General features: G+C 38.7%; 37 protein-coding genes (1 of these 37 running past the window's edge). 16 read left to right on the top strand and 21 right to left on the bottom strand.

Features of this window, described 5'->3' with window-relative positions:
* Positions 1 to 695: 695 nt before the first annotated feature.
* The 3 genes from WA338_RS03425 to WA338_RS03415 all read right to left on the bottom strand — a co-directional run bounded on the left by WA338_RS03425 (position 696) and on the right by WA338_RS03415 (position 7,611).
* The gene (locus tag WA338_RS03425) at positions 696 to 2,660 is read right to left on the bottom strand and encodes a putative porin (RefSeq protein ID WP_273016794.1); all 1,965 of its coding nucleotides are present in this window, start codon (positions 2,658 to 2,660) and stop codon (positions 696 to 698) included.
* A gap of 185 nt (positions 2,661 to 2,845) precedes the next feature.
* Positions 2,846 to 4,282 (bottom strand): RagB/SusD family nutrient uptake outer membrane protein, encoded by a 1,437-nt coding sequence (locus tag WA338_RS03420; RefSeq protein WP_336092071.1) that lies wholly within the window; start codon positions 4,280 to 4,282, stop codon positions 2,846 to 2,848.
* 83 nt (positions 4,283 to 4,365) lie between these two features.
* Positions 4,366 to 7,611 carry a SusC/RagA family TonB-linked outer membrane protein gene (locus tag WA338_RS03415; protein WP_336092069.1) on the bottom strand — a complete coding sequence of 1,082 codons (3,246 nt, stop codon included), beginning with the start codon at positions 7,609 to 7,611 and terminating at the stop codon, positions 4,366 to 4,368.
* 258 nt (positions 7,612 to 7,869) lie between these two features.
* Between WA338_RS03415 and WA338_RS03410 the strand changes: the two genes are divergently transcribed.
* The 3 genes from WA338_RS03410 (at position 7,870) to WA338_RS03400 (ending at position 11,867) form a co-directional block, all read left to right on the top strand.
* Positions 7,870 to 8,472, top strand: a complete 603-nt coding sequence (locus WA338_RS03410; RefSeq protein WP_336092077.1) for a ribonuclease HII — start codon at positions 7,870 to 7,872, stop codon at positions 8,470 to 8,472.
* Positions 8,473 to 8,541: 69 nt separating this feature from the next.
* Entirely contained in the window at positions 8,542 to 11,025 is a 2,484-nt protein-coding gene (locus WA338_RS03405; protein WP_336092067.1) for a hypothetical protein, read from the top strand.
* A gap of 158 nt (positions 11,026 to 11,183) precedes the next feature.
* The gene (locus WA338_RS03400; RefSeq protein WP_336092065.1) at positions 11,184 to 11,867 is read left to right on the top strand and encodes a TapB family protein; all 684 of its coding nucleotides are present in this window, start codon (positions 11,184 to 11,186) and stop codon (positions 11,865 to 11,867) included.
* Here the strand turns inward: WA338_RS03400 and lipB are convergent, their stop codons facing one another.
* Positions 11,868 to 12,581, bottom strand: a complete 714-nt coding sequence (gene lipB, locus WA338_RS03395) for a lipoyl(octanoyl) transferase LipB (protein ID WP_336092063.1) — start codon at positions 12,579 to 12,581, stop codon at positions 11,868 to 11,870.
* A 65-nt stretch (positions 12,582 to 12,646) separates the two neighbouring features.
* Positions 12,647 to 12,799: a YqaE/Pmp3 family membrane protein gene (locus tag WA338_RS03390; protein WP_083777975.1), complete on the bottom strand. Its 153-nt coding sequence runs from the start codon at positions 12,797 to 12,799 to the stop codon at positions 12,647 to 12,649.
* A 119-nt stretch (positions 12,800 to 12,918) separates the two neighbouring features.
* Here WA338_RS03390 and lysS point away from each other — a divergent pair, with 119 nt between their 5' ends.
* The gene (gene lysS, locus WA338_RS03385; protein WP_336092060.1) at positions 12,919 to 14,613 is read left to right on the top strand and encodes a lysine--tRNA ligase; all 1,695 of its coding nucleotides are present in this window, start codon (positions 12,919 to 12,921) and stop codon (positions 14,611 to 14,613) included.
* Between the two features lie 144 nt (positions 14,614 to 14,757).
* Positions 14,758 to 15,258 (top strand): DUF4890 domain-containing protein, encoded by a 501-nt coding sequence (locus tag WA338_RS03380; protein ID WP_273016800.1) that lies wholly within the window; start codon positions 14,758 to 14,760, stop codon positions 15,256 to 15,258.
* 146 nt (positions 15,259 to 15,404) lie between these two features.
* Here the strand turns inward: WA338_RS03380 and hemL are convergent, their stop codons facing one another.
* The 3 genes from hemL to WA338_RS03365 are packed head-to-tail and all read right to left on the bottom strand — an operon-like array spanning position 15,405 to position 18,473.
* Positions 15,405 to 16,691, bottom strand: a complete 1,287-nt coding sequence (gene hemL / locus WA338_RS03375) for a glutamate-1-semialdehyde 2,1-aminomutase (protein WP_273016844.1) — start codon at positions 16,689 to 16,691, stop codon at positions 15,405 to 15,407.
* 2 nt (positions 16,692 to 16,693) lie between these two features.
* A complete protein-coding gene (locus WA338_RS03370; protein WP_273016801.1) occupies positions 16,694 to 17,524 on the bottom strand; it encodes a glucosaminidase domain-containing protein in 831 nt (276 codons plus the stop codon).
* A 1-nt stretch (position 17,525) separates the two neighbouring features.
* Positions 17,526 to 18,473: a 1-aminocyclopropane-1-carboxylate deaminase/D-cysteine desulfhydrase gene (locus WA338_RS03365; RefSeq protein ID WP_009779040.1), complete on the bottom strand. Its 948-nt coding sequence runs from the start codon at positions 18,471 to 18,473 to the stop codon at positions 17,526 to 17,528.
* A 272-nt stretch (positions 18,474 to 18,745) separates the two neighbouring features.
* On the opposite strand from WA338_RS03365, the gene WA338_RS03360 reads away from it, so the two are divergent.
* The 3 genes from WA338_RS03360 to WA338_RS03350 all read left to right on the top strand — a co-directional run bounded on the left by WA338_RS03360 (position 18,746) and on the right by WA338_RS03350 (position 21,649).
* Positions 18,746 to 20,344, top strand: a complete 1,599-nt coding sequence (locus WA338_RS03360) for a hypothetical protein (protein WP_336092055.1) — start codon at positions 18,746 to 18,748, stop codon at positions 20,342 to 20,344.
* Between the two features lie 416 nt (positions 20,345 to 20,760).
* Complete coding sequence (locus WA338_RS03355; RefSeq protein WP_195891552.1) at positions 20,761 to 20,922, top strand: DUF5522 domain-containing protein; 162 nt, start codon at positions 20,761 to 20,763, stop codon at positions 20,920 to 20,922.
* Positions 20,923 to 21,106: 184 nt separating this feature from the next.
* Positions 21,107 to 21,649, top strand: coding sequence for a DUF4136 domain-containing protein (locus tag WA338_RS03350; protein WP_336092049.1), 543 nt, complete (start codon positions 21,107 to 21,109; stop codon positions 21,647 to 21,649).
* A 43-nt stretch (positions 21,650 to 21,692) separates the two neighbouring features.
* On the opposite strand, the gene WA338_RS03345 is transcribed toward WA338_RS03350, so the two are convergent.
* Entirely contained in the window at positions 21,693 to 22,445 is a 753-nt protein-coding gene (locus WA338_RS03345) for an enoyl-CoA hydratase/isomerase family protein (RefSeq protein ID WP_336092047.1), read from the bottom strand.
* 200 nt (positions 22,446 to 22,645) lie between these two features.
* Between WA338_RS03345 and WA338_RS03340 the strand changes: the two genes are divergently transcribed.
* Positions 22,646 to 24,397 carry an aromatic amino acid hydroxylase gene (locus tag WA338_RS03340; RefSeq protein ID WP_336092046.1) on the top strand — a complete coding sequence of 584 codons (1,752 nt, stop codon included), beginning with the start codon at positions 22,646 to 22,648 and terminating at the stop codon, positions 24,395 to 24,397.
* Here WA338_RS03340 and WA338_RS03335 read toward each other — a convergent pair.
* The 10 genes from WA338_RS03335 to alaS all read right to left on the bottom strand — a co-directional run bounded on the left by WA338_RS03335 (position 24,389) and on the right by alaS (position 36,485).
* Positions 24,389 to 25,000, bottom strand: a complete 612-nt coding sequence (locus WA338_RS03335; RefSeq protein WP_009779034.1) for a DUF4230 domain-containing protein — start codon at positions 24,998 to 25,000, stop codon at positions 24,389 to 24,391. The two genes, WA338_RS03340 and WA338_RS03335, sit on opposite strands and share 9 nt — an antisense overlap.
* Positions 25,001 to 25,079: 79 nt before the next feature.
* The gene (locus WA338_RS03330; protein ID WP_009779033.1) at positions 25,080 to 25,730 is read right to left on the bottom strand and encodes a response regulator; all 651 of its coding nucleotides are present in this window, start codon (positions 25,728 to 25,730) and stop codon (positions 25,080 to 25,082) included.
* Positions 25,731 to 25,878: 148 nt separating this feature from the next.
* Positions 25,879 to 26,604 carry an NUDIX hydrolase gene (locus tag WA338_RS03325; RefSeq protein WP_009779032.1) on the bottom strand — a complete coding sequence of 242 codons (726 nt, stop codon included), beginning with the start codon at positions 26,602 to 26,604 and terminating at the stop codon, positions 25,879 to 25,881.
* A gap of 83 nt (positions 26,605 to 26,687) precedes the next feature.
* Positions 26,688 to 28,775, bottom strand: a complete 2,088-nt coding sequence (locus WA338_RS03320) for a sensor histidine kinase (protein WP_273016805.1) — start codon at positions 28,773 to 28,775, stop codon at positions 26,688 to 26,690.
* A gap of 331 nt (positions 28,776 to 29,106) precedes the next feature.
* Positions 29,107 to 29,850, bottom strand: coding sequence for a DUF6498-containing protein (locus tag WA338_RS03315; protein WP_272984480.1), 744 nt, complete (start codon positions 29,848 to 29,850; stop codon positions 29,107 to 29,109).
* A complete protein-coding gene (locus WA338_RS03310) occupies positions 29,851 to 30,189 on the bottom strand; it encodes a hypothetical protein (RefSeq protein ID WP_009779028.1) in 339 nt (112 codons plus the stop codon).
* A 51-nt stretch (positions 30,190 to 30,240) separates the two neighbouring features.
* Entirely contained in the window at positions 30,241 to 32,151 is a 1,911-nt protein-coding gene (locus tag WA338_RS03305) for an outer membrane protein assembly factor BamB family protein (protein ID WP_009779027.1), read from the bottom strand.
* Positions 32,152 to 32,333: 182 nt separating this feature from the next.
* On the bottom strand, positions 32,334 to 32,843 hold the full coding sequence (locus WA338_RS03300; protein ID WP_336092044.1) for a DUF6252 family protein: 510 nt from the start codon (positions 32,841 to 32,843) through the stop codon (positions 32,334 to 32,336).
* Between the two features lie 71 nt (positions 32,844 to 32,914).
* Positions 32,915 to 33,862, bottom strand: a complete 948-nt coding sequence (locus WA338_RS03295; RefSeq protein WP_273016808.1) for a GSCFA domain-containing protein — start codon at positions 33,860 to 33,862, stop codon at positions 32,915 to 32,917.
* A gap of 10 nt (positions 33,863 to 33,872) precedes the next feature.
* Positions 33,873 to 36,485 (bottom strand): alanine--tRNA ligase, encoded by a 2,613-nt coding sequence (gene alaS / locus WA338_RS03290; protein ID WP_040532554.1) that lies wholly within the window; start codon positions 36,483 to 36,485, stop codon positions 33,873 to 33,875.
* A gap of 131 nt (positions 36,486 to 36,616) precedes the next feature.
* On the opposite strand from alaS, the gene WA338_RS03285 reads away from it, so the two are divergent.
* From WA338_RS03285 to WA338_RS03260, 6 genes are all read left to right on the top strand, one after another.
* On the top strand, positions 36,617 to 37,594 hold the full coding sequence (locus WA338_RS03285; RefSeq protein WP_009779023.1) for a M23 family metallopeptidase: 978 nt from the start codon (positions 36,617 to 36,619) through the stop codon (positions 37,592 to 37,594).
* Entirely contained in the window at positions 37,594 to 37,923 is a 330-nt protein-coding gene (locus WA338_RS03280) for a MerR family transcriptional regulator (RefSeq protein WP_336092040.1), read from the top strand. Before WA338_RS03285 ends, WA338_RS03280 begins: the two co-directional genes overlap by 1 nt.
* 20 nt (positions 37,924 to 37,943) lie before the next feature.
* Positions 37,944 to 38,558 (top strand): LemA family protein, encoded by a 615-nt coding sequence (locus tag WA338_RS03275; protein ID WP_336092037.1) that lies wholly within the window; start codon positions 37,944 to 37,946, stop codon positions 38,556 to 38,558.
* A complete protein-coding gene (locus WA338_RS03270) occupies positions 38,558 to 38,998 on the top strand; it encodes a TPM domain-containing protein (protein WP_336092033.1) in 441 nt (146 codons plus the stop codon). Before WA338_RS03275 ends, WA338_RS03270 begins: the two co-directional genes overlap by 1 nt.
* 32 nt (positions 38,999 to 39,030) lie before the next feature.
* Complete coding sequence (locus tag WA338_RS03265) at positions 39,031 to 39,813, top strand: TPM domain-containing protein (protein ID WP_336092075.1); 783 nt, start codon at positions 39,031 to 39,033, stop codon at positions 39,811 to 39,813.
* 70 nt (positions 39,814 to 39,883) lie between these two features.
* Positions 39,884 to 40,339: a DUF5063 domain-containing protein gene (locus tag WA338_RS03260; protein WP_336092031.1), complete on the top strand. Its 456-nt coding sequence runs from the start codon at positions 39,884 to 39,886 to the stop codon at positions 40,337 to 40,339.
* Between the two features lie 31 nt (positions 40,340 to 40,370).
* On the opposite strand, the gene yiaA is transcribed toward WA338_RS03260, so the two are convergent.
* Positions 40,371 to 40,835 (bottom strand): inner membrane protein YiaA, encoded by a 465-nt coding sequence (gene yiaA / locus WA338_RS03255; RefSeq protein WP_009779017.1) that lies wholly within the window; start codon positions 40,833 to 40,835, stop codon positions 40,371 to 40,373.
* A gap of 169 nt (positions 40,836 to 41,004) precedes the next feature.
* On the opposite strand from yiaA, the gene WA338_RS03250 reads away from it, so the two are divergent.
* Entirely contained in the window at positions 41,005 to 42,447 is a 1,443-nt protein-coding gene (locus WA338_RS03250) for a hypothetical protein (protein WP_154648895.1), read from the top strand.
* Here the strand turns inward: WA338_RS03250 and WA338_RS03245 are convergent.
* Positions 42,422 to 43,972, bottom strand: the 3' portion of a protein-coding gene (locus WA338_RS03245; RefSeq protein ID WP_009779015.1) for an outer membrane beta-barrel protein. Its footprint extends 1,251 nt past the window's final position; 1,551 of the gene's 2,802 nt are visible here — the last part of the coding sequence; its start codon lies off the right edge, out of view — the gene reads right to left on this strand; its stop codon occupies positions 42,422 to 42,424. The genes WA338_RS03250 and WA338_RS03245 overlap by 26 nt on opposite strands.

Here is a 43,972-nt window from a genome sequence, read left to right as displayed (position 1 = left end):
AATGTGCGTTGCTCTCCGTGAAAGCGGCTGCAAATATACAAACCTTTTTTATTACTAAACAAATAAAATTTAAAGTTTTTTTTAAGCCTGTTTTTTATCGCTTTTATAAGAACTAATCCGCTTTCCTTACCGAAAAACGGGAGGGCAAAGATACCACCTTTTTTCCTTTATAAACAAGCTTTTTTTAAACTTTATTTTTGACGCCGTCAAATGGATTTTAAATCCAAAAGGACTACCTCAAAACAAAAATCCTATCATCAGTAAATTCCCCACGAGATCAACCCGAAGGCGGTTTACTTTATCTGCATTTCTAAGAACGTAAAACCGTTTTTTATATCCGATTTTGGAGGCGCAAATATAGAACGATTATCCAACCCCGCAAGCACTTTTTGAAAGTATTTTTAAATTAATTTACTAGCCCCTTGTTTACAGCTGATTACATTCTTAATATTTTTAAAAAAACTTCTGGATATACTCATACAATCAAAATAATAAACGATCGAGGCAGCTTCTAAAAAAGCAAAATCCCGAATTTTATTGGATTTACTCGATGAACTACACAGAAACCAATAGCTATTAGCCCGAAAAAAAGCTTGGGTTAGGGATTGAGCGGCGTGTTTGAGCTCTTATTGCGCTGCTAAAAGCGCAATAAAGCGAGTAGCGAAAGCCCGGTTGCTGTCAAAAACAGCAAAACCCTATAAAAAGAAATTCCACACCAGACCAAAGCGAAACGTGAAATCACGATAGGGATAACCCGGTGCTGAATAATAATCTGAAGGACTTACCAAAGAATTTATATGCTCGGCAATAAAAAAGATGCGCGTCTGACGCACTTTCATATTGAAAAATAGATCCAATAATGGGAATCCACCTAGTTCCTGATCGTTTTGAACATAGAATTCAGCTAAAACAGGATCGTAAGCATTCATATTGTACTCAGTAAAATAATTAAACCTGAAACCGGTTTCTACAAAAAGGGCTTTTTGAAACCATTGGTCTGTATAATATAAAGTATTGCGCGTGATCACTTCGGGTACATTCAGATAACTCATACCCGAACTTACGTTTTGATAGGCTACCGTATTATCAAGTGCAAATTTTCCGAATCTGAATTCCTTATTAAGTTTCAGCTTTAGATAAGTAACATTTTCTCCTGCCTGAAAAGATTGGGTTAACCCCAAATCATTCTTAGCGAAATAGACATAATCTGCTATATTAACCAACTCAGCCGATGCGTTTAGCCATTTATTAGATTGCATATTAAAATACAGCGAACTGGTTTTTACATTATCATAAGCTTCTGCATTAAACCAATTGTAATTCTCGTAACTGCTTTGATAGAGCAAATGATTATAATTTGCAGGTGCCGAATTGATATGTATACCTCCTGAAAAGTTAGCTTTATCCTTTAGTTCATAAGAAGCTTCTGCTTTAAAATCTAATCCAGAGAAATCACCCACAACATTTGTTTGTGCTTCACCTTTTAACTGAAAGCCTCTATACATCTTTTTATAAGCAGCACCCACAGCAATTAAATCACCCTGAATCCCATTAGGAATACGCCCCTCTTCTTGAATTAGAACCGAATTATACCCGTAATTGTAATACGTATGGTTTGCTTGGAAATTTAAAGTCCCCAATATGTCATTGGAATATTCGACAAACACACGATTATTGAACTCTTCAAGATCGGTACGATCTACCAGATTTGAAGTCACAAAGGAATTACCAAATAAGGTCGTTGCCGGAGAAGCCTGCTCGTATCTATAGAATTTATCTTCATAATTCAGAATATGCCCAACTTGTATTCGGTTTTTAGAGATGCTATCATTTTGTGGAATCAGATCATACCGCTGATTTAAATAAAAGCGCGCACCATCAAGTATATTTTCAGCATCTTCAAAATTAACAGAAAGTCGTGCTCTATCATTAAATTGAGAATTGCCGCTGGCGAAATTCAGCAAAGCCTGATCGGTCAATCCTCCATTTTGTTGATTCATCAAATCCTGAGCTACATAATGCGCTTTGAGATCGTAGCGCTTATTCTTTGTTTGATAGTTAAGCGTAAACCTGAAATTACCTGTACTTGTTAGAAAATTTTGATACTTTCCTAAACTGCGAAGCCCTTTATAAGCGATAGAGAAATTGAAACGTTTGGATTTGTTCATTGTAAAAAAGGCATCCAAATTCTGCCCTTGAGAGAATACACTCTTATAATACAACTCGGTAAATGGTGTTGGCACCTGATAGTAATTAATATCAGCGACTTCCATATAGTTGAAATGACGTGCCCGCGCACCAAACAGCGGCCTGATGTTTTGTGTAGAAAAATCATAAGCCAAGGTATTATAAGTCTGTCCTTCGTTTGAAAACGATAACAACTCAAAATTATCTTTACGCAAGTAATTGTATTTATACAATTTTTCTACAGTAAGTGAAGTATCTACAACAGTCGTGTCATTTTCTACTGAGATAATTTTATAAAGATCTATTGCCGGGCGCTTGAGTTTGTCCCTTAGGTTTTTTTTACGCCGAGTAACACTATCCTCAAAACTATTCCTACCGCCACCTTCTCTTTTTATGCTTGAGTTGTCTTGAGAAAACATCTGTAAACTAAACAAGAATAGCACCACACACTTAAACCCAACTCTAATGCTCATTTTATCTATTTTGTTTGCGAAACTAAAGCTAATAATAGAGATTTTCACTAAAAATTTCATTTTAGCCAAAACCCTTAGGTGCTTTAGTATATTAAAATATGCTATATCACCTAAGTAAACTAAAAAACCGGATAGTTATTATAAACTATCCGGTTTTCACAAATATTAATTAAGGCTAGGCTAAATTAGTTTTGCCCTCCTAAGTTTGTGTTGAATAAGATCTCATTTTGCGGGATCTCATAAGTCAACTTCTCATCATCGTGAGAAAAAGATTGACCCGCAAAATCTAACCAGTTAGAACCTCTGGTACGTGTCTCACGTCTTCTCTTCATAATGAAGTAAGACTGACCTTCACCCCAAAGTTCTAATCTCGCTTGCAGCGCAGCTTCTTCAGCCAATTGATCAGCTGAAAGTGCATCAACGTAAGAAGAATCGTCTAATCTAAGATCTAAAAGCGCCTTCAAACTAGTTCTAGCTGCATTAACGTTACCATTTTCAGCAGCAGCTTCTGCGTGTAATAAATACATCTCAGCAATTCTCATATAGTGTGAATCTGAATCGATATTCACCTGAGGACCTGAAAATAATCCAAAACCGTTTAATTCAGCTCCCTTATAATAGAATTTACCTAATGGTCGTAAAGCTGAATTAAATTGATACAATCTAATATCATCTTCTCTAAAGTTGCTATATAAACCAGCATCCATACCTTTTGGGTTACCTACAGCAGCGTAGCTATAACTGTAAGCATCCATAAAGCCCCACCAAGAAAATAATGAAGCAAGACCTTGTCCTTGAGGAGTAATATCAATCCCCCATAGAACTCCTGGAATGCTATTGATATCGTTGAATCCACCAACACTACCATCTTCACCCGGTAGTAATGCCACTTCATCAGCCGTCATAATTGGATATCCAGCATCTATAACCTTTTTGGCGTACTCTTCAGTTTTAGGCCAGTTATTCATAGCTCCATAAAGTCGAGCTAATAATCCCCTTACAACATCCTGGTTAATTTCAATCTTAGCATCTCTATTAAAACCTTCAAGTAAAGTCTCCGCTTCTAATAAATCATTTAAAGCAACATCAAATACTTCTTGAAGAGTACTTTTAGGCATATCAAGATCGTTTGCACTTGTATAAATAGGTAAAACTTCTTTAGATAAATCTGAAATATCATTCACATAAATGTGAGCAAGGAAATAGTATGCATATCCTCTTAAAGCTTTAGCCTGACCGATAGTGAATCTTCCTGTTTCAGTTTCAGGCACTACATCATTACCACCAGCTCCATCAATAACCAAGTTTGACAAGTTAATGATTCGATATAAGAACCTCCATCCTCTGTAATTGTAAGCATTATCAGGATCTAGAGTTGCAGTTAATTCTGAGATTTGAGTTTGTCTGTTATAACTCTTACCTAAGTGAGCCATATCTGCAGACATCATATCCAACTGAATATACTGCGTTGTAATACCAAAATCTTCTTGGCTATCAGTACCACCACTACCTCTACGGTATAAGTTCTCATAAATACCCAATAAAGTACCTGCTGATACATCTGGGTTAATTTCTGCAGCCTCAGACACCTGCTCCGCAGATAAGGTCTCTGTTGGGTACACCTCTAGATAGTCTTCACTACAAGACGCCAGCAAGAGAAGAGCCCCACCGAAATAAATAATTTTTCTTAACATTTTCATATTTTTTATAAAGTTAAATTAACACCAAATACAATAGTAGAAAGTGGTGCATAGCTATAAAAGTTAGAGTTACCCGTAGCTGATGTAGAAGGGTTAAAACCTTTTCTTGCAGACCAGAAAGCAAGGTTATCACCAGTCACAAAGAAATCAAGGTTAGAAAGGCCCATTTTTTCTACAAAGTTAGCAGGCATTGTATACCCCAAACGAATATTATTTAAAGCCAAGAAATCAGCTTTAGTCAAAAATCTCGTTGAAGTAGCATTTTGCTGAATTTGAAATCTAGCATCTTGACGTGGAATATCAGTAACATCTCCAGGCGACATCCAACGATCTCTGATGTCTACGCTAAAGTTATTGGTACCTGCATAATCATTGTCCATTAAAGAAGCATAAGCTCCATCATAAGACCACCCTCCTAAAGAGTATGCAAATAAAGCACTAAGAGAGAAACCTGCGTACTCTGCATTTAAACGGAAAGATCCAGTAATATCAGGAATTGCAGTCTTGTCAATAAACTTATCTGCTGCTTCAGCGTATACTTCTGTGATATCCTGAGCAATATTTGCATCTGGGTTATCATTCATATAACCAGTTAATGAAGTAATGATCACGTCATCTCCTCCGTAAACACCGTTATTATCAACGTCATCAAAGTAACGCTCCCATTGTGCAGCACCGTTTTCACTGTTTACACCTGCGTAAACTGGCATATACCAGTCATATAAAGATCTACCTGCAGTACGACCGTAGCTACCAGCTTGATCAAATCTTTGCTCCTCACCTGTAGTAGGATCGATAGGAAGAGCTACAAGTTCGTTGCTTAATAATGCTCCATTAATTCCAACATTAAAACGGAACTTACCATTATCTACAACTTTAAAATCTAAATCAAATTCAACACCTGAGTTTAGCATCTCACCGTCATTTACACGAATGTTAGCAAAACCATTTGAAGGTCCTACGTTTCTTGTAAAGAACATATCTGTTGTGGTCTTTCTGTAGTATTCTAACGAACCATCAACAAAGTTTCCTAATTCAAACTCAGCACCTACGTTAAACTGGTTTGAGCTCTCCCAAGTAAGATCTGGGTTACCTCTTGTAGTAAATGCTAATGAGATATTATCATTAAGATTGTTGATAGAGTATAAGTTATAACCAGGATATAGACCTATACCTGCAGAGTTACCAAGAACACCATAACTCGCTTTTAATTTCAAGAAATCCACAAAGTTAGAGCTATTTAAAAACTGTTCTTGAGTTAATACCCAAGCAGCACCTACAGAGTAAAAATTACCCCATTTTTCATTTACAAAACGTGAAGACGCATCTCTGTTAAATGTAGCATTTAAGAAATACTTATTAGCAAAATCCACAGTTGCGTTTGCTATATAACTCTCAGTTCTCTCATCTCTTGTAAACCCGTCACTTGGATTATTAACAACACCATTTGAAATATTTGGCCCAAAAGGAGTTACCAAATTAGAACGGCTCGCTAGCAAATAGTTAAACTCATAAGCAGTCGCAACGTGAGATAGGAATGCAGAAACATTAAATTCGCCAAAACGCTTGTTATAACGCAATCCAGTTCTAAGGGTATAGTTTTGTGTTTCAGATCTTGATCTATCAATTCTACCACCGTCTCCTTGTGAAGGGCTATAGAACGGTTCGTTTAGCGTGGTATTATCATTCATGTAATACTGAAACGCAAAGTTATTCTCTAATGTCAGACCATCTAATAATGTCAACTTGAAGTCATTATTAAAGTTAACCGCATTACCTTTATTGTTGCTGATGTTAATTTGAGAATCAGCCACACCATTGGTAGCAAAACCAAAACCACGACCATCTTCTAAACCATAATCATATAAGAAACCACCGTAAATAGGATCAGGAATTCTGTTACCATCCGCATCTCTACGGAATAATGGGTAGATAGGTGGTATGTTATCAATCCACCAGAACTGAGAAGATGAAGAAGAACCGGTACCATTATTATTTTGCTCACTCTGAGCATAGTTAATAGTAGTAGTTAAATCGATAATATCTAAGATATTATTTGTAGCAGTCACACGACCATTCAATCTCTGGTAATCTGTATTACTTGCATACCCTATATCATCGATAAAACCAAATGAAGCGTATACTGAAGACTTTTCTCCGCTATTTGAAACAGAAACATTAGCCTCTGTTCTGTTAGAGCTTTGAAAAGCAAAATCCTCCCAACTCTCTGGAGTATATCTTCTAGTTACACCCGGACGTACCATACCGGTTGCCGGATCAATTAATTGGGCAACAGCCGCTGCATCACTACCTCCAATATTCCACATATTATATACAGGCGAAATATCAGAAACATCTGCATTAGCCCCTTCGAATAAGTTGGCATTTGCATAGTCGATTGCGGCAGCTTGATCACCGTCGTTTTCTAACAAACCTCTTTGATAGATTCCTTCCCAAGAAATTCCAATATATTCTTCAGGAGAACTAATTGTTTCATATCTGTCAATACCTTGATAGTTTGTACCGGTTTTGATTGACACATTTAAACGACTTGCTTCACCCTTACCTTTCTTAGTTGTAATTACAATTACCCCATTTGCACCTCGCGCACCATACAGTGATGTTGCAGATGCATCCTTAAGAATAGTAACCGATTTGATATCATTAGGATTGATATCATTAAGACTTCCTCCAAATGGAGCGTCATCAACTACATAAAGAGGATCATTACTACCATTGATAGATCCAAAACCGCGGATTCTAATTTGCGAAGTACTACCAGGCTGACCAGTTGTGTTAAATACTGCAACTCCAGCTGCCTCTCCCGCTAGTGCCTGAGAAACGTTTGAAAAAGACTTCTTTGAGATTTGTTCACCTCCTACAACTTTTGCTGAACCTGCAAATGACGTTTTAGACACATTACCAAAACCAGTAACAACCACTTCATCTAGCTCCTCACCTGCTTGCATGGAAACACTGATAGTTGAAGAAGCTCCTACAGTTACTACTTGATCTTGAAAACCAATGTAAGAAAAAACAAGGTTCTGCCCTTGCTCTGCGCTGATAGAATAATTCCCATCAAAGTCAGTTTGAGTACCAACACTGGTTCCTTGAACCACAATGTTTACTCCTGGTAGCGGCATACTATTGCCGTCAGTTACTGTACCAGTAACAGTTTTTTGCTGAGCGAATGTCAACTGTGTTAAAAACAGCAAACCTAGCGCTAAGCACCACGTAATTTTTGATTTCATAAATTTATTTATTTGAATTAGCCATCGCAAACATCATAAAACTTTCTTAGAATTACAACGAAAATTTAGACACTTTTAAGATTTAACATATCAAATAATCAATAAAGCGCTTTTATTTAAGCTTTGTTTAACAGAAAATCACAAAAATGACATTTTTGCAAATAATTTTTCAATCAAGAGTTAATGGTTTCATTTCCATATAATTACTGAAACATTTTTCTTTTATTTAATTTTGGAGCTTATAATTTACAACGTTTGATACCTCTAAAACTTTTTTCTCAAAATTTAATTTTAGAATGCGGCACTGATGAAGCGGGCCGAGGATGTCTTGCAGGACCGGTAACTGCAGCTGCGGTAATCCTGCCGCAATCCTTTAAAAACAAGATTTTAACCGATTCTAAATTACTTACGCACAAATCACGAGAATTATTACGCCCCGTTATAGAACAGGAAGCGCTTGCCTTTGGTATCGCTCACGTATTCCCAGAAGAAATAGATGAGATCAATATTTTGAATGCCTCCATAAAAGCGATGCACCTTGCTATTGAAAAGCTCAAGCAGCAACCGCAACACATCTTGGTTGACGGCAATCGCTTCAAACCTTATAAAGAATGTTCACACGAATGTATCATTAAAGGAGACAGTAAGTTCTTATCTATAGCCGCAGCTTCTGTATTGGCAAAGACGGAACGCGATCGTTATATGACGGACATGCATATGCAATTCCCGCAATACAATTGGAAAAAAAACAAGGGCTATCCCACAAAAGAACATAGACAGGCCATCAAAGAATTTGGGATCACTTCACATCATCGCAAAAGCTTTAAGCAACTTCCCGAACAACTTCGGTTAGATATTTAAGAGAATTTCAACAATACTGCTCTATAAAGAGTACTTACCTTTGCATTAACACTTAAAACTTACTTAAGCATGCGGAAGATAGCTTTAGCATTCGGTTTACTCCTTCTACTTTTAAATTGCGAACAAGCCCCTAGCACCAGCACAAATCTCATACATCTCATTCCGCAAAAATCGGCTGCTATAGTTCGAATTCCAGACTGGGAAGATTTTGAAGCTTCTTTACACGTTAATGCGCCAATAAACCTACTCAAAGAAACACAACTAAACCAAAGCCTAAGTGCTTACGCTTCACTTTTTCAACATTTTGAACCGCAGGATGACAGCTATCTATCTTTTGTAGCCTTAGGTGATGATGATTTTGATCTTGCGCTCATAACCAAAAATCACCCTAAACTAATCAGTAAGGATTCTTCTTTCAGTCAGCAAGTACAAACTTATGACTACGAAGGCACTACAATCAATTCTGTTGCAATCAACGACGACTATCTTCACTTTTTCAAAAAAGACGCCTTCTTTATTGCCAGCACGTCAAAACTTGTTCTGGAAAATGCCATCCTGCAAAATAACACCGGCAGAGATCCTATTGACGCTTCCTTAGAACAAATGATCAAAACAAGTAATAGCTCAAGCCCTAACCTCTATATAAAAGGCTCTTATTATAAACGCATACTTAAACATACTATTCCGCAATTAAAGTTTCAATCTTCGCATACTCCTTTCAATTGGCTTGCGCTGGATATTGATCTTGATAATAAAGACGCCCTAAACTTTAGCGGTGTACTTACTTCGTCTCAAGATGGCAATCAAACACTCGATCTTTTAAACGATTTAAAACCCGCTAGTTCAAAATTACTAGCTGTTGCTCCGGCACAAAGTCGAGCAGTTGTTAGTTTCAGTAATCCTGATTGGGAGACCTATAAAGAAAATCTGGCTGCTAAACGCAATGCTTCGGCAAAAGAATTTACGGTTGCTAACGAAGCATTTTTTAAATCGATAGATGAAGTAGCTGTGGTTTACACACAAACAGATCAGTTGCTGCTTGCAAACAGTGGTAATGTTTCTGCATCAGAACTTGCTCTCGCGCCCATTTCTACAGAGATCGAGCGTTTTAGAGACTTGCCAATATACCAAGTTTCAGACTCTACCTTTTTAGAAGAAGCTTACAAAGAACTTTTAAACCCGGGAATTGCACATTATTACGGTTTTGTTGAAAACCACTTGGTATTTACACATACGCTCACACATCTAAAGGATTTTATCGCAAATTATCAGAATGACGCAACGCTCAAGAATACTGTAGGTTTTTCTGAATTGTCAAAAAAGATGAGTGACGCCTCAACACTTTCTTATTACGGAAATACCGAAATACTTTCAGGATACATCAGTGAGAAACTGAGCAAAAAACAGGGTAAAATTCTTAATCAAATCGATTTTACTGATTATCCGGCAGTGATGCTTCAGTTGGTTCAAGCAGATGATTTCACCTATGTAAATGCACTAACGCATAAAATTTCAGCGAAAACTGAAGCTTCTCAGATCGTACAGGTAGCTAGCGTCACGCTAGATAAAGACCTCCTTAATGCTCCACAGATGTTGCATAATTACCGTACAAAAGGTCAAAACATTTTAGTTCAAGACATCAGCAACACTTTATATCACATCAACGCTAGCGGAAAAATCGAATGGAAAAAAGAGCTTGATGGTCCTATTTTAGGAGAAATTCAGCAGGTTGATCTATATAAAAATGGTCGATTGCAATATGCTTTCACCACGCCTTCTCATTTTTATATCATTGCGAGTGACGGCACAATCGTTCAACCTTTTGACAAGGATTATTCTGAGATCACTCAACCACTTGCCGTTTTTGATTACGACAGAAGCCGTGATTATCGTTTTATCATCGCACAAGGCAGCGCGTTAACGATGCTTGACCGAGAAGGAAAAAAAGTGAAGGGTTTCACCTATACCCAAGCGCCTTCAACGCTTAAAAACGCACCACAACACATAAGGTTTGGAACCAAAGATTATATCGTAATCCAGCTTGAGAACGGCCAACTTGAAATTTTAAATCGTCGTGGAGAGACGCGCATCAAAACCACAGAAACTTTTGCCTTTTCAGACCAACCTGTTTTTGAAAAAGCCAATAACTTTCTGGTATTTGAAAAAAATGGAACGCTTTCAAGCATTTCGCAAAGCGGAAAAATCACGCGCAAACAACTCCAATCAGGAAGTGATACACAATATGATCGCCTACAAAAAACCGAAGCAATTCTTACCCCTGAACAACTTAGTATAAACAACAAAAAGATCACCATTGATCTAGGTATTTATAAGGGACTCCAAGTTCTTAAAGCCAAAAATGCCTATTACGTCTCTCTCACCGACTTGCAGAATAATAAAGTATATGTTTACGGAAGCGACGGGAATTTACTTCCTAACTTTCCGGTTTATGGGGCTTCTAAACTCGATTTTGGCAGCTTGAACTCGGCTACCGACTTAGGCTTCGTAACTAAAGGAGAATCTGACAGCATCATCATTTACCAGATCAACTAACCTCTAATCCACTTAAAAACAAAATGTTAAAAGGGGTTTTACCTCTTTTAAAAATGCAACCCAACTTCTACCTTTAAGTTCTGATAGCTCCCTACTCAGTAATCCCCAATACTGTGACGCTGTTTCCCCTACACGTTTGTAGCATTAAAAAACAGCTTATGAAAACCTCAACTCTTTTTCTAATAGGTAGTTTGATATCTAGTAGTCTTTGCGCTCAGAATTTATGCACCCAAGATAGTGCGCTCTCAGAAAACACCTCGTTTGAAATCTCCTTCTACGGTAGCTCCAATAATTTAATTGAGGTTAGTCATTTCAATGTTACTGCCACTTTCAATAATGCAGATGGAAGAAAAGCAATTATTGCACAAACAAATAGAGATACAACAACTACCGAAAAAGAAAAATATTATGCTATAGAATGTAACGACGCTGCTCTCTTGATCAACAATAAAAATATCATTCCTGCATATGTTTTTGAAGAATTTCATAATATGGATTTGGACGCTACCTCAAGCAGTCTTTCCATACCTAAAGCATTACACGTAGGCCAAAAACTAAGCAATGCCGATTATAAAATTGAGATCGAAGTCACTCCTATAAAACACCGTTTACATTATTTTCTTACCGATAGAATTGTGACATCAAAAGAAACGATCAATACGCCTGCAGGTACTTTTGAATGTTATTTGATCGAATCGAAAACCCATATGAGACCTCAAAATAACAATACCGGAAGCGTAAAGCAATGGTTCGCAGAAGATATTGGCTTGATAAAACAAGTAGATTATAATCTTGAAGGCGCCATCACAGGCATTAACCTTCTAACCGATTTGAAATTTTAGCTATACGCTCACTTTCTCTACCAGTTCTGCCTCAAATAAATCAGAGAAATGTTTTAGAAGCTTTGGCTTTACTTCATCAAGAGGCACTTCACTGCGCCCTAACTCTACATTAAGCGAGGTCACTGCCTTCTCTTTAATTCCACAAGGAACAATATTATCAAAGTATCCCAGATTAGCATTTACATTAAATGCAAAACCGTGCATCGTCACCCATCTACTGGCGCGTACACCCATCGCACAGATCTTTCGCGCAAACGGAGTTCCAACATCAAGCCAAACTCCGGTTTCACCTTCAGAGCGTTCGGCTTTCAAACCATATTCTGCCAAGGTTAAAATGATGGTTTCTTCCAGAAGTCTTAAGTATTTATGAATATCTGTGAAGAAATTTTCAAGATCTAAAATAGGATAGCCTACAATTTGACCAGGACCGTGATAGGTGATATCCCCGCCTCTGTTGATTTTATAAAAAGTAGCATTTTTAGCTTGGAGTTGCTCTTCAGAAACGAGCAAATTGCTTATATCTCCGCTCTTACCCAATGTATACACGTGCGGATGCTCCACAAACAAAAAGTGATTAGGCGTAGCAAGATCAGTTTCTTCACGCCTGTTTTTGATTTTTAGATCTAAAATCTCTTTAAACAGTTGCTCTTGATAATCCCAAACTTCCTTGTAGTCGCGATTTCCTAAATCCTGTACCTCTACTTTCTTATTCATACGGCAAAGATACAACACATTTTAACCAGCACATAACCACCAGAAGTATCAAATAGCTCAATTAATTAGCGCTTGTTTACAATGACCAATGCAGCGATCACTCCCGGAATCCAACCGCAAAACCACAATACCGTTACTATTAAAACAGAACCACAGCCTTTATCCAGTACAGACAAGGGTGGCAAGAAGATGGCGATAAGCGCCCTAAAAAAACTCATTTTTGATTTGATTTATGATGATTGATGATCTATAAGACACAAATGATAAGCTTTCGTTACAGTTATTGATTTCTCGACTGCGAGTTGCTATATTTGCGGGCTTAAATATAGACAGCATTATGCAACTTTCAGAACAGGAAATTATTAGACGCGAGAAACTGGCAGGTTTACGCAAATTGAACATAAATCCGTATCCGGCAGATTTGTATCCGGTAGATCATACTTCAGCAAAGATAAAACAGGATTTTGAAGACGGAAAGAAGGTGGTTATTGCCGGTAGATTGATGTCTAGAAGAATTCAAGGTAAAGCCTCTTTTGCCGAGTTGCAAGATTCAACCGGTCGCATTCAAGTATACTTTAACCGCGACGAAATTTGCCCCGGAGACGATAAAACACAATACAATGACGTCTATAAAAAGTTACTAGACATTGGTGATTTTATAGGTATTGAAGGTGAACTTTTTACCACTCAGGTCGGTGAAAAAACCGTTATGGTCAAAAGATTCACGCTGCTTAGTAAAGCACTTAAACCATTACCATTACCTAAGGTGGATAAAGACGGAAACGAATTTGATAAATTCAACGATCCTGAAATGCGTTATCGCCAGCGTTATGCAGACCTTGTGGTCAATCCAAAAGTTAAAGACGTTTTTGTAAAACGCACCAAGCTTTTTGCTGCAATGCGTAATTTCTTTAACGAGAAAGGGTATTTTGAAGTAGAAACGCCTATTCTACAATCTATTCCCGGAGGTGCTGCAGCGCGACCTTTTGTTACGCACCACAATGCATTAGACATTCCGTTGTATTTGAGAATTGCTAACGAGCTGTATCTAAAAAGATTGATTGTGGGTGGTTTTGATGGTGTTTATGAGTTCTCAAAAAACTTCAGAAATGAAGGAATGGACCGCACCCACAATCCTGAATTTACCGCGATGGAAATCTACGTAGCCTACAAAGACTACAACTGGATGATGGCGTTTACCGAAAAGTTACTCGAGCATTGCGCCACAGCGGTTAACGGTACTACTGAAGCTACCTTTGGAGAACACAAAGTAGATTTTAAAGCGCCCTACAAACGCGTTACAATGACTGATGCGATCAAACAATTCACCGGTTTTGATATCACAGGAAAATCTGAAGCAGAACTTCGTGAGGCTGCTTTAGGAATGGGCCTTGAGGTTGATGAGACTATGGGTAAAGGTAAATTGATCGATGAGATCTTTGGTGAGAAATGTGAAGGCAACTTCATACAACCTACATTTATCACAGACTATCCAAAAGAGATGAGTCCGTTGTGTAAGGAACATCGTGAAAACCCGGAGTTGACCGAGCGTTTTGAACTTATGGTTTGCGGTAAAGAGATCGCCAATGCGTATTCAGAATTGAATGATCCTATTGATCAGCGTGAGCGTTTTGAAGAGCAACTTAAACTCGCAGCAAAAGGTGACGATGAAGCGACAGAATTTATTGATCAGGACTTCTTAAGAGCCCTCGAATATGGGATGCCACCAACTTCTGGTTTAGGAATAGGGATGGATCGTTTGATTATGTTCTTGACCAATAATCAATCTATACAGGAAGTACTATTCTTCCCACAAATGAAGCCTGAGCGCAAAAAAGTGGAATTAACAGAAGAAGAAAAAACCATTTTCACTATTCTGAAAAAGGAGCAAAGCATTGCACTTGACGCTTTAAAAGAAGCTTCTGGTTTAAGCAATAAAAAATGGGATAAAGGAATTAAAGGCCTTACCAAGCAAAAACTCGCTAAGGTTGAAAAAGAAGGAGAGCATCTAACGGTTACGCTGTTAGATTAACTCCTGCATTTTCTAAATAACGTGAAAGCCCGATTCAGTTTTGAGTCGGGCTTTTTGTTTTAATTCAAACGTTAAAATCAGCTCACTAAATAAACCTTTTCAAATTATAAAAGTCTTAGAGATATAACATAAAAATTAATAGATATGAAGAAAATGATCGCAATTGCAGCATTATTTGTAGCTACTGTAAGTTTTGCTCAAGAACATACACGCGGAGAGCGTCTTAAAAAAATGATGAATACCGCACCAGAAGAAACCGCAGAAATGCAAACAAAACGTCTTACGCTAGCACTTGTTCTAGACGATAAGCAGCAAGAAAGAGTTTATGACCTCTACCTTGCTGAAGCGAAAGAGCGCAAAGCCCAATGGGAAGAACGTAGCGCTAAAAGAAGTACTAGAGAAAAAGGTGTAAAACCAACAGAAGAGGAAGTTGCAGCAATGCGTGCATCTATTAAAGAGCGACATAAAGCCATGCTAGACAAACAAATCGCTCACCAAGAAAAAATGCAAGACATTTTAAACGAAGAGCAGTTTAAGCAATGGCGTAAATTGAAAATGAAACGTCACGAGCGCATGGCGATGCGTGATGGCAAACGTGGAGATCGTTTTCAAAAACGTAGATCTCAAGAGAGATGGCGTAAGTAAATAGGTTTTAGGTTAAGCATCTTGAAGAAGTTGTTAGATACAGGTTTACCCTTTTGAAGCAAGCTTTGAGGTATGAACCCCTTTGGCAATACCAATAAAAAATCCCCGCAAAATGCGGGGATTTTATTTTTAAGCAAACTTACAATTTAAAGCGTAGGTGCTATTTTAGCCACTGCAGCTATAGTTGCATCAAGATCCTCGTAAGTAAGCGCATCAGTAATAAACCAAGTTTCATATGCACTTGGAGCGATATAAACGCCTTCGGCTAACAACCCGTGGAAAAACTTTTTAAACGTATCGTTAGCACCCGCTGATGCCGAAGCAAAATCGGTTACCGCTTCTTCAGCAAAATGTACTGAAATCATCGACCCCACTCTATTGATGGTATGCGTGATTTTGTTTTCGGTTAATACCTGCGCAATTCCTTTATGTAAATACGCCGTTTTTTCTTCTAATCGTTTAAAGATTTCGCGGTCACGGTCTAAAGCCTCAAGCATCGCCAGACCGGCAGCCATAGCCAGTGGATTTCCGCTTAATGTTCCTGCCTGATACACGGGACCTAAAGGTGCCAAATGATTCATAATTTCGTTGCGTGCCGCAAAAGCACCAACCGGTAAACCGCCACCTATAACCTTACCAAAAGTCACAATATCTGCTTGAACGCCTGTTAATTCTTGCGCTCCACCGGCAGCCAATCTAAAACCGGTCATCACCTCGTCAAAAATGAGTAATGCCCCGTGAGCTTCACATAAGGCTTTCAATCCTTCAAGAAAACCTTCAGCCGGAGGAATACATCCCATGTTCCCAGCAATTGGTTCTAAAATAACTGTTGCTATTTCGTCTTCATTTGCTTCAAAGATCTCACGTACTTGATCCAGATTATTGTATTCGGCAAGTAAGGTATCTTTTGCCGTACCTTGAGTTACGCCGGGACTATTGGGCGAACCAAAAGTCACTGCACCACTTCCTGCTTGTATCAAGAATGAATCTGAATGCCCGTGATAACAACCGGCAAACTTTATGATTTTATCTCTTCCGGTGAAACCGCGAGCGAGACGCACCGCACTCATACAAGCTTCGGTACCGCTGTTTACAAAACGAATCTTATCAATACCCGGAACCATCTTGACCGCAAGTTTAGCGATCTGTGTTTCCAGCTCTGTGGGTGTTCCAAAAGAGGTTCCTTTCTTGGTTCTTTCGATCACTGCATCAACCACCGGCTGATGGGCGTGACCTAATATCATAGGCCCCCAAGAGTTGATGTAATCAATTAATTTATTTCCGTCTTCATCAAATAGATAAGCACCCTTTGCTTCTTTCACAAAAATGGGGTCTCCTCCAACCGCTTTAAAAGCTCTTACCGGCGAATTTACACCGCCCGGAATTACCTCTTGTGCTTCTGCAAATAATGCGCTACTTCTTTTATAAATCATCATTAAAATCCGTTATACTGTGGGGTAACATTTAGCTGCTGCCCAATACTTATTGTGTTATTTTTTAGACCGTTGTTCTTCTTCAGCTCGTCTACCGTAAGATTATACATACGCGAGATACTGTAAAGCGTCTCTCCTTTTTTAACCGTATGAATAGAAACCGCGTTAGAAGGTTCTGGTTTATACTCTTTTATTTTTGTCCCTAAAACTTCTGCATCATAATTATACATCGCATAGCGTTCTATAATGGCTATGAGTTTTTCAGGGTATTTTCTATCGGTCGCATAACCGGCTTTACGCAAACCGCGCGCCCAGCCCTTATAATCATCAGGATCTAGATCAAACAAATCTGCATAGCGACTTCTGCCTGTTAAGAATAAAGAATGATCTCTAAAAGAATATTTAGGATCTCTATATTTTCTGAAACATTCTCCCTTTGCATCATCATCGTGATACACGACATCGCCTGTCCAGTTATGGCATTTAATTCCGAAATGATTATTGGCTTTTCTTGTCAAATTGCCATTCCCGGCGCCGGACTCTAAGACGGCTTGCGCCATCGTAATACTCGCAGGAATTTTATAGAGGCGCATTTCTTCCTTAGCAATAGGAGCAAAATGCTCAATATAATCTTCAACTTTATCGAAAGGAGCATAAACGTATGCTTTTTCAGTTTCTCGTGAGGTTTCTGCCGGAGCTGTTCTATTGGTATTACGAGCTTCGGTTGATCTTGAAGGACGTACGCTAACTTTGCGCTTGGCTGCACGCTTGCTCCCGCCACAACCTACGAGTAACACGCTTATTAATACTAATGAAAAAACCTTTTTTATCATATCAAATAATCTGAGGATATCCTTTTTTTGAAAGTTTAGCATTCATTCCGGCAATACCTTGCAGGCCTCCCGTATGAACGGCTAAAATACGGGTATTTTTAGAGAAAAACCCATTGCGCATAAGATCTGTAAGACCAAACATCATTTTACCGGTATACACAGGATCTAGCTGAATCCCGTGCTGCTTTTTAAAATCATTTATAAACTGAACAAGCTCCTCATTCACTTTTGCATAGCCTCCAAAATGATACGTATTGATAAGTTCCCAATTGGCTTTTGAAGTATATTTTTTAATTTCAGCATTTAGAAAATCACCTTTTAAAGCCGGAAAACCTAAAACCTTTTGATGCGGAAGACTGGCTTCTACAATGCCCGCAATAGTTCCTCCTGTTCCCACAGCACAAGCGATGTAATCAAAATCTTTTGTGTTTTCTGATAAAATCTCTTTACAGCCTTTTACAGCGAGTGCATTTGTTCCTCCCTCTGGAATGCTATAAAAATCACCAAATTGCTCCTTAAGCATTTGGTTGAATGCTGCGCTTTCTTTTTCCCGATAAGCTTTACGTGTAACGAATTCAAATTGCATTCCGCATTCATAAGCAAACTTCAAGGTAGGGTTTTGCTGAAGCGTTTGATCTAAGGTAATGCCCAATTCTTCACCGCGTATGACTCCGATCGTTTTAAAACCACAGCGCTGACCGGCTCTGGCGGTAGCCGCGATATGATTAGAAAATGCTCCGCCAAAGGTAAGAAGTGTTTTTTGACGCAGGTTTTGAGCTTCAATCAAATTATACTTGAGCTTTCTAAACTTATTGCCAGAAACAAATGTGTCAATTTGATCTTCGCGTTTGATAGCTACTTCTAGGTTAAATTCGTTTCCTACAAATCCATTTAATGCACTTATAGTCAGGTCATAAAAATCATTCTCAAAAAAACCTACATCACTCATTTTACGTAATTAAAACGCAAAAATAAGATTTATGTTAACGTACACAGAACAAGTTTAATAAGAAGATCCTAGTCTTTATTAAGCCTTAGCCTAGAATCTACGCTATACAACCGCAACCTACTCAGCGTCAAGTAAGAAAAGTATTAAACAATTTCGTCAAATCGTTTAATCATAATGAAGCAATGAGTATATTTGCACATATCTTAATATAAACCGATTAAAATAATAATTATTTAAAATAATACTGAATACACCCCTAATCCCCTAACATTATGAAAATACGTTTGATTTTCCCTAGGATCATTCTTTTTCTATTCTTATTTACTTCAATAGCTCAGGCTCAAGTAGGAATTGGTACTACTTCGCCAGCTGGAGGTTCTTTATTAGACATTTCGAGTACTGATAAAGGGATATTGATCCCAAGAGTAGACATCGCAGATTTATCAACAGCAGCTCCAGTTACCGAAGATTTGACCAATAGTGAAAGTCTTTTGGTTTACAACACCAATACCACGACCGGAAAAGGTTTTTATTACTGGGATAGTACCCAGTGGGTAGCTGTTGGTGGTTCTGGAGAGAATATTTACACTAGCGACGGAAGCCTCCCTGAAACTAGAACAGTGAACCTTGACGAGAACATTTTACGTTTTGATAATGGTGTCGGACGCTATTTAAATTTGCAGGGAGCATCTGTATCTGATAATAATGATCCTTTCTTGTTTACAACCTTTAATGCATTACGATTTGATATTGACAATGCTCCTGTTCTTTCGCTTGATAGCGATCAAAATGTAGGGGTTGGTTTATCAGACGCAAATGCCAAACTTCACATTTTTGAAAACAATGGTACTGCTGCTTCGGCTAGTACAGGAACACTTGTTTTAGAACACGGAAATGAAGGAGGAGCATCTTCTATAGTCTTCAAGAGCAGATCTAATAACAATAGTGATTATGGCTATTTAAACTTTTCTGATGATGGCAGCGGCAACGGATCATCCAATGAAAATGCCTTATTAGAAATTGGCATTCAAAATGATACTCCGGGAGCTTATCAAGATGATATCAATATTGCTTCTACTGGTTCGGTAGGTATAAGTAACCGCACCCCAAATAGCAGCGCCTCTTTAGATTTAGGCGCTAACAATCGTGGACTTTTACTCAATAGAGTCTCTTTGAACTCAATTACAGATAATACGACTATTCAAAATCCAGCTACTGGATTGTTTGTCTACAACACAGCTACAGCCGGATCTGGCACGACAAGGGTACAACCCGGCCTTTATTATTGGAATGGAACAATATGGTCTAGGATTTTCAAAAGTGGTTACTCTGTCCAATACAAACAGAATGCAGATGCTAGAGCAGATAATAACACAACGGTTTATGTAAACATCCCTGGCCTTACAAACATTTCATTTACAGCACCAACAACTGGAAAATATCAATTGATTCTTAATGGATATCACTCTAGTGGAACTCCTATTAATTCAACATTTCAGTCACGGCTTCAGCAAAATGGAAGCGATTTTAACACGTATTATATCAACGAGCAACAGGACGGTGCAAGCCAAGGCTCTATAAGAATACAACAAAACGGAACTACCATTGGCGAAAAATATGTTACCTCAGTATCTAAAGCTTTTCCGGGTCAATCATTTTATAGCCTGGCTCAAAGTCTTGTGATCATTATCAATGTTGATTTGATTGCCGGACAAACATATACTTTTAACGTGCAAGGTAGAGAATGGGCACGTTATAATGCAGATCGTGGACATTTTGGTAGACAAACAAGTGGTGTTTATGCGGGAGCGAATGGCGCTGCAAATACCCAATACGCAGATTTGACGATTACTTTGATCAACGAATACTAAACATACCTCAAAAACTCAAAAAACGGCCTTTGCTTTAAGTAGTTAAGGTCATTTTCTTTTGCATAGGCTTCTTGCTCAAAACTTATAGCGTGGTACGCGGCATACCTCGATCTCAAACGTACTAAATGCAACAAAAATTCTAAGACATACCAAAAATAAAAGAAGACGACGAGCAACTCCAGCTGCTGCTTTAAATGAATCTTCTCATGATTCAAAAAAACTCTATCCTCCCTAAGACGGTGACTCTTTAAAAACACAAAAGGCCAAACTGCACAACCAGAGAACTTTTTAAAGAATTTTGGGATAACAATATAAATTGGCATAGGTGGCTTATAATTGTACTAAGATACAATCAAGAAGTAGTTTTAAGCATTTTTTCACGTAGGACTATCTTTTCTTTTCATAACTTTAATAGCGTGAATTCTTTTAAAAAACGAATCCCTTTAGAAGAAGGAGATTATTATTTGACGCCGGAAGGCTACCGATGTTTTACCGAGCAATACCTTTTAAAACGAGGATATTGTTGTAAAAGCGGTTGTAGGCATTGTCCCTACGGTTTTGATAAAAATCGAGAATAAACTACCTCAGGGCAAGCCCTTGAGGTATTGCTTGGAAACAAATTTTCAATTTCGAGGTAAGCCTCGGAGCATTAAACCTTTGGCGGTGACAATAAATTATTATTCTTGGTATAATAGTTGATGCTTAATTCATAGAATAGGGCTCGTTCTATTTCGGCTGATTCAAACATTTAAAATTATAATTATGAGAAAAATTAAACCCTTTTTACTACTTGCTATAGTCGCTTTACTATCGGCTTGTAGTTCTGTACGTGTCGCTTCTGACTATGATCAAAGTGCCGACTTTACAAATTACAAGACCTTTGCATTCTTTAAACCGGGGATTGATAAAGCCGAAATATCTGACTTAGATAAGAAAAGAATCTTACGCGCGATTGAAACTGAAATGCTTGCTAAAGGCTTCGTAAAATCTGATAATCCTTCTATGCTGGTGAGTATTTTCACAACTGCCCAAGAACGCGTAGACGTTTACAACAATTACGGTTGGGGCTGGGGTGCCTGGGGGCCTTGGGGACCGTGGGGCGGCGGTTTTGGAAACACCGTTTCTAGAACTACCGAAGGTACATTATATATTGATTTGATTGACGCTACCAAAAAAGAACTGGTATGGCAAGGTCAAGGCACCGGATATTTAGCACGCAACGTAGAGCGTAAGCAAGAACGTATTAACGAAATTGTAGGTGAGATTATGCAAGAATATCCACCAAAGCAAATGGCTTCTAATTAAGAAGTAATAAACTATTTAAAAAGCCCTCAGTTGAGGGCTTTTTTTATGCATACGATTGAAGCTTTGTCCGTGTAAAGTCAGACAACACTAGTTTACCACTTGTTGCTGCTCGTGCTTCTAAAAGCTTTTCCCAAGGCTCAGTATTTGACCAAAACATTTTTTTACTTTCGGCTAAGGCTTCAGGATTATAGGTTGCTAAATCTCCTGCTAATTTTTCCACGGCTTGATCTAAAGCTTCCGCAGTTTCAAAAACCGAAGCGTACAATCCTCTCTCCTTCGCCCATTCTGCAGCATAGAATTCCTGCGCATTGATGGTCACTTGTGAAAATGCCGAAACTCCGATCTTACGTTCTACAGCAGGACCTATCACAAAAGGTCCAATCCCTATACTGATCTCACTCAATTTAATTGAAGCATATTTGGTCGCCATACAATAATCGGCAGCAGCAGCCAGACCGACTCCGCCGCCCACTGCCTTACCTTGAACACGCACGATCGTAAGTAAAGGGCATTTACGCATCGCTAAAATCACCCGGGCAAAACCCATAAAAAAATCTTTGCCTTGCGTTTCATTCTCGATGGCAATGAGTTCGTTAAAACTTGCCCCGGCACAAAAGGTACGGTCTCCCCCACTTTTAATAACCAATACACGCAAATCACTACGCGCCCCGGCTTCGGTAATAGTATATTCTAATTTTTTGAGAATTTCGGTAGGAAGTGCATTATGATGAGGCGTGTAGAATGTGATGGTTCCCACGGTATTTTCAACATCGAGCGTTACATAAGATTCTGACATATATTTTTCAGTAAAAAGTAGTTTCTATTAAAAATTTATCAAATTTATAGATAGAAGAACATTATTTATAAACATATTCTTATTTTTCATTAATAAATTACGGCAAAGCAATTTGAACTATTTCGTTGTTTTCAACGTGCTGTAGAACATGAACATTACCGTAATTAATCCCAATTTAAGGATCAAGAAGCATTGAGTTTATGAGTCAGGTTTTAGATAAAAATATAGAAACTAATCCACTTATCGAGCGTCTTCCTGCGCATTTAAAGCAATACATTAAACCGCAGAATTACGACAATTACACCGCCATCAATCAGGCGGTATGGCGTTATGTGATGCGTAAAAACGTCGCCTACCTCAGCACCGTTGCACATAAATCCTATTTAGATGGTCTCAAACAAACCGGGATTTCTATCGATCACATTCCCAATATGTATGGAATGAATCGCATTTTAAAAGAAATTGGCTGGGCAGCAGTTGCTGTTGATGGGTTTATTCCGCCGGCGGCGTTTATGGAGTTTCAGGCATATAATGTTTTGGTTATCGCTTCAGACATCAGACAGCTAGAACATCTTGAATATACTCCCGCGCCAGATATCATTCACGAGGGCGCCGGCCACGCGCCTATTATTGCCAATCCTGAGTATGCAGAATATCTAAGACGCTTTGGTGAAATTGGGTGTAAAGCGATTTCTTCAGCTAAAGATTACGAGCTGTATGAAGCCGTACGCGAACTTTCGATCTTAAAAGAAGCGGAAGATACACCGCAATGCGAAATTGAAAAGGTAGAACAACGCGTAGATTTTCTGCAAAATAATATGGGAACGCCTAGTGAAATGGCGCTTATAAGAAACCTGCATTGGTGGACTGTTGAATACGGACTCATAGGAACTCCGGAACAGCCAAAAATATACGGAGCCGGTTTGCTTTCTTCTATTGGAGAAAGTGCCTGGTGTATGACCGATAAAGTGAAAAAACTCCCCTACGCTATCGACGCTGCCCAACAGGAATTTGACATCACAAAACCGCAACCTCAACTTTATGTAACACCTAATTTTGCATTTTTAAGCGAAGTCCTTGAGGAATTTGCCAACAGCATGGCGTTGCGCACCGGCGGTCCCGAAGGTTTGCAAAAACTGATTGACAGTAAAAATTTAGGGACGATAGAACTCAGTACCGGTTTGCAAATTTCTGGAGTGTTTACAGAAATGATCCTTCATAAAGACCGGGTTTCTTATGTGCAAACACAAGGAAAAAGTGCGTTGAGTTATCACGAGAAAGAGTTGGTAGGTCACGGCACGATCAATCACCCTGATGGCTACGGAAGCGCTGTAGGTAAACTTAAAGGCATCAATCTCGCTATTGAAGATATGAGCCCCAAGGATTTACTGGCGTATAAAATCTCTGAAGGAAATAATGTTAACCTTGAGTTTGAAGGTGGCATCACGGTTAGTGGGGAGATCATTACCGGAACACGGAATCTTAAAGGAAAAATCATTCTCATCAGTTTTAAAGAGTGTACCGTAAGTCTTGGCGAACGTATTTTATTTAAGCCCGAGTGGGGAATTTACCATCTCGCAGTGGGCAAAAGGATCGCTTCAGCTTTTGCGGGACCGGCAGATTTTAATTCGTTTGATTTAATTCAACATAAGATTTCTTCTACAACAGCAAAGCCAAAAATGAGCGCACAACGCCAAGAGTTGGAAGATCTCTATCTTGCTGTGCGTAATTACAGAGAAGGAAAAGACACTAAGTTTTCGCCTCAGGCTGTTCTCGACATTCTGAAAAAAAGCCACCCCAAAGACTGGTTACTTTCGGTAGAATTGTATGAACTCGCTAAGGATGAGAACCATACCTCTTTTATGACTGAAATCCTTCAACATTTAGAACAAGTCAAAGTGCAAAATCCTAAGGTTAAACATCTAATTGAAGACGGACTAGAACTAGTCTAAAAGTGTTTTCAATTCTTGTGACGAATTGATAGGTGTTGTGTTGTATTGCAAGGTCCAACCCAAAGTATTGGTCACTACATAAATATTGGCAAGCTCGGCAAGGAGTCGGTTTTGGGCATTGCTAGGCAACTCTGAAGCTTCAACTTTTTTCTTAACCGAAACCATCACGCGCTTTTTAATTTTGTTATAATCTGAAGCTTCAAACTGATTTAAATAATCTTGCGAAACGTCATAATATTCAATATCGGGATTGATATTGATCTCTGGATCCGGAATTTTTTTTATCGTGATGATCTTATTTTCGGGATCAACTTCAGTCTCTAAAGCGCGTAGATCGTATGCGATAGTCACTTTAGCATTAATCACTACTAAAGCTTTTTTATTTGCCTCAACCAAATTAAAGATCTGTTTTGAATCTTTATAAGTAAAAACCTGCGCAAAAGAACCTTCGGTCACTACAAGCTTGCCTACGTTTTTAATTTCCTTTTCAATGAGCTGCGTCGCTTCAATTAATTGATCGCGCTTTTCATTTTTAGTATTAAAATATTGATAGGTGAAATACCCGAGAACGAGAAGAAGAATTACAATTAAGACTTTCCGCATAATGAAAGATTAAAGAATCCTTTCAATTTATCTATTAATTACGGAAAGAAAAAAGGAAGCTGCCAATCTTAACAGCATATTATATAATATTGTTTTGTCTGGCTTTTTCTACAGCTTCGATCTTGCTGTGCACCTGCAATTTCTTATAAATATTCTCGATATGTTTACGCACCGTGCTTGGCGAGAGAAACAGATTTTCGGCAATTTTAGTATAACTCAGACCTTTACTCAACTGTTCTAAAACTTCGACCTCTCTTGAAGATAACGAGATTTCTTCGCGCTCTTGCAGATTACTTATTGACTCTGGATTGCGCAATAATTTGAGCGTACGCATCGCTATTGAAGGATTCATGGCAGCCCCGCCAGAGAGTGTTTCTCTAATTCCTTTTTCAAGAATGTCTGGAGATGTTTCTTTTAGTAAATACCCATCTGCCCCGGCTTTGATCGCATTAAAGATATGTTCATCATTATCAAAAACGGTAAGCATAATGATCTTGATCTGCGGATACTTTTGCTTGACTAAAGCAGTCGCTTCGATACCATTGAGCACCGGCATTTCAATATCCATCAATATCAGGTCTATATTTGAATTTTCATCAAGCTTGGTCAACAAGTCGGCGCCGTGAGCCGCGATAAACTTCAGCTTAAAATCTTCAAAAAAGGAAAGCTTTTCAGCTACTGCTTTAGCTAAAAAAATCTTGTCGTCAACGATGGCTATTCTTACAGACATAGAAAGCTAGAAGATTGTTAGAAAAAATCCGGAAAAGTCCCCTAACTCTTTTCCGGATGATATATTCAAAAACAGTATTGTAATTGATAGTGCTAAACTAGCTTCAACGGGCACAAGAAGCAATAGGGCATTTGCCTTATTTTATTGATTAGATCTCAAAATTGTAACCACTTTGCAAAAGTTCTTCATATTTTTCAGCATCAAAGCGGTACAAAAATGCACCTCGTTTAGATCCCGACTTATCTTTCTCATCAAGCTTTACGAGCACTTTAAGTGATAAAGCTTTCTTTCTAAAATTACGAGGATCCAATTCTCGTTGATAGATTGCCTCATATAATTTCTGTAACTGCGGAATGGTAAATTTTTCAGGAAGCAACTCAAAACCAATTGGCTGATGTCGCGCTTTACGTCTTAATTTATCTAAAGCATCTTGAACCATCAAGTCGTGGTCTAGAGCCAACTTGGGCAATTCTTTTAACGTATACCAATAAGCCCCGTGACTTTCTACAAGTTCCTTATCATAATCCTGAAGACGTATCAACGCGTAATGCGCCACAGATAAACAACGATATCCAGGATCTCGATCTGCTTTACCATAGGTTTTTGACTGCTCTAAAAAGATTTGATCAAGCCCGGTAATTTCTTTTAAAACTCTTCGTGCAGCATCGTCTACATCTTCATCAAGTTGCACAAAGCTTCCAATAAGTGACCAAATCCCAGAATCTGGCTCCACACGTCTTTTAAAGATAAGCAACTTTAAATCTCCATCGTCAAAACCAAAAACGATACAATCTGTCGCGACGTATAATTTCTCATTATCGGCATAAAAATCATTGTTTGAAGCGTGCGCAATACTGGCTGAGCTTGGAGTCATATAAACCTATTTTAAGCGTACAAAATACGTTTTTTTAAGCAATATTGGTAGTCTGCCTCAAATCACCAAGAAAAGCGTGTTTTTCACGACTCTAATAAAACCTTTGTACCACCGGGTTGGTTTGAGCTAATCTCAATCTTTGCGTTTATATCTTGAGCACGTTTTTTCATATTTGCTAAGCCATTACCCAAAGAGGCATTTAGCATATCAAAACCTTTACCATCATCCACGATAGACACGCGATATGTCGCAGAATCCCGAGTGAACAGACTTACATTTATATGTTGCGCTTGCGCATATTTTAAGGCATTATTAACCGCCTCTTGAATTATGCGATAGATATTTACACCTTCGATCGCAGTAAATGCAAAATTATCAGGCCCTTCATTTTTATAGCTAAAACTAAACTGCACCTCATCTTTGCTGCTTTGGGCGCGCTCGATGAAATTAGAAATTCGCGTTTGTAAATCTTCGACAGAAATTTTTTCTTTATTCATCGCCCAGATCGTATCCCGCAACTCATTGATGGTCGTTGACGTAAAAGCGCTTATACTGCTCAATTTATCAAGTATAACTGAATCTGCATCTTTAAGACGATATTTGAGATTATCAATACTCGAAATGATAAATGTAAGCTGCGAACCAATATTATCATGCAGATCTCTTGAGATGCGCAAGCGCTGCTCCTGAAGTCGGTTTTGGGTCTCGATCTTTGCTAAAGCGACTTGAAGTTCGTGCTCTTTTTGCAGCTGACTATTTTTCAATTTTTGTCTGCTGTAGATCAAGTAGCCTAAAAGTCCCAATACAAAGGCTAAAGCCAGACTGCCATAAATAAATGCATTTTTACGGCGCACTTCGAGATCCTTTTCAGCAAGCTGGGCACGCTGCTCGAGGATTTGGTTCTCTTTTTTCTCGGTTTCATATTTGACCTCAAAATCTGTTATTTTTTCTTGAAGATCTTCATCTATCAAGGTTTTTGAAGCTTTCTGATAGTTGTTTGAATACTCATAGGCCTTCTTAAACTCGCCTAATTCATAATAAGTTTTAGCAAGATTTTTATACAACTTGGCGCTATCGCTTGGGTTTTCAGCTTGTACTATAAAGGGTTCTGCTAGCTCCAGATAGTATTTTGCCTGCTGGTAATTCTCCAACTCAAAATAATTAGAACCTACATTAAGATAAACCACGCGCAAGGTTTGATTATCCTTTTGAGCAAGAGCACCATCTATTACGGGTTTATATAATTCGATTGCTCGCTCAAATTGACCTTTAGAAGTAGCGACTTGAGCTAGAGCAGTTTTTGCAAACAAGACAAGTTTACCATAATTCTCCTTTTCAGCCTCAAGAATTAAGTTTTCAAATTCAGCTTCAGATTTATTGAGCATTACAGTATCTTGAATATCCTCAGCCAACTCCCTATGCATATTGGCCACATTATACTTTCCATTTAAAATATCTTGTGGCGTACCGTGTTTCTCTTTTATAACCAGCGCTTTTTCATAGAACTCCAAAGCCTTTTCAAGCGCATCCATATCTTCATAAATAAGACCCAGATTATTTAAAGACCGACCTAATGCTGTAGAATCCTTAAGTTCTTTAGCCAGATCTATTGCTTCTTCGTGAACATCAATAGAAGTTTCAGCTTGCCCTAGATATGACATTGCCAAAGCTTTATTATTCAAAAAGGTAAGCACATCGTCCTTCTTTTTATTTGATTTAGCAAGTTCTAGCGCATTGCTAAAATTCTCTAAGGCTTGCTTAAAATCTCCTTGATAAAAGTTTAAAACTCCTTGATCGCCATAGTAAATTGACTTCAATTGATAATCTTCAAAACTCTCTAATTGTGCCCAAGCCTTCTTATAATAATAATGCGCAGAATCATATGTTGAAGTCTGAATAAAGAACTTGGCTTTAATGAGCAAGCCCCTAATTTCAGGTTTTAATTGTTTAGTTCTCTTCCCGTATTGAATGAGTTTTCGTGTGTAGTAATCTGCTGAATCATTTTCCTTGTACTCAAAGACTTCAATAAGCCTCACGTATGCTTCAGTTTTATCTTCAGCTTTGTTCTGTGCAATAACTGTTTTTAAACTATCAACTTTATTTTGATTTACTTGTGCCTTTACCTGAATGCTAAATAAGCATAGAGCAGCAATAAGAATCCTAAACATCATATTTTGAACGATCTAAAAAACGTTAAAATAACTTTATTTTTTTAATTATCAACTGCTTGTCTATTGTTTTGATTCCATTTGCCAAACAAGTGATTCGCTGAGATTGAACTTTTGAAAATCATATCGCATCAAATGGAACTGTCTTGTTTTTATCTGAATTTGGTGTAATTCAAGTTTAGATATGAGTTTTTGACATCGCAATGCAGATGTAGCACTATCATATTTACACAAACCTATATGAATCATAATCATACCGGAAACTAGAGGAAAGACCGCCAATAAAAATCCCAACACGTGCACACTTTCTAAAATCATAGGTTTAATTCATTACTTACTCCGTAAAAATTTTGAGTTGTTTTTTAACTTCTTCGGCAGAAACTTCAACGTTTTTTGAAGCATACCAATCTGCCATTTTATCTATAGAAGCCGAATTGTCTCGCAAACTCACCAGAAATAAATCAATCGCAAGTCTAATCACGATAAGCAAAACCGCTGCAATAAAACCGGCATCGAGATACACCAAGAAAAAACCAGAAAGCACCACAACAAACTGCTGAATGAATATGCGCAAATAGGGTTTGATCATCAACTCACTGGCTGTAAATTTCAGGTAGCGTTTTTCGCCTAGAAAATCGGTTATAAAAGAAAAGCAGTTATTGAGAATCATGCTTAAGAGCAAAAGCCACATCCCGTCTAATTGGAGCAGCGTCCAGTAATTCTTTAAAACTGAAATACCATCTGTAAAAAAGGTGCTTCCTCCTAACTCAAAAAATGTAAAAGCAAAAATGCTCTGTATCGCCACAAAAAAACCATAATGCACCAGAAAAAAGAGAATGATCCCAAATCCTTGTGTGCCGCCATTGTGTCGTTTGTACGCGACGCAAAGAGCCATTTTCAATGCATTTAATATCCCAATAATAATGGTCTCAAGAAAATAAGCCATCACAATACTCCACGGTGTTACAAAACCTACTGCCAACAGCATCAATAAAAACATCGCATTTAGATACAATGCGGCATTAGACTTGTCGGGTCTCGCAACTTTTAATAAAACAGTTGAGTTGAACTTTTCCATCTAAAATGAATTTATAAGCTGAATACAACACCAGATACTTACCAACACCAGCAGTATTAAAACAAAGCGTTTATGGTTTGATTTTAAGCTTAACTGCTTTGCTCTATAAAAACATAAGAATGCGGTAATCAAAGCAGGAATAGCGATATAAAACTGTAGAAAATAGAGGTGTAAAAAACTAGCAAGCAACGCAACAAGTGTATACACCATCGCAGCGAAGCTATAAAAAAAGGCAATTTTGGCTTTAGAAAAACGATAGCCAAATTGACGTTCTACCACTCTAAAAATCAAATACCCTAACGGGATACTTAAACCCACAACGATAAAAATGAGATGCATCTTTTAGCAATTAAGAATCCCGAAGCACTCGATAAGCACTTCGGGAGTTTTTTAGTTTAAATTATAGGCATAGATGGTTTTATTATCTGCTTTGTAATACAGCACACCACCATAATCATCAACCTTATATTCCGGTTTTTTATCTTCTAGAATGATCTCTTTTTCTATCTCGCCGTTGGCTTTACTCACTTTTGCAAGCCCCGTACCATCATCAAGTTTAGTCAAGATAAATTGTGCATTTTCAGTCGCTGCTGAAGCCTTAAAACGTTTGTTTAGATATTCAAAAGAAGCATCTGCCATACCAGCAAACATATCCTGCGCACGTTTAGCCTCTCTTCCGTATTCATTATAATTTCTAAGATTATTGGTATTAACCGCGTGACCACGCATATTAGCACCTGCTGCCATTGCAGAGGTCATAGTTAACGCTGTACTGGCAACTGCAGTAACACCCCCAACAATTTTACCAAAAGTACTGCGACCTGGAGATTTTAGATAGGTGTGATATTGTGTGTCGCCATCAAAATCAAGCAAAGCCATATTTTGATCGCTACCTAAGTAAATTCCGTTATCGCGAACGCTTAGTGTACTCGGGTATTCTTTTTCTTCAAACTTCACTTTTGCTAAGGTCGAAATCTCACTACTTTCTGCATCTATCGCAAATAGCTCATCGTCTGCATTGATCAAGTAGCGGTTGTTTTTCGCATCAAAAGCTGAAGTCACGCTGTTAACGCTTTTGTATTTCAACGGTTTTTTCCAAACCTGATCCCCGGTTTTTAGGTCAACAATATTTGCATCTTCAGAAGTGATATAGATGAGTCCGTTAGGGGTTTCTGCCATCAACTTGATATCTTCTCCTGTTTTAAGCGGTTTCTTAAATAAAGGAGTTCCATCAAAAGAAACTTTATTGATTCCACCTTCATAAATACCGAATAATACACCATCATCCATCACGTAAAAATGCTGTACAAAACCTTTAGTTTTTGGCGCTTTATCCCACAAATCTTCGCCGGTAGAAGCACTCAAAAAGTTGATCTTAGATTCTGAACGACCCGCTAAAATACTTTTTCCCGAAGTGTCCTTGTCACTTACCACGATAAGCCCTTGAGGTAGGATTTGAAAATTACTCACCACACCTTGAACCTTGGGAGCATCTTTCCAAATTTCCGCTCCGTTCGCCCCTATTTTATACACTTGCGTATTGGTCTTTGCATCGTTCATTTCAATGGCATAGATATCGCTTTCATCTTCGTTAGTAACCATCCAATTCACACCTTTCACCTTATTCTCCCAAAGCGTTTCTCCGGTTTTGGTCTTAGCATAAATACCTTGCGTGGTAGGCACAAGTAATTTATCCTTCAGCAATAGCGGCGTTCCACTAACTGCAAAATATTTAGCTGTGGTTTTTCCTGGTTTGATCAAGAAAAAAGAATAATCAAGCTCACCGGTGAGCAAGTCATATACTGCGATTTTTGGAGTTACAGATTCTGCCTGACCACCGCCTTTTTGCAGTCCGCTGATCACGAGTTTGTTCTCTGGCATCATCACATCTGCAGTTTGCACGGTTTTCCAGTCGTATTTTTCAGTACTGAACAAAACCTCACCAGAGATATAATCGATCACTGCTTTCTTGCTTGAAAAACCCGATAAGGCTTTGATACCGCCTACTCCATTTTGATCTACCATCAAATAGGGCGAATTTGGAATATATTGTACTTCTTCAGGCTTTACGCTTCCATAATCGGTAAAATTGAAAACCAACTCATTTGATCCCGGTTTGATCCCAGCCAGACCGTCGTTTGTACAAACAACGAGCGTTCCACCCAAAGTAAGCGTCATATCATTAATTCCGGCTCCCACATCATAGGTATAATCCGGTGCTTCTGCTTTTTGAGCAAAAGTCATTGCAGTGACAAAAAACAGCAGTAAGGTATTTTTTAAATGGTATAATTTAAGTTTCATAATTGTACAGGTTAAAAGTTTTTACAGGCTCAAAATTGCCTGATTATCAAGCCGAAATCAATACGGCAATTGCCTTATTATTTCAAAAACACTTGGCTTTGTAGAAAAAAAAAGAAGTCAGAAAAAGGTATAATCCAACTCCTGACTTCACGTAAAAACCTCAACACTTGAGATTTTATATATTATTGAATAGTCACATTAAACGCTCCGTTGGTTACGGCAACGGTTTGACTGGTGTTACTCGTTAAGTAACCGGTAAAATTGAAGGTTCCCGTTACCGTACCGCCTGCAGTATATTCGGCGATCTTGATTTCGCCGTTAGAAGCTGCACCTGTTGAAGTGGTAAACACCATCGCACTATTAAAGTTTGAGGTATCTTCGAGATAGGTATAACTGCCCAGACTCACGCCATTAAGGTCATAGGTGCCCACGCCTTCAAAACCGATAATCATAATCTGAATATTTTCAGAATCCATCGTTCCGCCGGAAATGGTGAGGGTTTGTACTCCGCCGGCATTGCTCTCCACCGCGGTTGTAGCTTCGGGAAAGGATTCAAAAGAAGCGCCATCAACAGTAGCGGTCAATTCGCCATCGCCAGCTGCGCTTGTGCCGCCATCATCATCTTTTGAACACGCGCTTAGAACAAATAAGCTAAAAAGTAAAACTGAAGTAATTCTTGTAATTGTTTTCATGGTTTTAGGTTTAAAATACAGAACAAAACTCCTGTAAATCAAAGCACTAATCCATAAGGCAATTGCCGTATTTAAAACTGAACATGAGGAAAATCTGCTTGTAACGCGCGTTTTTTGGCCTCTAAGTTCTTGAGAAATTTTTGATGCGCTTCAGATTCCGGATTGAAAGCTTTGTGTGCTAAACCCTGCTGAACTTCCTGAACCTTTTGCATTGTTTTTTGGGTTTCTTCAGAAAAGTAAACCGAAGAAAAGCGCTCCCAGATATAATCTACCGCCAAAGCATTAGGATGGATCAAATCTCTGTCATAGAAACGGTAATCGCGCAGCTCGTCCATCATAAGTTCGTACGACGGGAAATACGCCGAATGCTGTGAGACCTCTAAAGCCTGATGCATTCCCGCAAGCAAATGGGCTTTACTACGCTGATTTTCTACAAAACCATCTTTAGTGTGTCGCACGGGCGAAACCGTAAAAATCACCTGCGCTTGCGAATTCACTTTAGCGATTGCTGAAAGTACACGTCTTGTAGTTACTGCAATGTCATCTACAGAAGTTAATTCCTTTTGAAAAGCTTTCTGCGGAATCTTATGACAATTGGCAACAATTTTATCCTGTTCCAAATGCCGATACCCCCAAGACGTACCCAAAGTGATCACAATATGCGATGCTTCCGCTAGCTGATGTTTGGTCTCAACAAGTGCCTCATTTAATAATTGGGTAGTTTCAGCTGCTGATGAAGCGCTTAATGCGGAATGTGCATCAAAGCTAACAAACCTGCCTTGTAGTTCTTCAAGATCAGCTTCAAAAAGTTGCTTACTAGAAACCGCCAATTCTAAAAATCGCGCGATCGCCTCTGGATGAAATAAGATCCCAAATGGATTTATCGTAGTCCGAAATTTATAGTACGTAAGCTTGGCTCCTATATTTTCTACAAAACAACTTCCTACCAAAAACAAACGCGAGTGATAATCTATAGGATTACCACTCGGTTTTAAAGGTATGGTTGTTTGTAATTTCAAATCTTACTTTTTAACCCAAATACGTTTTTACTTCGTTCAGCGCTTGAGCAATGCCGTCAGGATTTTTTCCTCCTGCGGTTGCAAAAAATGGCTGACCGCCACCGCCTCCTTGGATAAATTTACCCAACTCGCGTACGATGGTTCCTGCATTTAAGTCTTTCGCTTTAGCTAATTCCTTATCAATATAACAACTTAACAATGCCTTTCCGCCTTGACGCGATGCCAATAAAAGAAAGAGATCATCTACTTCACCGCCCAACTGAAATGCCAAATCTTTGATTCCGTTTGCGTCGAGATCGACTTCTTTGGCAAGAAATTGAACACCATTCACTTCTTGAATTTCAGTTTTCAATTCGCCTTTTACATTCTTTGCTTTTTCAGCAAGAAGCACTTCTAATTGCTTTTTAAGCTCGTTATTTTCAGACTGAAGGCTTTCAATAGATTTTGCCGGTTCTTTAGCATTGTTCAATAAACTGCGCACCGCTTCTAACTGTTCATCCTGCTCTTCAAAATATTGCATCACTGCATCACCGGTAATCGCTTCAATACGACGAATTCCAGAAGCTACAGCACTTTCTGATTTGATCTTGAAATACCAAATATCGGCAGTGTTTTCAGCGTGGGTTCCCCCGCACAATTCCATAGATTTCCCAAAACGAATGGTACGCACGGCATCACCATATTTTTCACCAAATAAGGCAATCGCACCTTCTGCGATCGCCTGATCGTAAGGGATCGCACGCTGCTCTTCAAGCGGTAATTGCTCCTGAATGCGCGCATTTACAAACTGCTCGATATCCTTAAGTTCTTCGGCAGTCACTTTTGAAAAGTGCGAGAAGTCAAAACGTAAATAACCGCTATGCACCATAGAACCTTTTTGCTCTACGTGTGTTCCTAAAACGGCACGCAATGCCTGATGCAGCAAGTGTGTCGCCGAGTGATTTGCCTGAGTTCTGTGACGCTGTTTTGCATCAACAACCGCGGTAAAGGTCTCGTTTAAATTCTTCGGAAGGTTTTTAGAAAGGTGAATAATCAAGTTATTTTCTTTCTTGGTGTCAGTGATGTAAACCACATCGCCGTTGGCCGCTTCCAGATATCCTTTATCGCCAACCTGACCGCCGCCTTCAGCATAAAACGGAGTAAGATTAAAAACCAACTGATATTGGTCTCCTTCTTTCTTCGTGTTTATTTTTCGGTAACGGGTAATGCGCACCGGAGTTTGCAGCGTGTCGTATCCTACAAATTCTTCCTCGCTATCTTCTTCAACTATCGTCCAGTCTCCTGCTTCAATTTTTCCGGCAGCACGAGAACGGTCTTTCTGCTTTTGTAATTCGGTTTGAAATGCTTTTTCATCAAGCGTATATCCCTTTTCTGAAAGGATCAATGCAGTAAGATCTATCGGAAAACCGTAAGTGTCGTACAATTCAAAGGCCTTGGCTCCTGAAACTTCTTTTCCTTTAGTTTCTGCAATAATAGAATCAAGCAACACCAAACCTTGATCTAAGGTGCGTAAAAAGCTCTGCTCTTCTTCTTTAATTACATTGAAAATAAGGTTCTGTTGTTTTTTAAGTTCAGGAAAGGCTTTGCTCATCTCATCTACCAAAACGCTAACCAATTTATAAATAAATGGCTCTTTGGTATTTAAAAAGGTAAATCCATAACGCACGGCACGGCGCAGAATACGTCGAATCACATAACCTGCTCCTGTATTACTTGGCAACTGGCCGTCTGCAATTGAGAATGCTACTGCGCGCACGTGATCTGCGATCACACGAATGGCGATATCTGTTTCTTCGCTTTGACCATATTTTGAATGCGCGATGGTCTCGATCTCACGAATGAGCGGTGTAAACACATCGGTATCGTAGTTTGACGTTTTATCCTGAAGCACCATGCACAGACGTTCAAAGCCCATCCCGGTGTCAATATGTCGCGCCGGAAGGTTTTCAAGAGAACCGTCTGCTTTTCTATTGAATTGTATAAAAACGAGGTTCCAGATCTCTACCACTTGCGGGTGATCTGCATTGACCAATTCTGCTCCGGGAGTTTTTGCTTTTTCTTCTTCAGAACGTAAATCCACGTGAATTTCAGAGCAGGGTCCGCAAGGACCTTGATCGCCCATTTCCCAGAAATTGTCTTTTTTATTTCCATTCAAGATACGGTCTTCAGCTACGTGCTTTTTCCACATATCATACGCTTCAGCATCACGCTCAAGCCCTTCTGAATCATCACCTTCAAAGATGGTTACATAAAGTTTATTCTTATCGATCTTATAAACTTCGGTAAGTAATTCCCAAGCCCAATCGATCGCGTCTTGTTTAAAATAATCTCCAAAACTCCAGTTCCCCAGCATCTCAAACATCGTGTGATGATAGGTATCTTTCCCCACTTCTTCCAGGTCATTATGTTTTCCGCTCACGCGTAAACATTTCTGAGTGTCAGTGACACGTGTATCTTTTGGAGTTCCGTTACCCAGAAAAAATTCCTTAAATTGGTTCATTCCGGCATTGGTGAACATCAGCGTAGGATCGTTTTTGATCACCATGGGCGCAGAGGCCACGATGGAATGGTTTTTGGACTTAAAAAAAGATAGAAATTGATCGCGTATTTCTTGGGATTTCATGAGTGAATTTTAGAGTAGCTTTTGCCAAAATATGATTACCGGCAAACTATTTTTTATATTTGTTCGTTACCCCTTATTTAAATGCGGGATACAAGCATATATTTTAACGCAAAAATAGAATAAATTAACTAATGTCTAAGGTTAAATATTATTACGACAAAGAGACGCTTTCCTATAAAAAAATAGAGAAACGCAAGGGGCGTAAGTTGGGTTACGCCTTGTTATCTATAGGCGCTTCTTTTCTTGCGGGATTTATACTTCTGGTTATTTATTTAAACATTCCTAATCTAGAAACGCCTCGTGAAAAAGCGCTTCAGCGAGAATTGCAAAATATGAAAACGCAATATGGCGTACTTAATAAAAAGTTAGATCAGGTTCAAACCGTACTGAGCGAAGTTGAAGAACGGGATAACAATATTTACAGACTGTATTTTGAAGCCAATCCAATTCCTGATGAGCAGCGTAAAGCCGGTTTTGGTGGAGTTAACCGGTATAAAGATCTTGAAGGCTATGACAACTCAAAACTTATTATTGAGTCTAACAAACGTTTAGACATTCTTACCAAACAGCTCGTAGTGCAAAGCAAATCGCTTGACGAAATCGCCGTTTTGGCCGAAGAAAAAGAAAAATTCTTAAACGCGATTCCTGCAATTCAGCCTGTTGCCAATAAAGATTTGACGCGTATTGCTTCGGGTTACGGGATGCGTTCTGACCCATTTACCAAAGAACGCAAAATGCACTGGGGAATGGATTTTACCGCTCCGCGTGGAACCCCCATTTATGCCACAGGAAATGGTGTCGTAGAACGTGCAGACAACAATGCTACAGGTTACGGAAATCACATACGCATCGACCACGGTTACGGTTATGTAAGTCTGTATGCGCATCTTTACAAATACAATGTGCGCAGAGGTCAAAAGGTGCAACGTGGTGATCTTATAGGTTTTGTAGGAAGCACCGGCCGGTCTGAAGCGCCGCACGTGCACTATGAGATCTTCAAAGATGGGCAGCGTATAAACCCGATTAATTTTTACTACGGAAACCTTTCGCCTGAAGAGTTTGATGTAATTTTACAGAAAGCACAACTCGAAAATCAATCTCTGGATTAATGCACGTCGAACTGCCCGAAAAATTATATTACAGTATTGGTGAAGTCGCTGATGCCTTTGGCGTCAACGCGTCACTCATCAGATTTTGGGAGAAAGAATTTGATGTCATCAAACCGAAGAAAAATGCAAAAGGCAATCGCAAGTTCACGCCGGAAGACATCAAGAATCTGGAGCTTATTTACCACTTGGTTAAAGAACGCGGTTTTACGCTTGAAGGTGCAAAAACGCATTTAAAAGAAAACAAACAAGAAACCCTCAATAAATTTGATCTCATCAGAAAGCTGGAAAATATCAAAGCCCAGCTTCAACAATTAAAAGATCAACTCTAATCTAACAAACATCAATCATCATGAAAAAAGGAATTATCGCGCTAATCGTAGTGGTCATACTTCTTATCATTGGCTATTCATTTTTTAAAGGTTTTTACAATACCGGTATCGAGTTGCAAGAAGATGCAACCGCTCAATGGGGTAATGTTGAAAGTGCTTACCAGCGTCGTTCAGACCTTATTCCTAACATTGTAAACACAGCCAAAGGCTATGCTGAATTTGAGCAAAAAACCCTTACCGATGTGATCGAAGCGCGTTCCAAAGCGACGTCGGTAAATATTGATCCAACAAATATCTCTCCTGAACAGTTAGAACAATTTCAGCAAGCACAAAGCGGTTTGAGTTCGGCGTTAAGCAGATTGCTTGTAACCGTAGAGCGCTATCCTGACCTTAAGGCAAATGAGAATTTTAAGGAATTGATTAACGAACTTGAGCGTACAGAAAACCGTATCAACGTAGAGCGTAACCGTTATAATGCAGCGATCAAACCTTATAACAAGCACATCAAAACCTTCCCGAATAACATCGTAAATAACATCATTGGCAACTTTGAAGAGATGGATTATTTTGAAGCTGAAGAAGGTGCGCAAACTGCTCCTGAAGTTGATTTTGATTTCAATAACGACGCGGCGTAATGGCATCTGTAGTTGAAGACTTTTTAACGGCAGAAGAAGAACAAGAAGTTGTTGAAGCCATTCGTCAGGCCGAGCTCAAAACTTCTGGAGAGATCCGCGTGCACTTAGAACGCTCTTGTGATGAAGAAGCGCTAGAACGCGCAAAAGTGTTGTTTCATCAGCTTAAAATGGACAACACCAAAGAAGAAAACGGCGTCCTGATTTATGTTGCGGTTGATGCTAAAAAATTTGCCATTTGTGGTGATCGTGGCATCAATAAAGTCGTTCCTGATGATTTCTGGCAAAGCACCAAAGATCTCATGCAAACCGAATTTAAAAACCGAAAGTTCAAAACCGGATTGGTTAAAGGCATTACTTCTGCCGGTGAGCAATTGGCGCATTTCTTCCCTTGGGACGATGATGACATCAATGAACTTTCAGACGAAATATCGACCTCTTGATCTATTTACCTCAAATACGTTCTATTAGAACGATGCTTTTGCTTGCTTTTCTTTTTTGCCTTTCGGCGAAAGGATTAGCGCAATTTGATATTCCGGAAGTACCAAGCAAACAAACCAGTGTTTACGATTATGCAGATCTTTTAAATTCTGGTCAAAAGGCAGCACTTGAAAATAAACTTGTACGCTATAGTGATACTACCTCAACGCAAATTGTGGTGGTGATCATCCCGAGTACCAAAGGTGAAGACATCAGCTTTCTTGGAGCTAAATGGGGCCAAAAATGGGGCATTGGTCAAAAAGGGAAAGACAATGGTATCCTGATCACGCTGGCCACCGAAGATCGTAAAGTTGATATCAACACCGGTTATGGGATCGAAACGATCATCACAGACCGTATGGCCGAACAGGTGATCAACCGTATTATGATCCCTCAATTTAAAAGAGGCGATTATTACGCGGGTCTGGACCAAGCTGCTGATGCACTTTTTCAAATGCTTCAAGGGGAATACCAAGGTTCGAGACAGCAAAATAACGGCCCCAGTATTCGCAATTTTCTACTCATTATCATCATCTTTTTCGTCATCATTTTCATCCTAAGTCGTTCTCGCGGTGGCGGAAACGGCAGAAACGGTGGGAGACGTAGCGGCGCAGGCAGCTTGCTTGACGTCATCATTTTGAGCAGTCTAGGTCGCGGCGGACTTGGTGGCGGTGGCTTTGGCGGAGGATCCTCTGGTGGTGGCTTCGGTGGCGGCGGCTTTGGAGGTGGTTTCGGCGGTGGCGGTTTTGGAGGCGGCGGTGCTTCCGGAGGTTGGTAAATACTACCTGCTACCCTTCTAAATTGCAATGACCCAACCCGGTCTCTTTAATTCTTAAAAGAAATTTCATTTGGAATCTTTTCTTAAACTCATACATCAAATCACAAAATACGGAAGTGAACCAGTTGCTGACCCCAAAAAATTGGCAAGTCTCAAAAAATCTCTGGGAGACCTATACGCGTTGTATTTGAATTTAAATTCCAACTTTGATGAGCAACTGTATGAAGAAGTACAACGTCTAGACTATGCTGAAGTTTATGCGTATGTAAAAGTAAATTTCCCGGAGTTTGGTTGGTATCGCTCAAGTACAATTTCTTTTAAAATTGATCAAAATCCAGAACTGTTGGAAGAAGATGCGATTGACGATCTAACAGATCTGATCATTGATCTAAGCGAAGTCGCCTGGCGCCTCAAAAACACCAGCCTGAATGACGGTTTATGGTATTTCAACACCCTTATGAAAATTCATTCTGAAGCACATTTAATTAATTTAATAAGGTATTTAAAGGCTTTTGAAAATCAATAATTAAAAGGGCTCATATGAGCCCTTTTAATCGCTATGAGTTTTTCGAGAATAATTTAAGATCCCTTGTATTCTTTTGTACCGTAACCGCTGCAAACAAACTCAATGTAAAAGACATACCGTAGAATCCCTTCTCGCTCAACTCTAAGTTAGCATTCCACAGCCCTATTATTAAAAGAAGAATTGACGCTATTGTGGTGAACCAGCTGATACTATAATAAATATCTGTCACTTCTATTCCTTCTTGCTTATCCCGAACACTCTTTTGTACAGAAATTACCGAGAATAACCCAAAGAGTAAGATTGTAAAGTAGTACCCCTTTTCATTTAAAAGCATCGAAGCATTCCACAAACCGATGCAGTAGGACAGCATGCCTATAAATAATGCAGACCAAGCAGCTGAAACGAAAGCAGCAGTGGGCTTTGTTGAATTTTGGAATGCTGAACCTTTACTTTCATTAGAAAGAACATTCTTTTCGTTTTCAAATGTAGTTTTCATAATATTTGTTTTGAGAATTACACTACAAATGTGAGAGTAGCTTCTAAATCAGGAAAACCTGTTTTTTAGAAATACTTATGATTTAAAAGTAAATTGATACGCAGCAACTACTATATTTACTGTAACTATAGCGATTAATACTTACTATTTAATGAACAACCTTTTCAAATTGATAAGTACATTTTCGGATGAAGAACAAAAGGAAGCAGTACAATTCCTTAAAAAGAAGAACCGACGAGGAGATGCTAAAAACATACTTTTATTCAAAATGATTTGTCAGGGTAAAACCAAAGAATTACCGCAAACACTTTATAAGAAAATGAATCGGAATGCTTACCACGCCCTAAGTAAGCGTTTGCGTGATAGTCTACTTGAATTTATAGCATCCAAAAGTTTTGCTAAGGAATCAAGTGAAGAATCAGACACTTTAAAACTTCTATTATCCAGTCGCATTTTATTTGAAAAAAAGCTCTTTAAACTTGGGTGGAAAACACTTTCAAAGGCTGAAGAACTTGCTTTTGAATTTGAACTACACACTGCGCTACACGAAATTTATGATACACAATTGCAATATGCAGCTATACTGCCAGAAATCAACCTAAACTCAATTTTAGATAATAGCGATCGAAATTTAAGGATGTTGAACACCACGCTTAAATTTAAACAGGCCTACGCAACTTTAAAACGTAAATTAAGAGCAGGTACAACTAATAAAAATATAGCTCTAAAAGAAGTACTAGATTATTTTAATATAATTCCTAACCAGGATTTCACATACAAGTCTCTTTTCCAATTCATGGATCTTCTTTGCGACACTGCCGAAGCTGAAAGTAATTACTATGATATTTCACCTTTAATGCAAGAAGCTTTTCGCCACGTAAACACAAAAAAAACTTCAAATAAGCATAGCTATTATCACTTACAGATTCTCTATCTAATGGCTTCAAATAGCTTTAGAAATAAAAATTTCCAAAAGACATTAGACTTTTTAGATGAGCTTGATTCTATTTTATCAAAAAGATATCTTTATCAATTTCGTAATCAAACATTAATTCTTAGATCGCTCACTTTAAATTATTCAGGCAACCCTTTAGCGGCTATTGAATTATGCGAAAACATCAAAAGTAACGAACCTCAAGTTCAACTCCTTTTAACAACACTCTATTTTCATCAAAACAGATATAAAGATGCCTATCAGATCTATAAAAAATTTCAGCATAGTGACCACTACTATGAAAGACATCAAGGTCTTACTTGGGTAGTTAAAAAAGAAATTATAGGCTTTCTACTTCTGATAGAATTAGACAAGCTGGATTTGGTTTTGCAAAAACAAAAATCTTTACATAAAAGGTTTTACAACAGACTCAAAGCTCTTGGAGAAGAACGTGTATTAACCTTCATCAAGCTAGCGAGCATTTATTACACAAACCCTAAGCACGTTCAATCTGATACGTTCACCAAAGAAGTTGATCGTTCATTTGAATGGGTCGGTCTCGAGCGTGAAGACCTATTTGCTATAAGCTTTTATGCTTGGCTAAAATCTAAAATGATTAACCAGAATTTATACAAAGTCACACTTGACCTGATTAATCCCACCAACCATTCTCTCTAACTTCTCCTTTTTTACCCAGCGTATTGAATTTATAGCTGAAGCTCAACATAAAATACTGTTGTAAAACAGTACTCTGCACATCTTCAATATAGGATTGGGTGGCTGTACGTCTTGAGTTGGTATTTTGATTGAGCAAATCATACACTTTAAAGGTCGCTATTGCTTTATTATTCAGGAAAGAATACGCCAATGACGTGTTCCAGAATACCGCGTCCCGCTGAAATCCTGCTCCTACATTTGGATTGTAAGTATATCTAATATCATTTTCCCAAGTAAGCCACTCCGGGAAATAGGTTGTAGTACGTAGGCGCGCATTGTGCTGCGTAAATTCTTGCCCATCAAAGAAATCACGGTTAAATGTCGTCTCATTAAAGCTAATTCTATATTCAGGACGCAGCTCAAACCAATCGGTCCAGGTAAAACGTAAGCCTAAACTAGGCGAAATAGATTTAGTGATACTGGCATATTGATCTGCATTGAAAAAGTTCACAAAACGATTGATACCACCACTCATTCCTACTTCAACTTTTAACGTTCTAAGACTATCCAGCTTGTAGTCTTTGTTATAGCCTAGATTTCCGTAAGCATTATACACCCCATCTACATTTGTAAAAGTGGTAGATCGCACAAAATTATCATCTACAGTAGTAAGGTTCACCACTTGATCATTAGTAAACGTAGCGCCAAAATAAGAGTACAATCCACTTCTAGTCTCCCAATCATAATTGTTGACTCCCATATTGAAGTTATGGCTATTGGTAGGACTCAAGTTAGGATTACCTTGAACGGTGTTAATCGGGTCTGAAACATCTAAATAGGGAGAAAGTTGTCTAACATCTGGTGCGTTATTACTTAAGTTATAAGCAGACCACAAACTTAGTTTTTGTGTAAAATTATAGTTCAACCGAGCTGTTGCTTCAAGGGCGTTAAAATTATTCTCAAAATCAATATCACGCACTCGGTTTCCGGTTTCATCAGTCAACAAATCCTCACCTGTTAATTTTCGGGCTACATACGCTGCATTAATGCTTCCGCGGAGTTTTTTTGAATTATAGCTTACTCCAAATTGAGGTTTATGACTTCGGTTTGTACTTTCAAAATCGGTACTCTGCGGAGTGATGAGTTGGTTGTACGACTGACTGGCAGCATCAAAATCATAGACCAACTGCGTATTAGTGCGGTTTTCATTCTTAAACTCATACTCGGTCTCTAAAAAGAGTTTTTTTGAAATAAGCGGAATGCGCCACTTTACATTTGTAGTAATTCCGTCTGTATTATTATCACCATCGGTACGCTGATTTCGTAGAATCTGACTGGCATCGGTACCGTAAACATTGGTTTCTGAATTGGTAAAATCGATGCTTTCTGTCTCGTCTAACTGAAGATTACCATTGATTCGAATAAATCCCCCCTTTTCTCCATAACGTTTGGTCGCGGTAAGACGATTACTCAAATTACGCGTCGTACGATCATTAAAGTTGTCGTACTCGCTGTCATTTACCAAGTCTCCGGCTTCGTTTGTGGT

Source organism: Leeuwenhoekiella sp. CH_XMU1409-2, from assembly GCF_037029365.1.
Taxonomy (GTDB): domain Bacteria; phylum Bacteroidota; class Bacteroidia; order Flavobacteriales; family Flavobacteriaceae; genus Leeuwenhoekiella; species Leeuwenhoekiella blandensis.
Note: the sequence above shows the minus strand (reverse complement) of the source record. Positions and strands in the feature narration are given on the sequence as shown.

What these genes read in the sequence shown, in the direction of transcription:
- WA338_RS03405 (WP_336092067.1), top strand. Translation starts at nt 8,542, where the DNA reads ATGCGGAAGATAGCTTTAGCATTCGGTTTACTCCTTCTACTTTTAAAT.
- WA338_RS03285 (WP_009779023.1), top strand. Translation starts at nt 36,617, where the DNA reads ATGTCTAAGGTTAAATATTATTACGACAAAGAGACGCTTTCCTATAAA.
- WA338_RS03275 (WP_336092037.1), top strand. Translation starts at nt 37,944, where the DNA reads ATGAAAAAAGGAATTATCGCGCTAATCGTAGTGGTCATACTTCTTATC.
- WA338_RS03380 (WP_273016800.1), top strand. Translation starts at nt 14,758, where the DNA reads ATGAAGAAAATGATCGCAATTGCAGCATTATTTGTAGCTACTGTAAGT.
- WA338_RS03315 (WP_272984480.1), bottom strand. Translation starts at nt 29,850, where the DNA reads ATGGAAAAGTTCAACTCAACTGTTTTATTAAAAGTTGCGAGACCCGAC.
- WA338_RS03300 (WP_336092044.1), bottom strand. Translation starts at nt 32,843, where the DNA reads ATGAAAACAATTACAAGAATTACTTCAGTTTTACTTTTTAGCTTATTT.
- WA338_RS03330 (WP_009779033.1), bottom strand. Translation starts at nt 25,730, where the DNA reads ATGTCTGTAAGAATAGCCATCGTTGACGACAAGATTTTTTTAGCTAAA.
- WA338_RS03340 (WP_336092046.1), top strand. Translation starts at nt 22,646, where the DNA reads ATGAGTCAGGTTTTAGATAAAAATATAGAAACTAATCCACTTATCGAG.
- WA338_RS03280 (WP_336092040.1), top strand. Translation starts at nt 37,594, where the DNA reads ATGCACGTCGAACTGCCCGAAAAATTATATTACAGTATTGGTGAAGTC.
- WA338_RS03415 (WP_336092069.1), bottom strand. Translation starts at nt 7,611, where the DNA reads ATGAAATCAAAAATTACGTGGTGCTTAGCGCTAGGTTTGCTGTTTTTA.
- WA338_RS03335 (WP_009779034.1), bottom strand. Translation starts at nt 25,000, where the DNA reads ATGCGGAAAGTCTTAATTGTAATTCTTCTTCTCGTTCTCGGGTATTTC.
- WA338_RS03360 (WP_336092055.1), top strand. Translation starts at nt 18,746, where the DNA reads ATGAAAATACGTTTGATTTTCCCTAGGATCATTCTTTTTCTATTCTTA.
- WA338_RS03265 (WP_336092075.1), top strand. Translation starts at nt 39,031, where the DNA reads ATGCTTTTGCTTGCTTTTCTTTTTTGCCTTTCGGCGAAAGGATTAGCG.
- WA338_RS03390 (WP_083777975.1), bottom strand. Translation starts at nt 12,799, where the DNA reads ATGAGTTTTTTTAGGGCGCTTATCGCCATCTTCTTGCCACCCTTGTCT.
- WA338_RS03370 (WP_273016801.1), bottom strand. Translation starts at nt 17,524, where the DNA reads ATGATAAAAAAGGTTTTTTCATTAGTATTAATAAGCGTGTTACTCGTA.
- WA338_RS03350 (WP_336092049.1), top strand. Translation starts at nt 21,107, where the DNA reads ATGAGAAAAATTAAACCCTTTTTACTACTTGCTATAGTCGCTTTACTA.
- WA338_RS03320 (WP_273016805.1), bottom strand. Translation starts at nt 28,775, where the DNA reads ATGATGTTTAGGATTCTTATTGCTGCTCTATGCTTATTTAGCATTCAG.
- WA338_RS03400 (WP_336092065.1), top strand. Translation starts at nt 11,184, where the DNA reads ATGAAAACCTCAACTCTTTTTCTAATAGGTAGTTTGATATCTAGTAGT.
- lysS (WP_336092060.1), top strand. Translation starts at nt 12,919, where the DNA reads ATGCAACTTTCAGAACAGGAAATTATTAGACGCGAGAAACTGGCAGGT.
- yiaA (WP_009779017.1), bottom strand. Translation starts at nt 40,835, where the DNA reads ATGAAAACTACATTTGAAAACGAAAAGAATGTTCTTTCTAATGAAAGT.
- hemL (WP_273016844.1), bottom strand. Translation starts at nt 16,691, where the DNA reads ATGATTTATAAAAGAAGTAGCGCATTATTTGCAGAAGCACAAGAGGTA.
- WA338_RS03425 (WP_273016794.1), bottom strand. Translation starts at nt 2,660, where the DNA reads ATGAGCATTAGAGTTGGGTTTAAGTGTGTGGTGCTATTCTTGTTTAGT.
- WA338_RS03305 (WP_009779027.1), bottom strand. Translation starts at nt 32,151, where the DNA reads ATGAAACTTAAATTATACCATTTAAAAAATACCTTACTGCTGTTTTTT.
- lipB (WP_336092063.1), bottom strand. Translation starts at nt 12,581, where the DNA reads ATGAATAAGAAAGTAGAGGTACAGGATTTAGGAAATCGCGACTACAAG.
- WA338_RS03270 (WP_336092033.1), top strand. Translation starts at nt 38,558, where the DNA reads ATGGCATCTGTAGTTGAAGACTTTTTAACGGCAGAAGAAGAACAAGAA.
- WA338_RS03310 (WP_009779028.1), bottom strand. Translation starts at nt 30,189, where the DNA reads ATGCATCTCATTTTTATCGTTGTGGGTTTAAGTATCCCGTTAGGGTAT.
- alaS (WP_040532554.1), bottom strand. Translation starts at nt 36,485, where the DNA reads ATGAAATCCCAAGAAATACGCGATCAATTTCTATCTTTTTTTAAGTCC.
- WA338_RS03365 (WP_009779040.1), bottom strand. Translation starts at nt 18,473, where the DNA reads ATGAGTGATGTAGGTTTTTTTGAGAATGATTTTTATGACCTGACTATA.
- WA338_RS03325 (WP_009779032.1), bottom strand. Translation starts at nt 26,604, where the DNA reads ATGACTCCAAGCTCAGCCAGTATTGCGCACGCTTCAAACAATGATTTT.
- WA338_RS03345 (WP_336092047.1), bottom strand. Translation starts at nt 22,445, where the DNA reads ATGTCAGAATCTTATGTAACGCTCGATGTTGAAAATACCGTGGGAACC.